Origin of the sequence: Hydrogenophaga sp., assembly GCF_035481345.1 — a bacterium.
Taxonomy (GTDB): domain Bacteria; phylum Pseudomonadota; class Gammaproteobacteria; order Burkholderiales; family Burkholderiaceae_C; genus Hydrogenophaga.
Window position 1 is genome coordinate 1 of sequence record NZ_DATIGV010000046.1, and the last position, 55,260, is coordinate 55,260.

The window sequence follows — 55,260 nt, forward strand, 5'->3', positions numbered from 1 at the left end:
CACACGGTGCAGACAGTGAAGGTCAGGCCCAGCGCGCCGATCAGCGTTTCCTTGTTCAGATTCAGCGATTGCAGGTAGGGCACGCTGGGCATGACGAACACGCCGCTGGCCACCGTGAGCGCGCCCGTGGCCAGGCCCATGACGGGGCCGATCCACACGTCGTGCTGGCCGGGCTGCGGCAGGCGCAGGCCGAGCAGTCCGGCCAGGCCATAGAGGGCGAGCAGGCCACCAGTGAGCGCTTGCGCCCAAGGGCCGGCGGACGCCACGTCGGGCAAGGGCGACAGCCAGGCGCCCGCCACGATGCCCAGGCTCAGGCCGCGCGTGCAGCGCCACACGGCCAGCGCCACGCCGCAGCGCAGGTACTGCCACACGTTGGTGAGCAGCGAGGGCAGCACCAGCAGCGCCGCGGCCTGCGCCAGCGGCAAGACCATCGACAGGCCGGCGATCGCCACGGTCGGCAGGCCCAGGCCCGTCACGCCCTTCACCAGGCCCGCGACCACGAACACGGCGGCGGCCACCGCCAGTTGCTGCGTTTCCATGCGGCGCGATTCTGTCGGCGCGACGCGCGGGCCACCATCGCAAAGAAGCGGAGGCGGTGTTCGAAGAAGCCGAAGGCCGCGTGGCTCAGGACAGGGAGGACTGCTCGCGCAGGAAACCCATCAGCGCTTTCACCGGGGCGGGCGCGGTGTCGCTCGCGTGGTGCGTGCACAGGACGAGGCGTCGCGTGGCCCAGGGATCGTGCAGCGGGCGCCATTGCAGGCCCGGGTACTGGCGCACCAGGTCGCGCGTGGCCAGGCTGGAGACGATGGACAGGCCGATGTCCAGCGCCACCATCTTGAGCACGCCCTCGAAGGTGCGCAGGCTCACGCGGTAGCGGATGACCTTGCCGAGGTCCGTGGCCTTGACCTGCAGGTAGGTGTAGAGCGCGCTTTCCGGTGGCAGGCCCACCATGGGGTGCTCCAGGCACTGGTCGAAGCGCGGCGCCTCGCCGAGCGCGGCCAGTCGGTGCGCCGTGCCCACCACCACGAGCTGGTCCTCGGCCAGCGGCACCGTGTGCAGCCCGCTGGTGTCCATGCTGTTGGACATCACGCCCAGGTCGGCCTTGCGGCGGTGCAGGGCTTCGACGATCTCGCCGGTCCACCGCTCCTGCAGGTCGACGTCCATCTCCGGGTGTTCGCTGAGGAAGCGCGACAGCGGCTCGGGCAGGTAGCCCGAGAGCGCGGCGGTGGTGGCCAGCAGGCTCACGCGCCCGCGCCCGCCCCGCGCGAAGGGGGCCATCTCACGTTGCAGCCGGTCCAGCTCCACCAGCACCGAGCGCGCGTGGCGCGCGAGTTCGATGCCGGCGTCGGTGGGCCGCACGCCCGAGGCGCGGCGCTCGAACAGGCGCACGCCCAGGGCCGACTCCAGCTCCTGCAGGCGGCTGCTGGCGGCCGCCACCGAGAGGTGGCAGCGCCCGGCGCCGGCGGTGATCGAACCGGCGTCGAGCACCTCGATGAACAGCTTGAGCTTGGCGACGTCGACTTTCATGGGGCGCGTGGGTGGGGCAGCGCCGCATCATAGGCAGGCCCCGGGCCAGGCGCCGACAGACGGAAATCCGGGTTTCCCGGCAGAGAACTAAGGGTTTACCCTAGTCATCGCCGTCACATGCGTGCAAAATTCCGCGCTCCGTTCGCCAGGGTGCGTGTTCTCGCACCCCTGCGGGACCTTCCCGCTGGCCTGCCCCAGGCCATCCGTTCCGGCTTGCACCCTTTGGGTGCGGTACCCGAGTCGGGCGAACGCCTACCGCCACATCGCCGCCCCTGGGCGTCCACACCGCGCGAGCGCGCCCCTGCGGCGCGTCCACGGGTTTTTTCGTTTTCCGTTCCGTTCAGTCCGTCCTGGCTCCACAAGGGCCGGGTGGTCACGCTTTTTCCGGGCCCACCCCTGGCCCGTCCGCCATGAATACCGAACGCATCCTGCTCGTCGACGACAGCGAGAACGACAACCTGTTCCACGAGATCACCATCCGCAAGACGGGCTTCACGGGCGAGATCCGGGCCTTCGAGTCGGCCGAGGATTTCATGCAATTCCTGCGCCAGGACGAAGGCGGTGCGCCCACCCTGGTGCTGCTGGACATCAACCTGCCCGGCATGAGCGGCTTCGACTGCGCGCGGCAGCTCGAGGCCCTGGTGGGCGAGGACCGTTCGGTGTTCGTGAGCGTGCTGACCTCGTCCACCTGGCGCGACGACCGCCAGACCGCCGAGGCCTTGCCCCTCATCGAGGACTTCCTCATCAAGCCGCTGACGCGCGAGGCGCTGGAGCGCGTGATGGAACGCGCGCGCGCCAAGGCCTGCGCGGGCTGAGGCGTCGGCACCAGGGCCACAACGGGGCGGGCGAAGGCGGCGCGCCGGCCAATGGCGCCCAGCGCCTAAGATCGCGCGATGCCCCGCCAGGACGCCACGGCCGCCGCCACCGAACCGCACCACACCCGCCTGCTGCAGGCCCTGGCCGTCGTTGCCGCCGAGAAGGGCCTGGCCGCCGCCACCGTGTCCGACGTGGTGCGCGAGGCGGGCGTGTCCAAGCGCACCTTCTACGAGCACTTCAGCGACAAGGACGCCTGCTTCCTCACGCTCTACCGGCAAGCCAGTGCCTCGGCCCTGCGCACCCTGCGCGAGTCGGTGCAGCCCGAGCGGCCCTGGCAGGACCAACTGGAAACGGCCCTGCACGCGTACTTCGCGCACCTGGCGGCCGGCCCCCAACTCCTGCGCACCCTGTTCGTGGAGATCCACCACCTGGGCGAGTCCGGCGCGGCCGTGCGGCGCGAGGTCATGCGCACCCTGGCCGGCTTCATGCGCGACACCGTCAACCGCGACCGGGACGCCCCGCACGCCCTGAGCGAGCCCATGGCCATGGCCGCGGTGGGCGCGATCACCGAGCTCGTGCTCGACGCCATCGAGCGCGGGGAACAAGCGCGCCTGACCGAGTTGACGCCAGCGGCGAGCGAGATCGTCCGGCGGCTGGCGCTGGCCTAGTGGGGACCTGCGTTACATTATTCGTTAACGAATTCGTTCAAGGATGGTGTCATGATCTTGCGCTCCATCGATGTGGTGCCCATCAGTGAAGCCCGTGCACGGCTCACCGAACTGGCCGAGGACGTTGTGGGCCATGGCTCTGAAAAACTGCTGACCAAGAATGGCGCCAGCTATGTGGCGCTGGTCGATGCCCGCAAGCTGGACTATTACCACGCGCTCGAGGCCGAGCATGCAGGACTGGTGCTGGTTCAGAGCGCCCTCCAGGGCCTGGAGGATCTGGCGGCTGGCCGCGTGATGGACGAGTCGGAACTCGATCGTGCCCTGTCCGCGCGCCCCGCGCGTTCCCGCAAGAAGGCCTGATCTCAGGTGCCGTTGCCGGTCAATGCGCGCGTTCAGGCGGCGCGATCCTTTGTGCTCGATGTGCAATCGGCTCGGGCGTTCCTGCAGCAGCGGGACGACACCCAGGTCGAGCAGCGATATGGCGCACTGCTCGTTCGATTGAAAGAGGCACGCGAGCACCTGCGCTGGAACCCCGAGGCGGGTCGTCCGGCTCGATTCCTCCATGCCCGGTCGGCTCAGGGCCGGTCCATGGCGGACCGCGCCGCGTCGCTCGCCCGCGTGCACGGCGTGCCGCAACTGCGCGAACTGGTCGTCAAGCCCTACGTGCTGCTCTACGCGCATGGCGAAGACCGCGTGGTGCTGCTGGCGCTGAGGCACGAACGCGAGTTGCTGTTTCAGCTCGCGTAGCGGCGGCAGCACCAGAAAACAAAAAGCCCGCGGAGCGGGCTTTTTGTTTGGGCCGACCGAGGCTCAAGCCAGCGGCAGCAGCGGCACGATCAGCAGCGCCACGATGTTGATGATCTTGATCAGCGGGTTCACCGCGGGGCCGGCCGTGTCCTTGTAGGGGTCGCCCACGGTGTCGCCGGTGACGGCGGCCTTGTGCGCCTCGGAGCCCTTGCCGCCGTGGTGGCCGTCCTCGATGTACTTCTTGGCGTTGTCCCAGGCGCCACCGCCCGTGCACATGGAGATGGCGACGAACAGGCCGGTGACGATGGTGCCCATCAGCAGGCCACCCAGGGCCTTGGGCCCGAGGAACACGCCGACCAGGATGGGCACGATCACCGGCAGCAGGCTGGGGATGATCATCTCCTTGATGGCGGCCGTGGTGAGCATGTCCACCGCCTTGCCGTACTCGGGCTTGGCCGTGCCTTCCATGATGCCGGCGATCTCCTTGAACTGGCGGCGCACCTCCACCACCACCGAGCCGGCCGCGCGGCCCACGGCCTCCATGGCCATGGCGCCGAACAGGTAGGGGATCATGCCGCCGATGAACAGGCCGATGATCACCATCGGGTCGCTCAGGTCGAAGCTGACCTTGGCGCCATAGGTCTCCAGCTTGTGGGTGTAGTCGGCGAACAGCACCAGCGCGGCCAGGCCCGCCGAGCCGATGGCGTAGCCCTTGGTGACGGCCTTGGTGGTGTTGCCCACGGCGTCCAGCGGGTCGGTGATGTCGCGCACGCTGCTGGGCAGTTCGGCCATCTCGGCGATGCCGCCGGCGTTGTCGGTGATGGGGCCGTAGGCGTCCAGCGCCACCACGATGCCGGCCATGCTCAGCATGGACGTGGCCGCGACGGCGATGCCGTACAGGCCCGCCAGCATGTACGACGCGATGATGGCCGCGCAGACGAACAGCACGGGCCAGGCCGTGGAACGCATGGACACGCCCAGGCCCGCGATGATGTTGGTGCCGTGGCCGGTGGTGGAGGCCTGCGCGATGTGCTTGACCGGGCTGTACTGCGTGCCCGTGTAGAACTCGGTCACCCACACCAGCACGCCGGTGAGCACCAGGCCCACCACGCAGGCGCCGAACAGGCGCAACTGGCTGCCGGTCTGGGTGATGGCGTTGTCGGGCATCACCCAGGCCGTGACGAACCAGAAGGCGATGAGCGAGAGCACGCCAGCGATGGCGAGGCCCCGGTAGAGCGCGGGCATCACGTTCTTCATGTCGGGCCGGGCCTTGACGAAGAAGCAGCCGATGATGGACGCGATGATGGACACGCCGCCCAGCACCAGCGGGTACAGCACGGCCTGCAGCGGCGCGGCCGCCACCATCAGCGCGCCCAGCACCATGGTGGCGATGAGCGTGACCGCATAGGTCTCGAACAGGTCGGCCGCCATGCCGGCGCAGTCGCCCACGTTGTCGCCCACATTGTCGGCAATCACCGCCGGGTTGCGCGGATCGTCTTCCGGAATGCCGGCCTCCACCTTGCCCACCAGATCGGCGCCCACGTCGGCGCCCTTGGTGAAGATGCCGCCACCCAGGCGCGCAAAGATGGAGATGAGCGAGGAGCCGAAGGCCAGGCCGATCAGCGGGTTGAGCATGGCGGCCAGGTTGGACGCCGGGTTCAACTGGCCGTTGCCCACCAGGAACCAGAAGAAGCCCGTGACGCCCAGCAGGCCCAGGCCCACCACCAGCATGCCGGTGATGGCGCCGCCGCGGAAGGCGACGTCAAGCGCGGGGCCGATGCCCCTGGTGGCGGCCTGCGCGGTGCGCACGTTGGCGCGCACCGAGATGTTCATGCCGATGAAGCCGCAGGCGCCCGACAGCACTGCGCCGAGCACGAAGCCGATGGCCGTGGGACCGTCGAGGAAGACGCCGATGAGCACCGCGAGCACGATGCCCACCATGCTGATGGTCTTGTATTGCCGCGCCAGGTAGGCGGCGGCGCCGGTTTGAATGGCGCCCGCGATTTCCTGCATGCGGGCGTTGCCGGCGTCCTGCGAGAGGATCCAGCTGCGCGACCAGAAGCCGTAGACCACGGCGATCAGGCCACAGACGAGCGCGAAGATCAGCGCACTTTGACCAACCATGAAGTTCTCCTGCCAATGAGTTCGACTTGGAGGGGGCAACGCCTCCGGGGTATGCCCCCGCTGCGTTGCTTCCTCGCTGCCGTCTCTGCTGCGGAAGTTGCAGCAAGGCGCAGGCGATTGGCCAACCGCCTCAATGTAGCCAGATTCGGCCGGTTTGCCATCGGGGCTGTCAGGCTGGCGTCGGTAAAATCAGGGTAAATACGGAGCAGGGCATCGCGCCCAGGCCTCGCGCGTGTCAAGCCCGTGACGCTCCGTCACCCCGTTTCCCTCAACTCCCCTCGAGCAATCCATGTCCCTCGACAACGTCACCCCTGGCAGCAAGGTTCCCGAAGCGTTCAACGTCATCATCGAGATCCCGATGAACGCCGATCCGATCAAGTACGAGGTCGACAAGGAAACCGGCGCCATCTTCGTGGACCGCTTCATGAGCACGTCCATGCACTACCCCACCAACTACGGCTACATCCCCAAGACCATCTCGGGCGACGGCGACCCGGTGGACGTGCTGGTGATCACCCCCGTGCCGTTGCACCCCGGCGTGGTGGTGACCTGCCGCGCCCTGGGCATGCTGCGCATGGAAGACGAGGCCGGCGAGGACGCCAAGCTGCTGGCCGTGCCGGTGGACAAGATCCTGTCGATCTACACCCAGTGGCAGAAGCCCGAGGACCTGAACCCGATGCGCCTGAAGACCATCCAGCACTTCTTCGAGCACTACAAGGACCTGGAGCAGGGCAAGTGGGTGAAGGTGCTGGGCTGGGCGGACAAGGCCGCCGCGCACAAGGAGATCCTGGACGGGATCGCCAACTACGAGAAGTCGCTGAAAAACTGAAACAGGCACCCCCACGCTCCGCCGCTTCGCGGGTCGCTGCCCCCCGAGGGGGCTGATCCGCCTTGGGGCGGCCCGGCGGCGGATCGCTTCAAGCCGCGTCCGGTGGCTGCACCAGCACGTCGCGCAGCACCGGCAGGCGGTCGTTGACCTGCAAGGTATGGAAGGGGCCCTTGAGTTGGGCCCCTTCGTACATCTGCAGCCGCCGCGCGAACAGGGTGCCGGTGGAGACGCCGGACTTGCTCACGTAGACCATGCCCTCGCACTCCAGGCTGGTGTCGTGCGGGCCGCCGTTGGGTGAACCGAGCTGGCCGAAGAGGTAGAGGTCGCCCATCACGCGGATGCGTCCGCGCACGCTGGCGCCACTCCAGATGATGAGGCGGCCATCGACGCGGATGTGGCCTTCGAGTTGGCCCTGCACGAGCAGGCCGCCCTCGAAGTTGAGGTCGCCGCTCAGGTCGCAACCCGCCGCCACACGGTTGACGATGTCCATGGCCACCGGGTCGATGGTCAGGGTGTCCTGCGCGGTCTTGCTCACCATGGAAGCCCTTGCATCAGTGCGGCCAGCCAGCCTTGGGTGTGGGCGGTGAGGGCCAGGCCCGCCGCCAGAGCGGCCAGGCCCAGCGCGGCGATGGCCAGCGCGTGGCGCTCGAGCCAGCGGCGCAGAGGCTTGGGACGGCGGCGCGGCGTGCCCGGCGCCTGTTCGCCCAGGCGCTCCAGCGCCCAGGGCTGCCAGGCCGGGCTCAGGCGGGTGCCGCCGTCGTCGGGATCGAACTGCAGGCCCTGGGCCTTCAGGCTGTCCGCGCCCATGCGCCGCCCGAGCAGCACCGAGAACGGGGCGCCCACGATGCTGTGGGTAAAGAACGCGTCCTGCTCGTCCATGGCGGTCGAGTGTAGCGAAAGGGTTTGTTCACGATGGCTCGGCCTTGAGCGGGTTTCTCGCGGCGAGGTGCGCCATGTACTGCGCGACGCCTTCGCCCTCGCGTTCGAGGAAGCGGTCCACCGCCTCGGCAAAGGCGGGGTGGGCCAGCCAGTGGGCGCTGGTCGTCTTCACCGGCAGCAGGGCGCGCGCCATCTTGTGTTCGCCCTGGGCACCACCTTCGAAGCGCTGGTAGCCGTGGGCGATGCACCACTGAAGCGGCTGGTAGTAACAGGCCTCGAAGTGCAGGCAGTCCACCCGTTGCAGCGCGCCCCAGTAGCGGCCGTAGGCCACGCGGCGTTCGGGGTCGATGGCGATCAGGCTGCTGGCGATCGGCTTGCCGCCGTGCTCCGCGACGAAAAGCAGCCAGTGCTCGGGCATGGTCTGGGCCAGGCGCGCGAAGAACTCGCGGCTGAGGTAGGGCGGGTTGCCGTGCTCCAGGTAGGTGCGCTCATAGCAGCGGTAGAAGAAGTCCCAGTCGGCCTTCGTGATGGCGCGGCCTTCGGCGTGTCGGAACACCACGCCGGCCTCGGCCACCTTGCGGCGCTCCTGGCGGATCTTCTTGCGCTTGTCCTGCTGCAGGCTGGCGAGGAAGGCGTCGAAGTCGGGCCAGTTCTTGTTCTCCCAATGGAACTGGACCGTGTGGCGCAGCATGAGCCCGGCTTCGGCGCAGGCGGCCACGTCGCGCGGCTGAACGAACAGCAGGTGCAGGGACGACAGGCGCTGGTCTTCGCACCAGCTCACCAGGGTGTGCACCAGCGCGGCGCGGGCCGCGTCGTCGCGGGCCAGCAGGCGCGCGCCCGGCACGGGCGTGAAGGGCACGGCCACCAGGGCCTTGGGGTAGTAGGGCAGGCCGTGCTGCGCGTAGGCATTGGCCCAGGCCCAGTCGAAGACGTATTCGCCGTAGGAATGCGACTTGAGGTAGACCGCGCAGGCGGCGGCGAGGCGCTCGCCCCGCCACAGGGTGATGATGCGAGGCGCCCAGCCGGTGTCGGGCGCGGCGCAGCCGGTCTCGCTCATGGCCCGCAGGTAGTCGTGGCGCATGAAGGGGCTGGGGTCGCCCTCCAGGGCCAGCAGCTCGGCCCACTGCGCGGGGTCCAGCGCGGCCCAGTCGTTCAGAACCCGGGTGACATAATCGATTTCAGCCACGCCCGGCCTCTGTTTTCGAACCAGATCCCATGTCGTTTTCCGTATCGGTTGCCCAGCTCGACTTCGTGGTGGGCGACATGGCGGGCAATGCCCGCCGCATCGTCGAGGCCGCCACCGCCGCCCACGCACGCGGTGTGCGGCTGCTGCTCACGCCCGAACTCGCGATCTGCGGCTACGCCGCCGAAGACCTGTACCTCAGGCCCGCGTTCATCGAGGCCTGCGATGATGCCCTCAAGTCGGTGGCGGCCTCCACCGAGCACCTCAAAGGCCTTCACATCGTGGTGGGTCATCCGGCGCGCACGGGCAATGGCGCGCGTGGGCGCAGCGTGGCGGTGGCCTCGCTGCACAACGCGGCCAGCGTGCTGTGCGAAGGCCGCGTGGTCGCCACTTACGCCAAGCGCGAACTGCCCAACTACCAGGTGTTCGACGAGCGCCGCTACTTCGTGCCTGGCCACGCGCCCTGCGTGTTCGACGTGCCCGGCGCCGACGGCCGCCCGGTGCGTGTGGGCCTGCTCATCTGCGAGGACGCCTGGTTCGACGCGCCGGCCGCCGACGCGCGCGCCGCCGGCGCCGAACTGCTGGCGGTGATCAACGCCTCGCCCTTTCACGCCGGCAAGGGCGGCGAGCGCGAAGCCACCATGCGCGAGCGCGTGCGCGCCACCGGTTTGCCGCTGGTGTACGCGCACCTGGTGGGCGGGCAGGACGAGATCGTCTTCGAAGGCCGCAGCTTCGTGCTGGACGCCGCGGGCGAGCTGGTGGGGCGTGCGCGCAGTTTCGAAGAGGCCGAGTTCGACGCGCGCTTCGAGCGCGCGGGCGACCGCTGGCGCGTCGAAGCGTCGATCGACCGCGAGCACAGCGCCGAGGCCGACCTGTGGCACGCGCTGGTGCTGGGCGTGCGCGACTACATCGGCAAGAACGGCTTCCCGGGCGCCATCCTGGGCCTGTCGGGTGGTATCGATTCGGCGCTGGTGCTGGCCATCGCGGTCGATGCGCTGGGCAAGGACCGTGTGCGCACGGTGATGATGCCTTCGCCCTACACGGCCGACATCTCCTGGATCGACGCGCGCGACATGGCCGCGCGGCTGGGCGTGCGCTACGACGAAATTGCCATCGCGCCCGAGTTCGAGGCCTTCAAGGCCTCGCTCGCGCCGCTGTTCGAGGGCCGGGCCGAGGACACCACCGAAGAAAACCTGCAGGCGCGCATTCGCGGCACGCTGCTGATGGCGCTGTCCAACAAGTTCGGCAGCATCGTGCTGACCACCGGCAACAAGAGCGAGATGGCCACGGGCTACTGCACGCTCTACGGCGACATGGCGGGTGGATTCGCGGTCATCAAGGACGTGGCCAAGACCACGGTCTTCAAGCTCGCGCGCTGGCGCAACGCGCACGACCCCTACGGCACCGGCGCCAACCCCATCCCCGAGCGCATCATCACGCGCCCGCCCAGCGCCGAGTTGCGCCCTGACCAGAAGGACCAGGACAGCCTGCCTGAGTACCCCGTGCTCGACGCCATCATCGAGCGCTACATGGAGAACGACCAGAGCCCCGAGACCCTCATCGCCGAGGGCTTCGCGCGCGCCGACGTCGAGAAGGTGGTGCGGCTGATCCGCATCAACGAGTACAAGCGCCGCCAGGCGCCCGTGGGCATCCGCGTGACGCACCGCAGCTTCGGCAAGGACTGGCGCTACCCGATCACGAGCAAGTACAGGGCGTAGCCGTTTTAACCCCCCGCCGCGCTGCGCGCGACCCCCCAAGGGGGGCGACACCTGCGGCCCGGCAAAGCCGGTTCCGCGGTGTCACAGGGGTGGGCGGCCTCGCTCGGACGATCAGGCTGCCGAGAGGTGCAGCACGGGGCGCAGTTCGCCCACTTCGACGCCGGCCGCGTTCTTCATCGGCGGGGGCAGCAGCCGCTCGAGTTGCTCGCGGTCGATGCCGTCGTCGGCCCAGCCGAGCTGCTCCAGCGCCGCCACCAGGGCCACCATCAGCGGTGCCAGCTGGCCGTCGCCGCACTTGGCCGCGATCGCGATGCCGCGGCTGAAACTGGCCATCGCCTGCACGCCATCGGCGCCCACCTTGCTGACCCAGTCGCCACGGCCCGCGCGCATCAGGTGCAGGTCGTTGCGGCCCCGGCCGCTCACCAGGTGGGGGTGCTGGCTCATGGCCCGCGCGAGCCGGTGCGGTGCGGCGCCGTACACCGGATCGGGTGCCTTGTCCGTGAGGCGTGCAAAGGCGTGCGCCAGCGAACGCAGGGGCAGGGCGTAGTTCGGAGCGCTGCAGCCGTCGATGCCCCGCACCAGCGAGGTCTCGGGCACGCCGGACCAGTGGCTCACGCAGTGCGCGATCTCGCGCTGCGCCGGGTGATCGGGGGCGAGATAGCCCTGCAGCGGCGCGCCGAGCGCGTCGGCCAGCAGCAGCATGCCCGCGTGCTTGCCCGAGCAGTTGTGGTGCAAGGGGCCGTACCGCTCGCCGGGCGGTGGCGTCAGGCCGTTGAAGCGGAACACGTAGGGCTCGTGCGTGCCGCAGGCGAGGGCGGATTCGTCCGCACCGATGCGCGCCAGCAGGGCCGCCGCGCGGGCCACGTGCTCGGGCTCGCCGTTGTGGCTCGCGCACAGCAAGGCGATGTCGGCCTCGTCCAGCGCCAGCCGCTCGGCGGCGCGCGCGATCAGCGGCATGGCCTGGAAGGGTTTGAGCGAGGAACGCGTGAACACCGGCGTGTCCACGTCGCCCGCCGTCGCAAGCACCTGACCCGCGCGGTCGACCACGGCGAAGGAACCGTGGTGCACGTTCTCGGGATGGCCACCGCGCACGCTCACGGCGATGGGCACGTGTCGAGGCCAAGGGGGGCTCATGGGCGGTGTGGGCAAGGGCGCGCGCGCGGAGGGCGGCCAGTATGGCATGTGCCATGGAGGGGGCGGACGACTCTGATGTTTGTGTGATGGCTGGGGTCGTCGCGGGCGCGAGGATCGCTCGCCTTCCTAGACTGCGGCCCGCTTCCGCCCAACCACCATGGAGAGTCTCTTGTCTGCGTACGATCCCTTCGTCGGTGAAATCAGCCTGGTCGCGTTTTCCTATGCCCCCGAGGGTTGGGCGCTGTGCGATGGCCGGCTGCTGCCCCTCAACCAGTACGATGCGCTGTACTCCCTCATCGGCACCACCTATGGCGGCGACGGCGTATCCACGTTCGCTTTGCCGGACCTGCGGGGCCGGGCGGCGATCGGCGCCGGTACGGGCCAGGGTCTCAGCCCGGTCGAACGCGGGCAGTACCTGGGCCAGGAGCAGGCCTCGGTGCAGCAGAGCAACCTGCCAGCACACACCCACGGCGCGAGCTTCTCCAGCGGTGGTGTGCGCCCCGTGGCGTACAGCGGTGGCGCTTCATTGACCGATCCCACCGGCGCCGTGCCCGCCAACCCTGTGGGTGACGGGGGGGTGACCTTGCCCGCTTTCGCGCCAGCCGCCGAGGCCAACGCCGGCCAGGCGCCTTTGCCGGTACAAGGTCAGGTGACGGTGTTGCCCACGGGTGGAGGGCAGCCCTTGAACATCCGCAACCCGGCGCTGGGGCTCAACTACATCATCGCGCTGGTGGGTGTGTACCCGTCGAGGCCCTGATGCGCGCCGGGTTGCGAATGCTCGTCCGTTGGCTGGCGGTCCTGGGGGCGACGGCCGGGGTCTTGGTGGCGTGTGGCGGCGGCGACGACGTCCAGGTGGTGGAGCGCGTGGTGGAGACACCGGCTCAGGCCGTGATCCTCAGCGGCACGGGTGAGCCTGAAGACTCCCTGGGCAGCGACGGGCAGTTCTACCTCGATGCGTCGACGCTGCTGCTCTACGGGCCGCGCGCGCAGGGTCGGTGGCCGCGGCCGGCCAGGTCCATCAGCGGCGCGCCGGGCATGGACGGCCGGGACGGGCAGGATGGCCAAGACGGTCTGGACGGGGCCGATGGCGCCGATGGCGCCCGCATCCTCGCCGGCACGTCCGCGCCGTCGGCGGGCACGGGGCGCGATGGCGACTACTACCTCGATCGCAGCGCGTCGGTGCTGTATGGCCCCAAGACCGCGGGCGCCTGGCCGGCTGTGGGCTTGTCTCTCGTGGGTCTCACGGGGCCGGCCGGAGCGGACGGCCAGGACGGCCAGGACGGCGCGCCGGGTCCTCAGGGGCCTGCTGGCCCGGCCGGCCCCGCCAGCGTCGATCTCCACTGGAACATCGCGTCCAACAGCACGTTCGGCAATGGCTCGTACTACCTCTGGCCCCAGGGGCCCAATGCCAGCGCGCGCAACCCGGTGCTGCTGCCGCGCGCGTGTTCCGTGGCGCGCCTGCGCGTGGCGACCTTGGGGCTGCCCTCGGCCAGCGGGGTCTACACCTTCACGGTGCAGCACACGCCAGGGCCGGACCTCTCGGTGGGCGCGACCACCGACACCGCTTTGAGCTGCGTGATCGACAGCGCCACGCGCCACTGCGACACCGGTGACCGGGCGGCGGCCTTCGGCGCTGGCGACGCGATCGAGGTCCGTCTGGTGGGCAACGAGGCAATCACCAACATGGCAACGCCCGGCTCCTGGGGCATTGCATTCACCTGCCAGTGAGCCAGCCCCGGCCATGTAGGCCTCTCGATGGACGTGAGCGTGATACATTTTTCGGCACGTTCCGTCATCCACAAGGGTTCCGCTCATGAAACAGATCACCGCCGTCATCAAGCCGTTCAAGCTCGAGGAGGTGCGCGAAGCCCTGGCCGAACAAGGCGTGACCGGCCTGACGGTGACGGAGGTGAAGGGGTTCGGCCGGCAAAAGGGCCACACCGAGCTTTACCGCGGCGCCGAGTACGTGGTCGACTTCCTGCCCAAGGTGAAGGTCGAGGTCGTGGTGAAGGACGACGACGTGGACCGCTGCGTCGAGGCCATCGTGCGCGCCGCGCGCACCGGCAAGATCGGCGACGGCAAGATCTTCGTCACCTCGGTCGAGCGCGTGGTGCGCATCCGCACCGGCGAAGAGGACGAAACCGCGGTCTGAGCGGTCGCGTCGCCCGGGCCTGTCGTACGGCGCTCAGATCTCGTCGAGCCGGGGCTGCGGCGCGGTGCCCGCCGCCTCGACCAGCGCGGGCAGCAAGCGCTGCGCGTCGGCGTCCACGCGGATCAGGTCCATCTGCCAGTCGCCCATGAACTGCGCCTGCACGGCGGTGCGCAGGAAGGCCATCAGGCCCTCGTAGTAGCCGCCCACGTTGAGCAGGCCCACGGGCTTGTCGTGGTAGCCCAGTTGGCGCCAGGTCCAGACCTCGAAGAACTCCTCGAAGGTGCCGATGCCGCCGGGCAGGGCCAGGAAGGCGTGCGCGTGTTCGGCCATGAGGCGCTTGCGCTCGTGCATGGTGTCCACCACGTGCAGCTCGGTGCAGCCGTTGTGGGCCCACTCCTTTTCCACCAGCGCCTTGGGAATGATGCCGACCACGCGGCCCCCGGCCTTGAGCGTGCTGTCGGCCACCACGCCCATCAGGCCGTTGCGGCCGCCGCCGTAGACCAGCTGGCCACCGTGGCGGCCGATCCACTCGCCCACCTGCCGGGCGGCTTCCAGGAACGCGGGGCTCGCACCCGGCCGCGAGCCGCAATACACACAGAGGGAAAAGCTGGGTTCGTTCAAAACAGGTCCTTGGCGTGCACCCACAGCGCCGCGAGCCAGGTGCCGCCGCACAGCAGCAGGCTCAGCAGCACGGCGGCGCTGCCCATGTCCTTGGCGCGCTTGGACAGCGCGTGCCATTCGGGGCCGATGCGGTCGATGGCCGTCTCGATCCCGGTGTTGAGCAGTTCCACCACCATCACCAGCACCACGGTCCCGATGAGCAGCGCGACCTCGACCCAGCCCCGTCCTACCCAGAAGGCCAGCGGTACCAGTACGAGCGCGGCGAGGGCTTCCTGGCGGAAGGCGGGCTCGCCCCAGCCGGCGCGCAGCCCGGCCAACGAATAGAACAGCGCGTGCCACACACGGCTGAGGCCGCGCCGGCGCTTCTGCGGGTTCACGTCGGGGGTGTTCACGGCTGGCGCGTCTTCCTCGGTTTCTTCGGCTGCGGCGGTGGCGCGTGGTGCACCAGCCGCGTGCCGGCCAGCGCGTCGTGCAGGAACTGGCGCTGCGCGTGCAGGCGCGAGAGCAGGGCGTAGACCAGCACCCAGCCGATCAGCAGCACCGCGGTCTCACTGCCCTGGGCGCCCAATACCCAGCTCAGCGCCAGCGGCGGCAGCAGCCATAGCCACGAGAGCACGTAGCGCACCAGGGCTCGCGCCTGGCCGATCGGCTGGCCCACGGTGTCGACCACGCGGATGTGCCAGGTCTTCTGCGCCAGGGTCTGTCCCTTGTGCCAGAACCAGGTGAAGTAAATGCCGAACACCACGAACAGGAAGGCCTGCAGGGCGTGGCGGCCCTCCAGCGCGTGGCGCTGCTGCGTGAGGGCGGAGAACAGGTAGCCGGCAATGAACACCACGCCGAACATGAGCATGCCTTCGTACAGCCAGCAGGCCATGCGGCGGCGCAGCGAAGGGGCGGTGAGATCGGGGCGGGCGGCGCCGGCGGCGGCTGGGGCGTCGGAGGTCATATCGGCTGGGACGGGAAGGCCGGGATTGTCGCATTCCGGTCAAGGCCGACGAAAAGCCGGCGACTCGCTTTGCTGCAGTGCCATAATCGCCGGCTTCCGTCATCACAAGGCAAACGGATCAGGGTCCGGCGGGTATTCGTTCCGCTCATGGCCACTGGTCTCAAGTCCCGAAGCCGCCCCACAAGGGTGGGCCAAGGGGCACCCAAGGTTTTTCGTCAGAGAAATTCTCGAAAGGTTGATCATGGACATCACCAAGGCCGAACTGGCCTCGGCGGCCGCCGCATCCACTGCCGGCGAGCCCCCCCAAGAACTCCGCGGCGCGGAAATCCTCGTCAAGGCCCTGCAGGCCGAAGGCGTCAAGTACGTCTGGGGCTACCCGGGCGGCGCCGTGCTGCACATCTACGACGCGTTCTACAAGCAGGAGAGCATCCAGCACGTGCTGGTGCGCCACGAGCAGGCCGCCGTGCACGCCGCCGACGGCTATGCCCGCGCCACGGGCGACGTGGGCGTGGCCCTGGTCACCTCGGGCCCGGGCGTCACCAACGCGGTCACCGGCATCGCCACCGCGTACATGGACAGCATCCCGATGGTGATCATCACCGGGCAGGTCCCCACGCCGGCGATCGGCCTCGACGCCTTCCAGGAGTGCGACACGGTCGGCATCACCCGTCCCATCGTCAAGCACAACTTCCTGGTGAAGGACGTGCGCCAGATGGCCGAGGTGATGAAGAAGGCCTTCCACATCGCGCGCACCGGCCGCCCCGGTCCGGTGGTGGTCGACGTGCCCAAGGACGTGTCCTTCAACAAGGCCCCCTGGACGGGTTACCCCGACGCGGCGCCGATGCGCTCGTACAACCCCGTGCGCAAGGGCCATGGCGGGCAGATCCGCAAGGCGCTGCAGTTGCTGCTGGGCGCCAAGCGCCCCTACATCTACACGGGCGGCGGTGTGCTGCTGGGCAACGCCACGCAGGAGCTGCGCACCCTGGTCGACATGCTCGGCTACCCGGTGACGAACACGCTCATGGGCCTGGGCGCCTACCCCGCCTCCGACCGCAAGTTCCTCGGCATGCTGGGCATGCACGGCACCATCGAAGCCAACAACGCCATGCAGAACTGCGACGTGCTGCTGGCCGTGGGCGCGCGCTTCGATGACCGCGTGATCGGCAACCCCAAGCACTTCGCGCAGAACGAACGCAAGATCATCCACATCGACATCGACCCGTCGAGCATCTCCAAACGGGTCAAGGTCGACGTGCCCATCGTCGGCGACGTGAAGGACGTGCTCACCGAGCTCATCCACATGGTGCGCGAGACGCCCCAGCGCGCCGACGAGAAGGCCCTGGCGGATTGGTGGAAGACGATCGAGGGCTGGCGCTCGCGCGACTGCCTCAAGTACGACCGTGGCAACAAGGACGTCATCAAGCCGCAGATGGTCATCGAGACCCTGTGGAACATGACCAAGGACACGGAGACCTACATCACCTCCGACGTCGGCCAGCACCAGATGTGGGCCGCGCAGTTCTACCGCTTCGACGAGCCGCGCCGCTGGATCAACTCGGGTGGCCTGGGCACCATGGGCGTGGGCATTCCCTACGCCATGGGCATCAAGCTCGCCAAGCCCGAGTCCGAGGTGTTCTGCATCACCGGCGAGGGCTCGGTGCAGATGTGCATCCAGGAACTGTCCACCTGCCTGCAGTACAACACCCCGATCAAGGTGGTCTCGCTCAACAACCGCTACCTGGGCATGGTGCGCCAGTGGCAGGAGATCGAATACTCCGGCCGCTACAGCCACAGCTACATGGATGCGCTGCCCAACTTCGTGAAGCTGGCCGAGGCCTATGGCCACGTGGGTTTGCTGATCGAGCGGCCCGAGGACGTCGAGCCCGCGCTGCGCGAGGCACGCAAGCTCAAGGACCGCACGGTCTTCATGGACTTCCGCACCGACCCGACCGAGAACGTGTTCCCCATGGTCCAGGCCGGCAAGGGCATCACCGAGATGCTGCTGGGGTCGGAAGACCTCTGATCCATCCCCCGAGGGCCGGCCGCGAGGCCGGCCCATCCCCTGGTCGAATCTATTGACCGTCGAGCCCGTGCATTACCGTGCACGGGGGAGGGCGGCGAAAAGAGGAAACTGCACATGAAGCACATCATTGCCGTGCTGCTCGAGAACGAGCCCGGCGCACTCTCCCGCGTGGTGGGCCTGTTCTCGGCCCGTGGCTACAACATCGAATCGCTCACTGTCGCGCCGACCGAGGACCCGAGCCTCTCGCGCATGACGATCCAGACCACCGGGTCGGACGACGTCATCGAGCAGATCACCAAGCACCTGAACCGCCTCATCGAGGTGGTCAAGGTCGTCGACCTCACCGAAGGCGCCTACACCGAGCGCGAGCTCATGATGGTGAAGGTGCGCGCGGTGGGCAAGGAACGCGAGGAGATGAAGCGCATGGCCGACATCTTCCGCGGTCGCATCATCGACGTGACCGACAAGAGCTACACCATCGAACTCACTGGCGACCAGGGCAAGAACGACGCCTTCCTGGAAGCCATCGACCGCGGCGCCATCCTGGAGACGGTGCGCACCGGTGCCAGTGGCATCGGCCGCGGCGAGAGAATCCTGCGCGTCTGAATCACACCTTCCATTCCAACGGAGCAAGCATGAAAGTTTTCTACGACAAGGACTGCGACCTGTCCCTCATCAAGGGCAAGACGGTCGCGATCATCGGCTACGGCAGCCAGGGCCACGCGCACGCGCAGAACCTCAACGACAGCGGCGTGAAGGTGGTGGTGGGCCTGCGCAAGGGCGGTGCCTCGTGGGACAAGGTCGGCAAGGCCGGCCTGAACGTGCTGGAAGTCAACGAGGCGGTGAAATCCGCCGACGTGGTGATGATCCTGCTGCCCGACGAGCAGATCGCCGAGGTCTACAAGAACAACGTCGAACCGAACATCAAGCAGGGCGCCTCGCTGGCCTTCGCGCACGGCTTCAACGTGCACTACAACCAGGTGGTGCCGCGCGCCGACCTGGACGTCTGGATGGTCGCACCCAAGGCCCCGGGCCACACCGTGCGCAGCACCTACGCGCAAGGCGGCGGCGTGCCCCACCTGGTGGCCGTGCACCAGGACAAGAGCGGCAAGGCGCGCGACCTGGCCCTGAGCTACGCCATGGCCAACGGCGGTGGCAAGGCCGGCATCATCGAGACCAACTTCAAGGAAGAGACCGAGACCGACCTCTTCGGCGAGCAGGCGGTGCTGTGCGGCGGCGCGGTCGAGCTCATCAAGATGGGCTACGAGACCCTGGTGGAAGCCGGCTACGCGCCCGAGATGGCCTACTTCGAGTGCCTGCACGAGCTCAAACTCATCGTGGACCTGATCTACGAAGGCGGCATCGCCAACATGAACTACTCGATCTCCAACAACGCGGAGTTCGGCGAGTACGTGACGGGCCCGGAGGTGATCAACGAACAGTCGCGCGTGGCCATGCGCAATGCCTTGAAGCGCATCCAGAACGGCGACTACGCCAAGATGTTCATCCTGGAAGGCCGCACGGGCTACCCGAGCATGACCGCGCGTCGGCGCAACACCGCCGAGCACAGCATCGAGGTGGTGGGCGCGCAGCTTCGCGCCATGATGCCCTGGATCGCCAAGAACAAGCTGGTGGATCAGAGCCGCAACTGATGGCTTGCCAGGCGCGGCAATTGCCGCTCCCGGGCCTGGGTCGCTGCACGCGGCCCAGGCCCTTTTCATTTGGGCCCCTCCACGTACACTTCAAAACTTTCCGGGCCGACGACATTTCCATAAGAAAACGCCATGCACGACGGACACGAGACCGAGGTGGAGCAACTGGGCGAGGTGCGCCGCCGCCCCAAGGGCATCTACTTCCTGCCCAACATGATCACGCTGGCCGCGCTGTTCGGCGGCTTCTACGCGGTCGTCATGGCCATGAACGGCCGTTACGACCTCGCCACCGTCGGCATCTTCGTGGCCATGGTGCTAGACAGCCTGGACGGACGAGTGGCCCGCCTCACGAACACGCAAAGCGCTTTTGGCGAGCAGATGGACTCGCTCTCCGACATGGTGTCCTTCGGGGCGGCGCCCGCGCTCATCGCCTACGAATGGACCCTGCGCGACCTGGGACGCTGGGGCTGGATCGCGGCCTTCGTGTACTGCGCCTGCGCCGCGTTGCGCCTGGCGCGCTTCAACGTGAACACCGGTGTGGTCGACAAACGCTATTTCCAGGGCCTGCCGTCGCCAGCGGCGGCGGCCCTGGTGGCCGGCTTCATCTGGCTCATGCAGGAAACCGGCGTGGCGCCCCAGGACGTGAGTTGGGTCATGTTCGTCATCACGCTCTACACGGGTCTCACCATGGTCACCAACGTGCCGTTCTACAGCTTCAAGGACCTGAGCCTGAAGAAGAGCGTGCCCTTCGCGGCGCTGGTGCTGGTGGCCCTGGGCATCGCGGTGATCAACATCCACCCGCCCACGGTGCTGTTCTTTCTGTTCGTGCTTTATGGCCTGTCGGGCTATGGCGTGTACCTGTGGCGCAAGTCCAAGGGCCGGCCGACCAGCGTGATCAGCACTTCGACCGACGAGCCCGACGAGCGCGGCCTGCACGACGATTGATCGCCCCGCCGTCCCTCGCTAGGGGCTATCGCGCCCTTTGTGATACATTGCCACGCATGTTTTCCCAAGCCGCTTCGCTGCTACTACTGGGTGTCCGTGACGGGCAGATGCGGTAGCGCGCGAGCGACTCACACCAACGGCCCGTTTGCACCCGCAGCGGGCCGTTCGTGTTTTTGGGGCTGCGGGTTCTGTCGATACGAGAGAGTCCACACCATGCTGAAGCAACCTGCTAGCAAGTACGCCGCCTTCCGGCCCGTCGGCCTCAAAGACCGCACCTGGCCCGACGCCGTCATCCAAAAGGCCCCCATCTGGCTGAGCACCGATCTGCGTGATGGCAACCAGGCGCTGATCGAGCCCATGGACCTGGAGCGCAAGCTGCGCATGTTCCACCAGCTCGTGAAGATCGGCTTCAAGGAGATCGAGGTGGGCTTTCCCTCGGCCTCGCAGATCGAGTTCGATTTCGTCCGTCGCCTCATCGACGAAGACCTGATCCCCGAGGACGTGACGATCCAGGTGCTCACCCAGGCCCGCGAGCCCCTGATCCGCCGCACCTTCGAATCGCTGCGCGGCGCGCGCAGCGCCATCGTGCACCTCTACAACGCCACGGCGCCCGTCATGCGCCGGGTGGTGCTGGGCATGGACGAAGACGCCATCGTGGAACTGGCCGTGGAAAACGCGCGCCTCTTCGAGCGCCTGGCGGCCGAGCAGCCCGGTACGCGCTGGACCTTCCAGTACTCGCCCGAGACGTTCTCGGGCACCGAGCTCGCGTTTTCCAAACGCGTGGTCGACGCGGTCACCGCCGTCTGGGCGCCCACCCCCGAGCACAAGTGCATCGTCAACCTGCCGTCCACGGTGGAGCACAGCACGCCCAACATCTTCGCCGACATGATCGAGTGGATGCACCGCCACCTCGCGCGGCGCGAATCCATCGTGCTGTCGGTGCATCCGCACAACGACAGGGGCACCGGCACGGCGGCGGGTGAGTTCGCGCTCATGGCGGGCGCCGACCGCCTCGAAGGTTGCCTGTTCGGCAATGGCGAGCGCACCGGCAACCTCGACATCGTCAACGTCGCACTCAACCTGTACACGCAGGGCGTGTCGCCCGGGCTGGACTTCTCCGACATCGACGAGATCCGCCGCACCGTGGAGCACTGCAACCAGTTGCCCGTGCATCCCCGCCACCCCTACGTGGGCGACCTGGTCTACACCTCGTTCTCGGGCTCGCACCAGGACGCCATCAAGAAGGCCTTCGCGGCGCGCCAGGACGGTGACATCTGGAACATGCCCTACCTGCCCATCGACCCCAAAGACCTGGGTCGCAGCTATGAGGCGGTGATCCGCGTGAACAGCCAGTCGGGCAAGGGCGGCATCGCCTACCTGCTCGAAACCGAGTACGGCCTGGAGCTGCCGCGGCGCCTGCAGATCGAGTTCAGTCAGGCGGTGCAGGCCGTGATGGATCTGGAAGGCAAGGAACTCGTGGCCAAGGACCTGTGGCAACTGTTCGAGCGCGAGTATGGCCTGTCCGCCCCGGCGCCCGCCAACGCCACCACCACCGAGCAGGCCGGCGGCAGCGTGCGCGTGACGGCCGACGTCGCCTGGGCGGGCACGGTGGTGCCGGTGCAGGGACAGGGCAACGGCCCCATCGACGCTTTCGTCAATGCGCTGAACGCGGCCACCGGCCGATCGGTGCGCGTGCTCGACTACCATGAGCACGCCATCGGCGCCGGTGCCCAGGCGCAGGCCATGGCCTACATGGAATTGCGCGTGGACGAGCGCCACACGGTCTTCGGCGTGGGGCGCGACACCAACATCGTGTCCGCCTCGTTCAAGGCCATCGTGTCGGGCCTGCGGCGCGTCGCGCCCGGGCAGACGCAGGAATCGATCGAACGCGTGGCGCCCTGAGGCGCGCGCCCACAACAAGGAGTCCCCACCATGAGCGAGCAACTGATCATCTTCGACACCACCCTGCGCGACGGCGAGCAATCGCCCGGCGCTTCCATGACCAAGGACGAGAAGCTGCGCATCGCGCGCCAGCTCGAGCGCCTGAAAGTGGACGTGATCGAGGCCGGGTTCGCGGCCAGCTCCAATGGGGACTTCGAGTCCGTGAAGGCCATCGCCGACCACATCAAGGATTCCACCGTGTGTTCGCTGGCACGCGCCAACGACCGCGACATCTCGCGCGCCGCGGAAGCCCTGAAAGGCGCGCACCGCGCGCGCATCCACACCTTCATTGCGACCAGCGCGCTGCACATGGAGAAGAAGCTGCGCATGACGCCCGAGCAGGTGCTGGAGCAGGCGAAGCAGTCCGTGCGCTTCGCGCGCAACCTCGTGGCCGACATCGAGTTCAGCCCGGAGGATGGCTACCGCAGCGACGTGGACTTCCTCTGCCGCGTGCTGGAGACGGTGATCAAGGAAGGTGCGACCACGCTCAATATCCCCGACACCGTGGGCTACGCGGTGCCCGAGCTGTACGGCGAGTTCATCCGCACGCTGCGCGAACGCATCCCCAACTCCGACAAGGCCATCTGGAGCGTGCACTGCCACAACGACCTGGGCATGGCCGTGGCCAACTCGCTCGCGGGCGTGAAGATCGGCGGCGCGCGGCAGGTGGAGTGCACCATCAACGGATTGGGCGAACGCGCGGGCAATTGCTCGCTGGAAGAAATCGTCATGGCCGTGCGCACGCGCCGCGACTACTTCGGCCTCGACGTGGCGGTGGACACCACGCAGATCGTGCCGGCCAGTCGCATGGTGAGCCAGACGACGGGCTTCGTGGTGCAGCCGAACAAGGCGGTGGTGGGCGCCAACGCCTTCGCGCACGCCAGCGGCATCCATCAGGACGGCGTGCTCAAGGCGCGCGACACCTACGAGATCATGCGCGCCGAGGACGTGGGCTGGAGCGCCAACAAGATCGTGCTGGGCAAGCTCTCCGGCCGCAACGCCTTCAAGCAGCGCCTGCAGGAACTCGGCATCGAGATGGAGTCCGAGACGGAGATCAACACGGCTTTCGCCAAGTTCAAGGAACTGGCCGATCGCAAGGCCGAGATCTTCGACGAGGACATCCTGGCCCTGGTGAGCGACGAGAGCGTCACCACGGAAAAGGAGCAGTACGGCTTCGTGTCCCTGTCCCAGCGCAGCGAGACCGGCGAGCGCCCGCACGCTTCGGTGGTGTTCACCGTGGAAGGCAGGGAACTGCGGGGTGACAGCGACGGCAACGGGCCGGTGGATGCTTCGCTCAAGGCCATCGAGCAGCACGTCAAGAGCGGTGCCGAGCTGTTGCTGTATTCGGTGAACGCCATCACCAGCGGCTCCACCGAGAGCCAGGGTGAGGTGACGGTGCGGCTGCAGCACGGCGGCCGCGTGGTCAACGGGGTGGGGGCGGACCCGGACATCGTGGTGGCTTCCGCCAAGGCCTACCTCAGCGCCCTCAACAAGCTGCACAGCAAGGCCGATCGGGTGGCCGCGCAGGGATAAAGTTCAAAGGTTTCAAGGACTTGTAGAACTTCCTTATTGATCGAAGGAAATAGAGCGCCAAACGGTGCTTTTTTCCACCGATCACTTAAGACCACCTTCCAAGCTTTTGATATTGCTGATTTTTTTGTGACTCCCTATACTCCGCCCCAGCGCTGGTCCCGTCTTGCTGGAGTTGAGTCATGTTGTTCCGTTCGATCCCCCTGAAATCGCTCATTGCCGCGGTGGCGTTGGCGTTGATTGGGGTGCTCGGGCAAGGCGGGGCGGCGCACGCCGCCTCGGGTTCGTCCGCCAAGACCAGCAAGAGTGCGAAGGCCCCCGTGAAGAAGGCCAGCAGGCCGAAGGTGGCCAGCCGTTCGGTCAAGAAGGTCAACACCGCCAAGCGCAAGCAGAGCGTCGATTCCCGCAAGGTCAAGCTCGTCAAGGCCGCGCCGACAACCAAGCCCAGTGCCCAGCGCGTCAAGCACACCGTGCGCGCTGTCGCGCCGCCCGTGTTGTCGATGGGCCAGAGCCTTGGGCTGCACGGCATCAACGATGAGCTCGACCTGAACGCCAGCGTCGCCCTGGTCGTCGATCAGCGGACCAACGAGGTGCTGTTCTCCAAAAACGATTCGGCCGTGCTGCCCATCGCTTCGCTCACCAAGCTCATGACGGGTCTGGTCGTGGTAGAGGCGGGCCAGAACATGGACGAGACCATCACCATCACCCGCGACGACATCGACACCATCAAGGGCAGCCGGTCGCGCCTGGCCGTGGGCACGCGGCTCACCCGCGGCGAGGCCATGCACCTGGCCCTCATGTCGAGTGAGAACCGAGCCGCCAATGCCCTGGGTCGGCATTTTCCGGGCGGCCTGGACGCCTTCGTGAAGCGCATGAACGACAAGGCGGCGGAACTGGGCATGCACGACACGCGCTACGTGGAGCCCACCGGCCTGTCGAGCCAGAACCGCTCCAGCGCCCGCGACCTGGCCATCCTGGTGTCCGCGGCCTACGAGCGCCCCGTGCTGCGCGACCTGTCGACCTCCCCGGGCTACGAGGTGGACGTGGGCCGGCGTACCCTGCAGTACAACAACTCCAACCGCCTGATCAAGAACCCCGAGTGGGACATCGGTCTGCAGAAGACCGGCTACATCTCGGAAGCGGGCCGCTGCCTCGTCATGCAGGCCAGCGTGGCCGGGCGCCAGCTCATCATGGTCTTCCTGGACGCCAGCGGCCGGGTGGGCCGCATCCAGGACGCCGAACGCGTGCGCCGCTGGGTGGAGCACCAGGGCGAGATGCTCGCCTCCAAGGTGCGTCCTCAGGGCTGACGCCCCAAGGGCCGCGCTCAGCGGCTGGCCGGATATCCCAGCGCGGCCGAGATCTCGGCCGCCGTGGCCTTGAGCCGGGGCAGCCAGCCCTCGTCGATGCGATCGGCCGGCGCGGAAATCGACAAACCCGCCACCAGCTTGCGCTGGTCGTCGTAGATGCCGGCGGCCATGCAGCGCACGCCCATCTCCAGTTCCTCGTTGTCGCGCGCCACGCCCGCCTGGCGGCACTGTGCGAGCTCGCGCTCCAGCGCGGGCAGTTGCGTAAAGCTGTTGCGCGTGTTGCCGGCCAGGCCCGTGCGGGTGGCGTACGCGCGCACGCGCGTCGGGTCGTCGTCGGCCAGGAAGAGCTTGCCCACCGAGGTGAGGTGCAACGGCGCCCGCCCGCCGATGGCGCGCACCACCTGCATGCCCGAGCGCTCGCTGTAGGCGCGCTCCACGTAGATGATCTCGTCGCCCTGGCGCACGCTCAGGTTGACTGGTTGCTGGATCTGCTTGTGCAGCTCGCGCATGGGCCCCAGAGCGGCGTCGCGCACGCTCAGACGGGCCTTGACCAGGTTGCCCAGTTCCAGCAAACGCATGCCGAGGCGGTAGCTGCCGGCTTCCGGGCGATCGACGAAGCGCCCGATGGTCAGGTCATTGAGGATGCGGTGCGCCGTGGATGGGTGCAAGCCGGTCTTCTCGCTGATCTCCTTGAGCGAGACCGCTTCCTCGCGGGAGGCCAACACCTCGAGCAGATTGAACATGCGTTCCAGCACCTGGACGGTGGGCGCGGTGGGGGGGGAGTCGGATCGTTTGCTCATGATCGAATGTGCAAACCCCATCTTACAAGATGAAATCGCCGCACCGCAGCATTCTGGAAAAACCCTGCGTCGGGGTCGATTCAGGTGTCGGCCTGCACCCAGCGGCCATCGATCAACACCTCATGCGGCCGAAAGCCCGCCTTGTAGTTCATCTTCGGGCTCTGCGCGATCCAGTAGCCCAGGTACACATGGGGCAAATCGAGCGTGCGGGCCTGCTCGATCTGCCAGAGCACGCTGTAGGTGCCGTAGCTGCAGCGCTCGTCGGGCTCGTAGAAGGTGTAGACCGCCGAGAGGCCGTCGTTGAGCACGTCGATGATGGACACCATCTTGAGCCGGGCGGGCTGGCCCTGGGCGTCAGGCTCGTGGAATTCGACGAGGCGCGAGTTGACACGGCTCTGCAGCAGGAACTGCGTGTACTGGTCGACGCTGTCGTGGTCCATGCCGCCGCCCGCGTGGCGACTGTTCTGGTAGCGCAGGTAGAGCTGGTAGTGCTCGGGCAGAAAGCACAGCTTGAGCACCCGGGTGATCAGTCCGCCGTGCTGGCGCTGGCTGCGCCGCTGGCTGCGGCTGGGCTCGAAGCGGTTCACCGGCACGCGCAGCGGCACGCAGGCGTTGCAGCCGTCGCAATATGGTCGGTAGGTGAACATGCCGCTGCGGCGAAAGCCGTGCGTGACGAGGTCGGAGTACGCGTCGTTGTGGATGAGGTGGCTGGGCGTGGCCACCTGGGAGCGCGCCTGGCGGCCGGCCAGGTAGCTGCACGGGTAGGGCGCGGTGGCATAGAACTGCAGCGCCTGGAGCGGGAGGTCCTTGAGGTGCGTCACGCGCGTTCGTCGCCGATGGGAAAGTGCTCGCGCCAGTATACGGGGCTGAATTCCCAGCGGGGCGCGGGTTGCAGCAGGGCCAGGCGCACGTGCTGCACGAAGTCCTCGCGCGGCATCAGGCGCCCGCCCAGCGAGGCCAGGTGGGCGGTGTCCTGCTGGCAGTCGACCAGCGTGATGCCGTGGTGGCGGCACAGGGCCATCAAGCCCGCCAGGGCGATCTTGGACGCGTCGCTGCGCCGGCTGAACATGGATTCGCCGAACACCATGGCGCCGACGTTGACCACGTAGAGGCCGCCAACCAGCTCGCCATCGATCCAGGTTTCCACCGAATGGGCCATGCCGGCGCGGTGCAAGCGCACATAGGCCTGCACCATCGCAGGCAGGATCCAGGTGCCGCTCTGGCCGTGGCGCGGCGTCTGCGCGCAGGCCTGGATCACCCGCTCGAAGTCGTGGTCGATGCGCAAGTCGAGCCGCTGCTCGGCCTGCAGCTTCTGGATGGTTTTGCGCAGCGAGCGGTGCAGGCGGAACTCGCGCGGGAACAGCACCATGCGCGGGTCGGTGCTCCACCACAGGATGGGTTGGCCCGAGCTGTACCAGGGAAAGATGCCGCGCGAGTACGCGGCCACGAGCGTGGGCACGTCCAGCACGCCACCGGCGGCCAGCAGGCCCGGCGCGGGATCGTGCGCGCCCCAGGCCTGCTCGACCGGCGGGAACGGTTCCCCCGGCTCCAGCCAGGGCAGCGGTCGGGTGGGGGGCGTCTGGGTCATGGCGCGGGATGGTTTCCCCGCTATTGTGCGCGGCGCCCTTGTGACATCAAGTGCGTGCGGGCACCGCGCGGCCGGTCAGGCGATCCGGCAGCAGGCGCCAGGGCAGCCACACGGCTAACACGCCGATGGCGTCGGCCAGCCAGTCGATCCATTCGCCGTAGCGCCAGCCGGTGGCCAGTTGCATGAGTTCGATCAGCCCACCCCAGACCATGAGCCCTGCGAGCACGGCCCGGGCCTGGCGCGGGTAGGCGATGAGCCCCAACAGGGCCAGCCAGGCGAAGCCCAGCGCGTGCTGGGCCTTGTCCCAGATGTTCATGGCCTGCGGGGGCAGCAGGTCCACCGGCACCAGTGAGGCGATGGTGAGGCCGGCGACACTGCACCAGAAGCCGAGGGTGATCAGGCGTTGCATGGTGTGCGGACGAAGGAAGGCCCGGAAACGACAACGGCCTTCGTGAGAAGGCCGTTGTGCGGGTGTTGGGTGGCTCCCCGACCTGGACTCGAACCAGGGACCTGCGGATTAACAGTCCGTCGCTCTACCGACTGAGCTATCAGGGAACAGCCTCAAATTATAGCGTCGTTTTGAGGCGGTTCTGGCCGCCCGCCGAGAAACTCAGAAATTGGTCTCCAGCGCCACGCGCAGCGTGCGCGATGCGCCGGGGAACAGGTAGATGTGTTCGTACTGGTACGGCGATTCCTGGAAATAGCGGCGGTCGAACAGGTTGTGGACGCCGACGGTCCAGGTGGCGGCGCGGCCCTGCAAGCGCGTGTCGTAGCGCAGCGTGGCGTCCACGCGCGTCCACGAAGGCAGCGTGAGCGTGTTGTCGGGCACGATCGCGCGACGGCCTTCGTGGGAGACATGGGCGCCGAGGCGCAGGCCGGGCACCGACTCGATGGCGCGCGTGAGGTTGGCGCGCAGCACCCAGCGCGGCACGTTGGTCACGCGCCGGCCATTGAGGGCGGGGTTCAGTGTGGAGCCCTGGCGCTTGGCATCGAGCCAGGTCACGCTGGCGTCGTAGCGCCAGAGACCCGCGCTGCGGCCACCGCCCAGTTCCAGTCCGCGGTGGCGGGCCTCGCCGTCGATGACGCGGGTGCATGAGCCTGGCACGCCGTCGTCGCAACCTGCGGGGTCGTTGAGGCGGTCGCCGGAGACGGGGCGCGCGATGTCGAACACCGTGACCTGCCAACGCGATCGGCCGTCGTCGGACTTCAGGCCGATTTCCCACTGTTCGCTCTTGAGCGCTGGCAGGGCCTGGTTGGCATTGCTGTAGCGCGCGCGGCCGGCGGCCACTTCCGACTCCACGCCTTCGCCCCAGCTGGCGTAAGCGGTGCGCGCCGCGTCCAGCCTGTACGCGAGCGCGAGCCAGGGCGTGGTGAAGCTTTGCGTGTGGTCGGTGGCGCGGCTGCCGTCGGTGCGCACGCTCTGGCGGTCCAGCCGCGTGTGGCGCAGGCCGATCCAGGTCTGCAGCGCGGGCGTCCACTGGATCACGTCGGTGGCGAAGAACTCGGTGCTGCGCTCGGTGCGGTTGACGAAGGGGTCGGTGAAGTCGGGCAGCGGCGCGAAGGTGGGCAGGGTGAACAGGTTGCCCGTGCCCACGGCAGCGTTGTTGTCGGCCTGCGGTTGGCCGCGCAGCGTGAAGCGGTTGAACAACACGCCGGTGCTGAGTTTGTGGCCCACCGCCCCGGTGTCGAACTGGCCGTTCAGGCGCCATTGCACGGCGGTGCTGCGGCGCTCTTCGCCAAGGCTGCGGAAGTCGTAGAGGTCGAAGCCGCCGTCGGGGCAGTAGCGGTCGGCGTAGTAGGTGCCGCTGCCGGCGTCCCAGCAGCCATAGGGGTAGGCGAGGAAGTCGTTGGTGTCCAGCGACTGCCAGCCGGCCTGCGCCTGCCAGTTCCAGCGCTCGTTGATGGCCTGGGTGAAGCGCAGACTGCCGCTGAAATTGCGGAAGTCGGTGGGCTGGCTCCAGGGCTGGGTGTTGATGTTGAGGCCCGCGTCGGCGGGGGGCAGGCTGTCGCCCAGCAGGCTCAGGCCGGGCACGGTGGCCTGGCGGCGGCGCGAGAGTTCGAACTCGGCTTCGAGCAGGCTGTCGCGCGAGAGGCGCGCGTCCATGGCCAGGGCGAGCAGGCCGCGCCAGCCCTCGGTGCCGGGCGCTTCGCTGTTCAGGCGCTCGCCCAGCACATTGAGGCGGTAGCCCAGGTCGCCCTCGGCCAGGCGCTCGCTCAGGTCGAGGTGCAGGAGGGCGTTGCCTTCGCTGTTGACCTCGGCGCGCGCACGGCGCAGTGGCGTGGCCGTGGGGCGCTTCACCACGGCGTTGAACAGGCCGCCGGGCGCGCTGGTGCCCGCCTGGATGCCGCTGGTGCCCTTGAGCAGTTCCACCCGTTCCAGGTGGTCGATCGGCAGGCTGGTCTCGGCGCTGATGGGCAGGCCCTCGCGGCGGTAGTTGTAGCTGTGGTCGAGCACGAAGCCGCGCACGCTGGCGTAGTCGTAGTAGCCGACGGCGTTGTAGGCGTCGCTCACCGACGAGTCGAGCCGGTAGAGGTCGCGCAGGCTGCGCGCGCCGGTTTCGGCGATGGTGTCGCTGCCGATGAGGGTGGCGCTGAGCGGGGCGCTGGACAGCGGTTGGTCGGCGAAGCCGGAGACATCGCCCGCGGTGGTGGTGGCGCCGCTGCGCACGGTCACGGCCGGCAGGGTGGCGGCGTCGGACTGCGCGTGAGCCGGCGCAGCGGCGAACAAAGCCGCGAGGGCCAGCGGGTGAAGCAGGAAGCGGAGCGGTGGTGCCATGTGCGGTGTCCTGCGGACGGTTCATGGCAGGGAGCCGAGCCGCCGCGTCCGGGGCCGCGTGTGGGCGGTGGTCGCTGTGCTCATGCTTCCCTGCGCGAGGATTACCTCAATCAGGTTCGAAGGGACTCTCTCAGTCGCGACCGGAGCCGGTCGCAACACCCCTAGCGGATGCGTTCGGAAACGCGGGCGGATTGTAGGTCAGCGCGGCGCCACGCCCAGCAGTTGGTGCAGGCGCGGGCTGGTGGTGGTGTATTGCAGCGGCACGCGCTGGTCGGGCCGCAGGCGTTCGGCGGCGGCGAAGGCGGCCAGCGTGGCCTCGTGGAAGCCGCAGAGAATGAGCTTCTTCTTGCCCGGGTAGGTGTTGATGTCGCCCACGGCGTACAGGCCGGCTTCGCTGGTCTCGAAGCCGTCGGTGCTCACCACCAGTTGCTTGCGGTCCATGGCCAGGCCCCAGTCAGCGATGGGCCCCAGGCGCGGCGACAGGCCCAGGGCCACCACGAGCTGGTCCAGCGCGAGCGTCTGCATCTCGCCTTGCGGACCGAGCACCTGCAGGGCCTGCAGCCGGTCGTTAGCGATGGTCAAGCCGACGGGCTGCCCCACCACCAGCCGCGCGCGGCCGGTGGCCATGGCGTCTTGCACGCGCGCCAGCGCGGCGCCGTCGCCGGATTGCAGCAGCTCGCGCCGGTGCAGCAGGCTCAGGCGCTCGGGCGGGGTGGGGCTGTCCATCAGGCGCAGCGCCCAGTCGATTGCGAGATCGTCACCGCCGTGCACCACCACGTGCTGGCCGCGCCAGTCGCGCGCCGGGTCGAAGCGGTGGTGCAGCTGCCGGCCCTCGAAAGCGTCGATGCCCTCGAGCTTGAGGCGTTTGGGCTGGAAGGCCCCCACCCCTGCGGCGATGAACACCAGGCGCGCGAGGAAACGCTGGCCGGCGGTGGTCTGCACGGCCCAGCGGCCATCGGCGTCGCGCGCCAGCGCGCTCACCGACTGGTCGAGATGCAGTGCGGGTGCGAACGGCTTGACCTGCTGGAGCAGGCGATCGACCAGTTCGCGGCCGCTGCACAGGGGCAGGCCGGGGATGTCGTAGAGGGGTTTGTCGGGATAGAGCTCGGCGGGCTGGCCGCCGGCGTGGGGCAGGGCGTCGACCACGTGCGCCCGGATGTCCTGCAGGCCAAGCTGGAACACCTGCCACAGACCCACGGGCCCGGCGCCGATGACCAGCGCGTCGGTCTCGATCGGCGCGGTTGCGGTCACATGGAAACCTTCGCGCGGCGCGCTGCGGTGCGAGCGCTTTCGGGCGGCCGTGCAGCGCTCATGCCTTCAGCGGATCAGCTCGCTGAGCTTGCCGGTCTTGTCTTTCCACTCTTCGGCGTCGGGCAGCGCGGCCTTGCGCTTGGTGATGCTCTTCCACGTCGGCAGCTTGGCCAGCTCGGCGTTGATCTCCGTCATGTGGAGCTGGTCCTTGGGCAGGTCTTCCTCGGCGTAGATCGCACTCACCGGGCATTCGGGGATGCAGACGGCGCAGTCGATGCACTCGTCGGGGTCGATGGTGAGGAAGTTCGGGCCTTCGCGGAAGCAGTCCACGGGACATACATCGACGCAGTCGGTGTATTTGCAGCGGATGCAGGCTTCGGTGACGACGTGGGTCATGGTGGCGGGGTCGGACAGACGGAAAACGGCGATTTTACGGCGCCGCACAAGCCCGGCCGGGCTTGCCCTTGGTGGCTTCCCGGTCGGTGGTCGTGGGGTTATTCAGCGCACGAGCACGGCGCCGGCCGTGCGGTGGCTGGCGGTGTCCACCAGCACCAGCGCGCCCAGCGAGCGCGACTCGGCGAACGGGCGGGTGGCCAGCGGCTCCTGCAGGGCGAGTTCGACGTGGCCGATGGCGTTGGGGGGCAGTTCGCCCGCGTCGTGCTCGGCCAGGGTGTGGATGTCGAGCTGGTGCACGATGCGCTTGACCTTGGCCTTGACCCAGCGGTGGCCGTGCAGCGCCCAGTACACGCGGCCCGGCACCAGCGTTTCGTCGTCCAGCCAGGCCACCGTGGCGCTGATCTCCCGGCTGGCCTCGAGCGAGGCGCCCGCCGTGTCGACGGCCAGCAACCAGTCGCCACGCGACACATCGAGCTCGCGGTCGAGCACGATGCCCGCGCTGTGGCCGGCGGACACCTCGCCCGCCTGGCGCACGTGGTCCAGCACCTGCGCCACCACGGCCGTCTGGCCGTTGGGTGCCACGCGCACGGCCTGGCCGGGGCGAACCTGGCCGGCGGCCACGCGGCCCCAGAACACGCGCCGGCCCTGCGAGGTGTCGGACGAGGAGGAGAACTTCTCCACCCATTGCACCGGAAAGGCCAGCGGCAGTCCGGTTTCGGGCCCGGTCACCGGCAGGTGCTCGAGGATTTCCAGCAGCGTGGGGCCGTGGTAACCGCACCAGCCGTCCTGCTCGGCCGCGTCCACCACGTTCCAGCCCTTGAGGGCCGAGACCGGTACCACGGCCGTGACGGTGATGCCGGCCTGTTGAGCGAAGGCGTTCAGCGCCGCCGCGATGTGGGCAAAAGCGGTGGCGCCATCGTCCACGGCGTCGAGCTTGTTGACCGCGAACACCACCGAGGGCACGCGCAGCAGCTTGACCAGCAGGCTGTGGCGGCGCGTCTGCGGCAGCAGGGCCAGCGCGGGGTTGCGCCAGTCGAGCTTGGTGGCGTCCACCAGCACCACGGCGGCGTCGGCGCTGCTGGCGGCGGTGACCATGTTGCGGGTGTACTGCTCGTGGCCCGGGGCGTCGCCGATGATGAACTTGCGCGCTTCGGTGCTGAAGTAGCGGTAGGCCACGTCGATGGTGATGCCTTGCTCGCGCTCGGCCGACAGGCCATCGGTGAGCAGGGCGAGGTCGGTCTGGCCCTGGCGCTGAACGCCGGCCAGGTGGTCCTGCAGCACGGCCTTGCTGTCGACCAGCAGGCGGCCAATCAGGGTGCTCTTGCCGTCGTCGACGCTGCCGCAGGTGATCAGGCGCAGCGCGGCGCGGGTGTCGTGGGCGGCCTCGGCGGGGGCGGGGGTGGCGGTGCTCATCAGAAGTAGCCCTCTTTCTTGCGGCGCTCCATCGAGGCGTCGCTGGTCTTGTCGTCCATGCGCGTGGCGCCGCGCTCGCTGACCTCGGCGGCCAGGGTCTCGATCACGATCTGCTGCGGCGTGGCCGCCGTGCTCTCCACGGGGCAGGTGCAGGTGATGTCGCCCACGGTGCGAAAGCGCACGTCGCGCACTTGCACCTGCTCGCCATCGCGCGGCGGGGTGAGTCCGGTCACGGGCACCAGCAGGCCGCGGCGGTCCACCACCTCGCGCGGGTGCGTGTAGTAGATGGAGGGAAGGCCGATGTTCTCGCGCGCGATGTACTGCCAGACGTCGAGTTCGGTCCAGTTGCTGATGGGGAACACGCGGAAGTGCTCGCCCTGCTGCAGGCGGGTGTTGAACAGGGTCCAGAGCTCGGGGCGCTGGGCCTTGGGCTGCCACTGGCCGAAGCCGTCGCGGTGCGAAAAGATGCGCTCCTTGGCGCGCGCCTTTTCCTCGTCGCGGCGCGCGCCGCCGATCAGCGCGTCGAAGCGGAACTCCTCGATGGCCTCCAGCAGCGTGACCGACTGGTGCACGTTGCGGCTTTCGCCCGGGTGGGCCAGGCGCACGGTGCCGCGCGCCATCGAGTCTTCGACGCTGCGCACGATCAGTTCGGCGCCGAGTTCCTTCGCGCGCTGGTCGCGGAAGTCGGTCACCTCGGGGAAGTTGTGGCCGGTGTCGATCATCAGCAGCGGGTAGGGGATGCGGCCCGCGCCGAAGGCCTTCTCAGCGCACTTGAGCATGACCAGCGAGTCCTTGCCGCCCGAGAAGAGCAGGGCGGGGCGCTCGAAGGCGCCGGCCACCTCGCGCAGGATGAAGATGGTTTCCTCTTCGAGCGCGTCGAGGTGGGCGTTGCTGAGCTGGTGGCCGCTGTCGTGCGCCAGGGCGGCTTCGATCACGGCGGGTTCGGGGCGGGCGTTCATGCGGGGGTCCGATCGAGAGACGAGACAGCGGACTGCACGTGCAGCCCGCATTCCTTGGCGCTTTCCTGCTCCCACCACCAGCGGCCGGCGCGGAAGTCCTCGCCCACGCTGATGGCGCGGGTGCAGGGCTCGCAGCCGATGCTGGGGAAGAAGCGGTCGTGCAGTTCGTTGTAGTCCAGGCCGTGCAAGGCGACGAAATGCCACACATCGCCCCAGGTCCAGTCCACCAGCGGGCTGATCTTCACGCGCCCGGGTTCCTGAACCACCTCGGCCACCTCGGCGCGCGCGTTCGACTGCTCGCGCCGCAGGCCGGTGATCCAGCCGTCGTGGTCGGCCAGGGCGCGCGAGAGCGGTTCCATCTTGCGGATGTCGCAGCAGGCCTTGCGCAGCTCGATGCTGCGGTACATGGCGTCCTCGCCGTTGTGGCGCACGAAGTGCACCACGGATTCGTGTTTCGGGCGGAACACGCGCACGCTGGTGGAATAGCGCTGCTCGATCTTCGGAATGACGGCGAGCGTCTCGGCGTGCAGTTTGCCGGTCTCCAGCACGAAGACGCTGGCCTCGATGCCGGCGAGGTGAATGAGGTGCGTGACCACCATGTCCTCGACACCCAGGCTGGAGGCCTGGGTGAGCCGGGGGTGCGCGGCGGCCTGTTCGCGCAGCAGGGCGATGGCGCGTTCGACCTTGGCCGCGAAGTCGGCCGAGGGGCGGTCGTAGAGTTCGATGGCGCTCATGTGGCGGACCTCAGGCGTTGGCGAAGCGCGGGTGCGTGTTCACCGCGTCGCCCTGATAGAAGCCGCTGTAGTGCGCCAGCAGGCGCTCGGCGTGGGCCAGGTCCTGGTCCTCCTTCAGCACGGCCTGCGTGAAGCCGCTGCGCTGCATCTGCAGCACCTGGTCGATCAGGACGTCGCCCGTGGCGCGGATCTCGCCCGTATAGCCCAGACGGCGGCGCAGCAGGAAGGCCTGGCTGAAGGCGCGGCCGTCGCTGAATTTGGGGAACTGCAGTTCGACCACGCGCACGCCGGCCAGGTTGGCCTCGCGCGGTTCGTCGGTGTTGGCGATCACGAGGCGCTCGGCCTCGGCTTCGGGGGCGCTGAAGGTGTCGGCGCGGAACAGTTGGATGCTCATCGTCGGCTCCTGGCTCAGGCGGTGGCGGCGTCGCTGGCCGTGTGGTTGGGCCGTGCCGTCGTGCTGCGCACGGCGTTGGCGGCCAGCTTGAACGGATCGATGCCGACGCGGCGCAGCGTGCGGATGAAGGGCTCGCCGGATTCGCGCTGGTCGCGGTACGTGCTGAGCAGGGCTTCGATGACCTCGGGCACTTCGTTGGCGGCGAAGGACGGGCCGATCACCTTGCCCGGCACGGCCTCGCCCGACAGGCGCTTGCCGTCGGAGCCACCCAGCGTGATCTGGTACCACTCCTGGCCGTCCTTGTCGACGCCAAGGACGCCGATGTGCCCGCTGTGGTGGTGGCCGCAGCTGTTGATGCAGCCGCTCATGTGCAGGTCGATCTCGCCGAGGTCGTGCAGCTCGTCGAGGTCGGTGTAGCGCGAGAGCACGGCCTGCGCGATGGGCAGCGAGCGCGCGTTGGCGAGGTCGCAGAAGTCGCCGCCGGGGCAGGCGATCATGTCGGTGAGCAGGCCGATGTTGGGCTTGGCAAGACCCAGGCGGCGCGCCTCGCGCCACAGCTCGGGCAACTGGTCGCAGCGCACCCAGGGCAGCAGCAGGTTCTGTGTGTGCGTCACGCGCGCTTCGCCGCCGGAGAAGCGGTCGGCCAGGTCGGCCGCGCGTTCCAGTTGTTCGGCCGTGGCGTCGCCGGGCGCCTGGCCGAAGCGCTTGAACGACAGCGTGACCGCGCGCAGGTCGGGGTTCTTGTGCGGCGCCACGTTGCGGGTGAGCCAGCGGCTGAACTCCAGGTCGTCTTCGGCGGCGGCCTTGAGGATGTGGGCGATCTTGGCGTCCGCGCTCTTGCGGTCGCAGGCGAGGTCGGGCGGCGCGAAGAAGGCGCTCACGCGGTCGAGCTCGGCCTGGGTGATGGTGTGCGGCGCGCCGTCGATCGCGAGGATGTCGCGGTACTCCGCCTCGACCTGGTCGGTGAAGGCCTGGCCTTCGGCCTTCACGATGATCTTGATGCGCGCCTTGTACATGTTGTCGCGCCGCCCGAAGCGGTTGTAGGCGCGCACCACCGCCTCCAGGTAGTTGAGCATCTGGTCCCAGGGCAGGAACTCGCGCAGCACCGCGCCGATGAGGGGCGTGCGGCCCATGCCGCCGCCCACGCGCACCTGGAAGCCCAGCTCGCCGTCGACGTTGCGCAGCAGGCGCAGGCCCACGTCGTGCCAGGGCGTGGCGGCGCGGTCCTCGCGGGCGCCGGTGATGGCCACCTTGAACTTGCGCGGCAGAAAGGCGAATTCGTGGTGCAGCGTGCTCCACTGGCGCAGGATCTCGGCGAAGGGCCGCGGGTCGGCGACCTCGTCCACCGCGATGCCGGCCAGCGAATCGGTGGTGGTGTTGCGGATGCAGTTGCCGCTGGTCTGGATGCCGTGCAGGCCCACGCTGGCCAGCAGGTCCATCACGTCGGCCGAGCGGGCCAGCGGAATCCAGTTGAACTGCACGTTGGTGCGCGTGGTGAAGTGCGCGGTGCGGTCGGGCAGGCTGGGCACGTCGGACAGGGCCGCGTTGGCCTTGGAGATGTCGTTGTCTTCCTTGTGGTCGAACTCGCGCGCCACCTGGGCCAGCACGCGCAACTGGGCGCTGTTGATCTCGCCATAGGGAACGGCCACGCGCAGCATGGGCGCGAAGCGCTGGATGTACCAGCCGTTCTGCAGGCGCAGGGGCTTGAAGGCGTCGTCGGAGAGAGTGCCGGCTTGCCAGCGCTCCAGCTGGTCGCGGTACTGGGCGGCGCGCTGTTGCACGAATTGGCGGTCGAAGGCGTCGTGGCGGTACATGGAATGGGCCGTGTGACCGCTGGGGCGGTCGGCAAGGTCGTGGGGATGTCCGGCACTGTAGAAAGCCTTCCTTATTCAGTGAACTACATTTTTTTCATGCCGCTATATCAATCTGAAATAAGGAAATGCCCGCAGGCTATGGGCGGCGCAATTACCACAGCGAGACCGAAGTAACATCCCCCAACATGAGGAGCATTGATGTCCGCGTTCAGGTGATCGGGTTTTCCGATGTGGAACGCCACGCCCTGAACACCGTTTTCCGGCTCTCGCGCGAGCGCGAGGTGTCTTACGGCCCCTGGCGGCCTGCCTCGGGCATGCTGGAAGAGGTGCCCCCGGTGTTGCTGGTGGACGGCGACTGCGCCGAGGCCGTGCTGGTGCAGGCGCGCGAGCCCCGACCGGGACAGCGGCTGATCTGGGTGGGCGAGCACGCGCCCGAGCACGCCTGGCGGGTGGTGGCACGCCCCATCGCCTGGGCCGGCCTGCTGCACGACCTGGACGCCTCCTTTGCCGCCACCCAGAGCGATTCCGGCTTTCTGGACCTGGACGTATCGCGCCCCGCGCCCCTGGACATGGACCTGGGCGAATTCCCCTCGGCCGAGGTGCGCCGGGCGCTGGTGGTGGGCATCGCCGAGCACGAATCGGGGTACCTGCGCGAGCGGCTCACGCACGCCGCGGTGTCTTTCATCGACGAGGCGCCCAGCACCGAGCGCGCGGCCGAGTGCATGGCCCAGCACCACTACCTGTGCGGGGTGTTCAACCTCGACGACCACCACATCGACGCCTGGGGCCTGATGCAGCTGTTTCGCGAGCGCTACCCCCAGGCCATGACCCTGGCCACCACCGAGCACGCGGGGCCGTTCGCGGGCTGGTGGCACCGCCGACGCGTGCGGGTGCACACCAAGCGGCTCGGCATTTCGGGCCTGCTGGCGCGGCCCCTGCAGCCGCCCGCCATCTCGCGCTACCTCGAAATGCTCTGATTCAGGGCGCGCGCCGCGCGCGTCGCCAGGCAAAGCGCGCCGGGTCGATCGCGGCGCGCAGCTCGGCGTCCAGCGGCGGGGTTTCCCCGTCCATGTCGGCGGCCAGCCACTGACCGCAGGCCGCCGCCAGCGACAGCCCGCGCGAGCCCAGCGCGCTCAGCAGCCACAGGCCCGGCAGCCGCGGTACGGCGGCCACCGCGCGCTGGCGCGTGGTCCAGGACAGCGGGTCGGGCGCGGCGCCCACGAGCGGCAAGCGGTCCATCGAGGCGCAGCGCACCCCGGCCCAGCCGAGCAGGCGGCCGTCGGCCAGCAGTCCCTCCAGCCGGTCGGCGGCGGCGGGCACCAGGGCCCGCAACCGGGCCGCGTTGTCGCGGTGCGCCGCGTCGGTCAGGGCGGTGCCGGTCTGGCCGCGGGCGTAGGTCGATCCCATGGCCCAGATCGCGGCCGGCCAGCGCGGTGCGAGCCCGCTGTCGCGGTACTCGGGCACGAACACGCCGTCGTCGCGCTGCGGGCGCTCGGCCAGGGGCGCGCCGTCCAGTGCGCCCAGGCTCATCTGGCCCAGCACCGGTCCCAGCGGCCAGGCGCCGCCGGCCTCGGGCGCCAGCTCGCGGGTGCCCAGCGCGGCGGCGACCACCACGTGCGGCGCGGTGGCGATCGGCGCACCCCGGGCGTCCAGCGCCCGCCACTGTCCCTGGTGCCGCGACAGGCTGGCCACCGGCGCGTTCCAGTGGGTGTGCAGGCGTTCGCCGGCTTCGGCCAGCCAGGCCTGCACCAGCGCGCCGGGGCGCACCAGGGCGGCGGCCTGCCGTCCCGGGGCGTGCGCGCCGCGGTTGTCCACGTCCACCGGCTGCCAGCCCGCGCCCGCGGGCACCAGGCGCTCCAACTCGGCCCGCGTGACGGGTACGCCCAGGGCGGTGAGGCGCGACATCGGCGTGGGCTGGCGCGTGAGGTGCGGGCTCAGCACGCCCACCGGCAGGGCCGAGGCCGCGCGGGCCGGGGCCTCGGCGGCGTCCAGCAGCGTGACCCGCCAGCCGCGCCGGCACAGCGCGGCCGTGACCGCCGCGCCCGCGAGGCCGGCGCCGATCACCAGCGCATGGCGGGATTCGTCGGGTGACATGCAGAAAGCACAAGGCCCGCGCGTGGCGGGCCTGCGGGTGCCGAACAGCGGAGCATCAGGACGCGCTGGGCGGCACGTAGCCCGCGGCCTGGTCGGCGCCTTCGCCGAAGAAATGCTTCTCCATCTGGCGCGCCAGGTACTGGCGGGCGCGCGCGTCGGCCATGTTGAGCCGGTTCTCGTTGAGCAGCATGGTCTGCTGCTTGAGCCAGGCGGCCCAGGCCTCCTTGCTCACGTTTTGATAGATCTTCTTGCCCAGCTCGCCCGGGTAGGGCGGGAAATCCAGGCCTTCGGCTTCCTTGCCGAGCTTGATGCATTGAACCATTCGTGCCATCGGTGAGTCCTTGTCGTGGGCCCCTCGTTATGCGAGGGAGTTATATCGGATGGAATAAACGATTCGTTCGGTTTCACGCGCTGCTGCGGCAAGATGCGCGCCGCGGACACGGGCCATCGCGAGGCCCGCACTGTAGCAACTTTGATCGGCCTCAATGTCGTCAGGGTCGGCCCAAGCCGCCGCCGCCGCGCCACTTTCTACAATAACAGCCCGTCTTTCTCCCGGGATCATCTTTCATCATGAGTGCATTCAACGAAGAGCGCGTGCTGAGCGTTCACCACTGGACGGACCGCCTCTTCAGCTTCACCACCACGCGCGACACCTCGCTGCGTTTCTCCAATGGCCACTTCACCATGATCGGCCTGCGGGTGGACGGCAAGCCCCTGCTGCGCGCCTACAGCATCGTCAGCCCCAACTGGGCCGAGCACCTGGAATTCCTCAGCATCAAGGTGCAGGACGGCCCGCTCACCTCGCGCCTGCAGCACATCCAGCCGGGCGACTCCATCGTCGTCGGCCGCAAGCCCACCGGTACCCTGCTCATCGACTACCTGCTGCCCGCCAAGCGCCTGTACCTGCTGGGCACCGGCACCGGCCTGGCGCCGTTCATGAGTATCATCCGCGACCCGGAAACCTACGAGCGCTACGAGCAGGTCGTGCTCATCCACGGCGTGCGCCAGGTCAAGGAACTGGCCTACCGCGAGCTCATCACCGAGCAACTCAAGCAGGACGAATTCCTGGGCGACATGGTCAAGCAGAAGCTGCTGTACTACCCCACGGTCACGCGCGAGCCTTTCATGCACCAGGGGCGCATTCCGCAGCTGCTGGCCGACGGCATCGTCGCCAAGGACCTGGGCATCCCGCCGCTCAACCCCGCCGAGGACCGCGTGATGATCTGCGGCAGCCCCGAGATGCTGCGCGACCTCAAGGCCCTGTGCGAGAAGCTGGGCTTCAAGGAAGGCAATACCACCACGCCCGGCGACTTCGTCATCGAACGCGCGTTCGTGAGCTGAGCGCGGCATGAACGCCTTGCTCGCGCTGCCCGGCCAGCGCCCCCGACTGGTGCTCGCCCTCGTCGCCGCCGTCTGCGTGGCGATGCTGGCCTTTGGCATGTACCTGCAGCATGTGGTGGGGCTGGAGCCGTGCCCCATGTGCATCGTGCAGCGCTACGCCCTGATCCTGGTGGCGGTGCTGGCGGGCCTGGCGGCCTGCCTTCGCGCCCCGGTGGCGCGCGCCGTGGCGGTGTCGGCCATGGGCCTGCTCGCGGTGTTCGGCGCCTTCACGGCGGCGCGCCAGAGCTGGCTGCAGTGGAACCCGCCCGAGATCCTGTCCTGCGGGCGGGATTTCTTCGGGATGATCGAGGCCTTCCCGCTGGGACGCGCCATTCCCATGATCTTTCGCGGCAGCGGCGACTGCGCAAAGATCGACTGGACCTTCCTCGGCCTGACGATCGCGAACTGGTCGTTCCTGTGGTTCGCGGCCTTCGCGCTGCTGGCCGTGTGGCTGCTGCTGGCGCGCCGCCGCGCCGCCTGATCAGCTCAGCTTCTTCACCAGCACCTGGCTGCGCCGGTCCCAGTTGTACTTGCGCTTGCGGGCCTCGGGCAGCCAGTCCGCGTTCACCTGCACGAAGCCGCGCTTGATGAACCAGTGCATGGTGCGCGTGGTGAGCACGAAGATGCTCTGCAGCCCCTGGGCGCGCGCGCGCGCCTCGATGCGCTTGAGCAGTCTTTCACCGTCGCCCTGGCTCTGTGACTGCGCCGACACCGTGAGCGCCGCCATCTCGCCGGTGCGTTCCTCCGGGTAGGGGTAGAGCGCGGCGCAGCCGAAGATCACGCCGTCGTGTTCGATGATGGTGTAGAGGCCCGCGTCGCGCTCGATCTCGTTGCGGTCGCGCTTGACCAGGGTGCCGTCCTTTTCGTAAGGCTCGATGAGCGCCACGATGCCGGCCACGTCGTCGATCGAGGCCTCGCGCACGCTCTCGAGTTTTTCGTCCACCACCATGGTGCCGATGCCGTCGTGCGTGTAGATCTCCAGCAGCAGTGAACCGTCCACCGCGAAGGGCACCATGTGGCTGCGCTCCACACCGCCTTCGCAGGCGCGGATGCAGTGCTGCAGGTAGAAGGCCGTGTCGGTCGGGCGCTCGGGCTTGGGCAGGCTGGCCAGTAGCCGCTTGGCGTCGGCCAGGGGCAGCTCGGTGTCGACCTCGCTGTCGGGGTCGTTGGCGTCCACGCGGATGCCCGGGATCTCGGTCAGGAACACCAGCTTGTCGGCCTGCAGGGCCACGGCGATGGAGGTGGCCACGTCCTCCATGGTGAGGTTGAAGGCCTCGCCCGTGGGCGAGAAGCCGAAGGGCGAGAGCAGCACCATGGCGCCCATGTCCAGCGAGCGCTGGATGCCATCGGTGTCCACCTTGCGCACCAGGCCGGAGTGCAGGAAGTCCACCCCGTCGATCAGGCCCACGGGCCGCGCGGTGATGAAGTTGCCCGAGATCATGCGCACCGTGGCGCCGGCCATGGGCGTGTTGGGCAGGCCCTGGCTGAAGGCGGCTTCGATCTCGTAGCGCAATTGGCCGGCGGCTTCCTGCGCGCAGTCCAGCGCCACCTCGTCGGTGATGCGCACGCCGTGCGAGTACTTCGCCTCGTGGCCCTTGAGGCGCAACTGCTCGTTCACCTGCGGGCGAAAGCCGTGCACGAGCACGATCTTCACGCCCATGCTCTGGATGAGGGCCAGGTCCTGCGCGATGTTCTGCAGCTTGCCCGCGGCGATGGCCTCACCCGCGATGCCCACCACCAGGGTGTTGCCTCGGTGTTTGTGGATGTACGGCGCGACCGAACGGAACCACGGGACGAAGGTGAAGTTGAAGACGTTGGACATCAGGGCTTGAGCGGCTGCAAGGGGCGTGGGGGCACGGGATAATCGCGGGTTCGCCGATTTTCACCCAAGTCCCGCTTTGCCCACGCCCGCCCTGCACCTGGAGTTCCCCGACGCGCTGCCCGTGTCGGCGCGCCGCCACGAGATCGAGGCGGCCATCCGCGAACACCAGGTGGTCATCGTCTGCGGCGAGACCGGCTCGGGCAAGACCACGCAGTTGCCCAAGATCGCGCTGGCCATGGGGCGCGGCAAGCTCAATGCCAAGCCCGGCGAGCGCGGCCGCCTCATCGGCCACACGCAGCCACGCCGCATCGCCGCCAGCTCGGTGGCCAAGCGCATCGCCGAGGAGCTGAAAACCCCGCTGGGCGAGGTGGTGGGCTACAAGGTCCGCTTTCAGGACCGGCTCTCGCGCGAGGCCTCGGTCAAGCTGATGACCGACGGCATCCTGCTCGCCGAGACGCAGACCGATCCGGACCTGAACGCCTACGACACCATCATCATCGACGAGGCGCACGAGCGCAGCCTCAACATCGACTTCCTGCTCGGCTACCTGCGTCAGTTGCTGCCGCGCCGGCCCGACCTGAAGCTCATCGTCACCTCGGCCACCATCGACGCCGACCGCTTCGCCGAGTACTTCTCGTCAACAAAGGGCAGGGCGCCGGTGTTGATGGTGTCCGGGCGCACCTACCCGGTGGAGGTGCGCTGGCGTCCGTTCGAAGAGAGCCGCGAGTACGACCTGAACGACGCCATCGCCGACGGCGTGGACGAGCTGTGGCGCGGCGGACAGGGCGGTGACGTGCTCGTCTTCCTGCCCGGCGAGCGCGAGATCCGCGAAGCCGCCGACCACCTGCGCAAGCACCTGGCGCACCAGCCGCTGCACCGCGATGCCGAGGTGCTGCCGCTGTTCGCGCGCCTGAGTCAGGCCGAGCAGGACCGCATCTTCCAGCCGCACGGCCAGCGGCGCATCGTGCTGGCCACCAACGTGGCCGAGACCTCGCTCACCGTGCCCGGCATTCGCTACGTCATCGACGCCGGCACCGCGCGCGTCAAGCGCTACAGCTTCCGTCAGAAAGTGGAGCAGTTGCAGGTCGAGCCCATCAGCCAGGCCGCGGCCAACCAGCGCGCGGGCCGCTGCGGGCGCGTGGCCGACGGCATCTGCATCCGCCTCTACGACGAGGCCGACTTCAATGGCCGATCGCGCTTCACCGACCCGGAGATCCTGCGCAGCTCGCTCGCGGGCGTGATCCTGCGCATGAAGGCCCTGCGCCTGGGCTCGGTGGAGGACTTCGCCTTCGTCGATGCGCCGCAGCGCCGCGCCATCGCCGACGGCTACCAGTTGCTCGCCGAGCTCGGCGCGGTGGACGAGGACAACGAGCTCACCGCCATCGGCCAGTCGCTGTCGCGCCTGCCGCTGGACCCGCGCGTGGGCCGCATGATCCTGGCCGCGCGCGACCAGAACGCGCTCGACGAGGTGCTGGTGATCGCTGCGGCCCTGAGCGTGCAGGACGTGCGCGACCGCCCCATCGACAAGCAGGCCCAGGCCGACCAGGCGCACGCCAAGTTCGACGACGAGAAGAGCGAGTTCACGGGCACGCTCAAGCTCTGGAAGTGGCTGGAGGACAGCCGGGGTGGCCACGGCCAGGACCACAAGCTCAGCCACCGCCAGTACGAGAACCTGCTGCGCGAGAACTTCATCAACGTGCGCCGCGTGCGCGAGTGGCGCGACACGCACAGCCAGTTGCACACCGTGGTGAGCGAGCAGGGCTGGAAGCTCAACACCAGCCCCGCCAGCTACGAGCAACTGCACTGCGCCATGCTCAGCGGCCTGCTCGGCAACATCGGCGTCAAGAGCGAAACGGAAGACTGGTACCTGGGCGCGCGCGGCATCAAGTTCCACCGCCACCCGGGGGCGAACCTCAGCAAGAAGCCCGGCCGCTGGATCGTCTGCGCAGAACTGGTGGAGACCACTCGCCTGTTCGGGCGCGGCATCGCGGCCATCGAGCCGGGCTGGGTGGAGCGCGTGGGCGCGCACCTGCTCAAGAAGCAGTTGCTCGACCCGTACTGGGAAAAGAAGGCCGCTCGCGTGTCGGCGCTGGAGCGCGCCACGCTCTACGGCCTGGTGATCTACCACAACCGCCGCGCCGACTACGGCCGCATCGACCCGGAGGGCGCGCGCGCCATCTTCATCCGCGAGGCCCTGGTGCAGGGCGAGTGGGACACGAAGCTGCCCTTCCTGGCCGCCAACCGCAAGCTGGTGCGGCAGGTGACGGAACTGGAGCACAAGTCGCGCCGGCAGGACGTGCTGGTGGACGACGAGGTCATCTATGCCTGGTACGACGAGCAGATCCCGCCCGATCTGAGCAGCGGCGCCGCCTTCGAGCGCTGGTACGCCCAGGCCGCACGCGAGAACCCCAAGCTGCTGTTCCTCACGCGCGAAGACCTGATGCGCCACGAGGCCGCTGGCATCACCGCCCAGGCCTTCCCGCGCACGGTGCGGCTGGGCGGCGTGGACTGCGCGGCCAGCTACCTGCACGAGCCCGGCGATGCGCGCGACGGCCTCTCGGTCACGGTGCCGATCTACGCGCTCAACCAGGTGAGCGAGGAGCGTTGCGACTGGCTGGTGCCTGGCATGTTGAAGGACAAGGTGCTGGCCCTGCTCAAGACCTTGCACCAGCGCCCGCGCTCACGGCTGGTGCCGCTGCCCGCCACGGCCGAGCGTTTCGCCGAGGCGCTGAGCGCGCCTGAGGCCTTCGCCCACGGCGGCTTCCAGGACGCCGTGCTCAAGCTCGTGCGCGACGCCACGCAGCTCGACGTCGTGCGCAACGACCTCAAACCCGACCAGTTGCCGCCGCACCTGTTCATGCACCTGCGCGTGGTGGACGAGCACGGGCGGCAACTGGGGCAGGGGCGCAACCTGGGCGCGCTCAAGGCCGAACTCGGTTCGCAGGCGCGCGGCGCGTTCCAGGCGCTCGCGGCGCTGAAGACCAGCGCCGCCCCGGCACCCGCGCCATCGCCGGCGAGCCCGGGCGGCCAGGCCGTGCGGGTGGCGAAAGCGGCGCCGGCCCCTGTCGCCCCGGCGGTGGACGCGAGCCAGCGCCACACCCGCTGGGACTTCGGTGAGCTGCCCGAGCTGCTGGAGATCCGCCGCGGCGGCCAGACCCTCATCGGCTTTCCCGCGCTGGTGGACGACGGCGACGCGGTGCGCCTGGAGGTCTTCGACGAGCCGGACATCGCACAAGCGCGCCACCGCGAGGGCCTGCGCCGGCTGGTGGCGCTGCAGATCAAGGACGCGCTGAAGTACCTCGAGAAGAACATCGCCGGCCTGCAGGCCATGGGCGCGGCCTTCATGGGTGTGGACAAGGAGCGCGGCGGCGGCACGCTGGACGAGTTGCGGGCGCAGATCATCGAGCTCGCCCTCGACCGCGCCTTCCTGCAGGAACCCCTGCCGGCCGACGCCAAGGCCTTCGACCAGCGCGTGGCCGACGGGCGCGGGCGCCTGAACCTCATCGCGGCCGAAATCGCGCGCGCGGCCGGTGCCATCCTCACCGAGTTCGCGGCAGCGCAACGCAAACTCAAGGACGCCAGGCCGCCCGCCGACGTGGCGGCCGACGTGTCGCAGCAGTTGCAGCGCCTGGTGACGCGGCGTTTCCTGGTGGAGACGCCGCACGCGCAACTGCAGCACCTGCCGCGCTACCTCAAGGCGGTGCAACTGCGGCTGGACAAGCTGCGAGCCGACCCGGCGCGCGATGCCGCCAAACTGGCCGAGCTCAAACCCCAGGACCAGCGCTACTGGCGCCTGGTGGCCGAGCGCAAGGGCGTGCAGGACGCGCGCCTGCAGGAGTTGCGCTGGCTGCTGGAGGAACTGCGCGTGAGCTTCTTCGCGCAAGAGCTGCGCACGCCGCAGCCGGTGAGCCTCAAGCGGCTGGAGAAAAGCTGGGCGCAGATCAACGCGTGACGACCGCTTGACAGGTGCGGCGCGCCTGCGCTCCACTGGGTCGGTTCACGCCAGGAGACCCCGCCCATGGACCGACGCGATTTCGTTCAGGCCTGCGCCGTCGGCGCGACCACCACCTCTCTGGCCAGCGCGCTCAGCACGACCGCCTGGGCGGCCAACGCGCAGCCCAAGGCCTATGCGCGCACCCTGCTGGTGGACGAGCAGGGCCAGCCCTTCAAGGCCAGCCAGCTGAGGCCGCAGGTCAACTACGTCTTCCACTACCCGTTCGAGGCCACGCCGGTGTTCCTGCTCGACCTGGGCAAGGCGGCCGCGCCAGCTACGCTGAACACGAAGGACAAGCAGGCCTACGAGTGGCCCGGTGGCGTGGGTGCCAAGCGCAGCGTGGTGGCCTTCTCGGCCATCTGCGCGCACCAACTGGTCTACCCCACCAAGGACCTGAGCTTCATCAGCTTCCGCAAGGGCCCCGCGGTGAACCCGCAGACGCCCAGCCAGGGCAGCGACCTGATCCACTGCTGCGCCGACCACAGCCAGTACGACCCCGCGCGCGGCGCGCGGGTGCTGCGCGGCCCGGCCGAACAGCCGCTGTGCGCGGTGTTGCTGGAGCACGATGCGAAGAGCGACCAGCTCACGGCCACGGGCACGCTGGGCGGCGAGCTGTTCGACGCCTTCTTCAAGAAGTACGAGATGAAGCTGAGCCTGGAGATGGGCTCGGGCGTGCGCCAGGCGGTGGCCGGGCGCAGCACGGTGCGGGAGCTGGAGCGCTTCTGCCGCAACCCCGTCCGTTGCTAGAGCCTGGACAGGCGCTTGAGCGCCTCCACCAGGGTCTCGTCCTTCTTCGCAAAGCAGAAGCGCACCACTTTCTGGTCGAAGCCGTCGCCGTAGAACGCGGAGAGCGGAATCGCCGCCACGCCGATCTCGCTCGTGAGCCAGCGGCAGAAATCGGCCTCGGGCAGATCGCGCTCGGCCACGCCCAGCGACGAGATGTCCACGCACTGGAAGTAGGTGCCTTCGCCCGGCAGCAGCTTGAAGCGCGTCTTCGCCAGCCCCTCGCGGAACAGGTCGCGCTTGCGCTGGTAGAAGGCCGGCAGATCGCGGTAGGGCGCCGGGTCCGCCATGTAGGCGGCCAGGGCGTGCTGCATGGGCGTGTTCACCGTGAACACGTTGAACTGGTGCACCTTGCGGAACTCGGCCGTCAGCGGCGCGGGCGCCAGCACGGTGCCCACCTTCCAGCCGGTCACGTGGTACGTCTTGCCGAAGCTGCTGACGATGAAGGCGCGCGCCGCCAGGCCGGGGTAGCGCGCCGCGCTGTGGTGCGGCAGGCCGTCGAACACCATGTGCTCGTAGACCTCGTCGCTGATGAGCACGATGTCGGTGGGCGCGAGCAGCTCGTCCAGGCGGCGCATCTCGGCGTCCGTCAAGCACATGCCGCTGGGGTTGTGCGGCGTGTTGACGATCAGCGCGCGCGTGCGCGGCGTGATGGCTTGGGCGATGGCATCGAAGTCGGGCCGGAACGTGCCCGGCACCAGCGGCACGCGCACCACGCGCCCGCCGGCCAGCTCGATGTTGGGCACGTAGCTGTCGTAGCAGGGCTCCAGCACGATGACCTCGTCGCCCGGGTGCACCACGGCCAGGATGGCCGTGAGGATGGCCTGCGTGGCGCCGGCCGTGACGGTGATCTCGGTGTCGGGGTGGTAGCGGCGGCCGTACAGGGCCTCGACCTTGTCGGCCATGGCCTGGCGCAGCGCGGGCACACCGGTCATGGGAGGGTACTGGTTATGGCCGGCGCGCATGGCCGTGTCCACCGCGTCCAGCAAGGCCGGGTCGCAGCCGAAATCCGGGAAGCCCTGGCCCAGGTTGACGGCGCCGTGTTCGGCGGCCAGCGTGGACATCACGGTGAAGATGGTGGTGCCCACCTGCGGCAGGCGCGAGGCGAGGGCGGGGGTGCGGGGCTGGGTCTTGGTGTCCATGGGCTCAGATCTCGTATTCGTCGGGTTCGCCGGCCATCGCGCGCTGGATGAGATCGCGCGACAGGCGATCGGACAGCAGTTCGGCGAAGCGCAGCACGAACTGGCGCAGGTAGGTGCCGCGCTTGAAGGCCACGCGCGCCAGGTTGTGGCCGAACAGCGCGCCGGCGGGGCGCGACACCAGGTCCGGCGTCTGGTTCTCGCCCTTGACCGCCATCTCCGCCACGATGCCCACACCCATGCCCAGCTTCACGTAGGTCTTGATCACGTCCGAGTCGATGGCCTCGAGCACGATGTTGGGCTGCAGGTGGCGCAGCGCGAAGGCCTGGTCGATGCGCGTGCGGCCGGTGAAGCTGGGGTGGTAGGTGATCAGCGGCAGCTGCGCCAGGTCTTCCAGGCCGATGCGCTCGCGCGCCAGCAGCGGGTGGTCGAAGGGGAACACCAGCACGTGCTGCCATTCGTAGGCGGGCAGGGTCACCAGCTCGGGGTAGTTCACCAGCGACTCGGTGGCCATGCCGATCTCGGCCACTTCTTCGATCAGCATGCGCGCGACCTGGTCGGGCGAGCCCTGGTGCAGGCTGATGCCCACCTTGGGGTAGGCCTGGCGCAGCGCGGCCACCGGCCCGGGCAGCACGTAGCGCGCCTGCGTGTGCGTGGTGGCGATGGACAGGGTGCCGCTGTCCTGCGCCGAGTACTGCTCGCCGATGCGCTTGAGGTTGTTCACCTCGCGCAGGATGATGTCGATGCTCTTGAGCACCTGCTGGCCCGGCTCGGTGACGCGCTTGATGCGCTTGCCGTGGCGCGCGAAGATCTCGATGCCGAGTTCGTCCTCCAGCTCGATGATGGCCTTGGACACGCCGGGCTGCGAGGTGTGCAGGGCCTTGGCGGCCTCGGTGAGGTTGAGGTTGCGGCGCACCGCTTCCTGCACGAACTTGAACTGGTGCAGGTTCATGCACCCTCCTTCAGGGCCTGTTCGGCCAGCAGATCGATCAAACGCGGATCCTCGCCCGCGGTGGGCATGAGTTCGATGGGGATGCCGGCGAACTCGAGGCGCAGGCCTTGCACCAGCCGCGGCAGGTCTTCGCGGGCATGTTTGCCCATGCCGAAGAACAGCGGCAGCACGCGGATGCGCGTGGCGCCCGCGCGCACCAGTTCGCGCGCGGCCGATGGCAGGTCGGGCTCGGTGAGTTCCAGATAAGCGGGGCAGGCCAGCGTGCCCGGCTCGCGCTCGGCGATGCGCCGCGCCACGGCGTCCACCGGCGCGCGCCACTGCGGGTCGCGCGAACCATGAGCGAAGACGATGACGCCGAGCATGTGTGCGTCAGCGCTTGAGCACCAGCCACCCGAAGGCGCCGAGCGAGAACACCGAGTAGATGAGCGCCGGCGAAGCCGCTGCCAGCCAGGGCTGCCACTGGTTGAGATTGCCGATGTAACCGAACACGTTGTTGAGCAGGAAGAAGCTGATACCGATCATCACCCCCCCGAACACGTAGCCGGTGATGCTGCCCGAGCGGAAGTGCAGGTACGCGAACGGCAGCGCCAGCACCACCATCACCAGGCAGGACAGCGGGTAGAACACCTTTCGCCAGAACTCGATTTCGTGGCGCTGCGCGGTCTGGCCGTTGGCCTCCAGGTGGCGGATGTAGGCGAACAGGTCGGCCGTGCGCATGCGCTCCGGCTTGAGCAGGGCCACCGACACCATTTCGGTGTTCAGGCTGGTGGGCCAGCGAAAGCTCTCCAGGGTGCTGCGCTGCACCTTGGCCGATTGCTGGCCCGCTGCGTCGAACTCGCGCCGCTCCACCTGGCGCAGTGTCCAGCTCTCGTCGTTCTCGATGCGCCCGCTCTGCGCGTGCAGCGTGGACACCAGGAAGCCCTGGTTGTTGAACTCGAAGAGGCGCACGTTGCCCAGATCGCCCTGCGGCGACATGGAGCCCACGTTGACCGAGAAGTTGCTGTAGGGCTGCTTCTCCTTCAGCCAGGCGCCGGTCTGGCCCAGGCTGATGACGCCCTGGAAGCGCGACTTGTGCAACTGCGCGCCGCGGTCGGCCAGGGGCGCCAGGTAGTCGCCGATGGCAAACGTGAGCAGCACGAACACCGTGCCCAGGCCCAGCAGCGTGCGCAGCGCGCGCCAGGGCCCCAGCCCGCTGGTGCGCAGGATGGTGTATTCCGAGCCCTGGGCCAGGCGCGCCAGCACGAACACCGAACCGATCAGCACCGCGATGGGCAGCAGCTCGTAGATGCGGCTGGGCATCAGCAGGCCCACGTAGAGCAGGGCGTCGGGCAGGCCGTAGACGCGCTCGGGCTCGAGCACCGAGGCCTTGCCGATGTCGGGCAGTTCGTCGACGAAGTCGAAGAAGAAGAACAGCGACAGGAAGGCCAGCAGCACGAAGAAGACGGCCGAGAACACCTCGCCGTAAATCAGGCGGCGGATCGTCTTCATGCCGAGGCCTCCCGCCGCCGGCGCCAGCCGGTGAGCAGGTCGCGCAGGCTCAGGCCCTGGTGGCGCTTGTAGAACCACACCAGCGTGAGGGCGAGCACGCCGCCGTGCAGGCCAAGCATGAAGGGGATCAGATCGATCACGCCGCGCGCCACCCAGTTCTGGCCGATGTTGAGCAGGTTGTAATAGAACACGAAGGCGAACAGCGTGAAGAACAGGTTGCCGCTGCGGCCCGCGCGCGGGTTGCCCACCGTGGTGGCCAGGGCGATGAGCACGAAGTTGAAGGCCGTGATGGCCAGGCCCACGCGCCAGCCCAGCTCGGCCAGGTTGGCCCGGTCGGGGTTCATGACGAGTTCCCAGCTCGGGCGGGCCTTGAGCTCGACCTCCGCGCCCAGCTTGCCTCCTGCCTGGCCGATCTGCGTGCCGTACTCGGCGAAATCGCTCACGCGCAGCCCGTTGTGGGCCTGTGACTCGAGCCGCTGCCCGTTGTTGAGCATCAGGAACTGGCGCTCGCCCAGCCACTCGATGCGGCCCGAGCGTGCCGAGGTGATGGTCTCGTCACCGTTGGGCTCGGTGCTGGAGATGAAAATGTTGCGGCCCTCGGTGCCGTCGGCCGTGTCCTTGTCGATGAAGAACACGCGCCGCCCGCTGGAGGACTCCTGGAACTGGCCCGGCTCCACCCGCTCCAGGTCGCCGCGGCGCTCGAAGCGGTCGCGCAGGTCGTTCACCTGCTGGTTGGCCCAGGGCCAGATGAAGAACACCATGAGCAGGATGACCAGCAACACCGGCCACGCGAAGCGCATCAGCGGACGAAGAAAGCCCCCGAGCGAGCGCCCGCTGGTGAACCAGATGATCATCTCGCTGTCGCGGTACATGCGCGAGAGCGTGAACACGATGGAGATGAACAGCGCGAGCGTGAGCACCGTGGGCATGCGCCCGATGACGGTGTAGCCCAGCACCAGCATGATCTCCTGCGGGTCGACGCTGCCCTTGGAGGCCGCGCCCAGCGTGCGGATGAGCAGCATGGTGAGCACGATGGTGAACAGGATCACCAGCGTGGCCCCGAAACTGCGGGCCAGCTCCTTGCGGATGGACGAATGGAATAACATCGATTGGCTACAGGACGACCCCGGATTATGAACTTCGACCTCAAGACTCTGAGCCCGGCACAGGCCGCCGAATTCCCCGCCGACGCGCTGCTGGTGCTGGTGCCCGACACCTTGCCCAAGGGAAGCTCGCCGCTGCACACGCTGGCGGCCCAGGCGCTCAAGGGCGATGACCTGGAGCCCGGCGTGGGCAAAAGCCTGGCCTGCTACCGGCCCGAAGGCATCAAGGCGGCGCGCGTGCTGCTGGTGCGCGCTGGCGCGGCCGACGCCGTTTCGGTGCGCAAGGCGGTTGGCATGGGCATGACCCAGCTCAAGGCGCCGGGCGTCGCGCGCCTGGCGGTGGTGTTCTCGCTGGTGGCCGCCGACGCCGATGGCCTGCGCGCCGCCCTGCAGATCTGCGCCGACGCGTCCTACGTCTACACCACCACCAAGCCCAGCGCCAAGCCGCGTGCGCTTGACAAGGTCACCTTCGGCGTGAGCGACGCCGGCGCCGTGCGCGCCGCCTTCGAGACCGGCAAGGCCGTGGTGGCCGGCGTGGAATTCGCCAAGGAATGGGCCAACCGCCCCGCCAACCACGCCACGCCCAGTCGCCTGGCCGACGCGGCTCGCCAGCTCGGCCGCCTGCCCGGCATCAAGACCGAGGTGCTCGGCCCGCGCCAGATCGAGGCCCTGGGCATGGGTGCCTTCCTGGCGGTGGCGCAGGGCTCGGCCGAGCCGCTGCGTTTCATCGTCATGCGCTACCAGGGCGCCGGCAAGGCCGACGCGCCCGTGGTGCTGGTGGGCAAGGGCATCACTTTCGACACCGGTGGCATCAGCCTCAAGCCGGCGGCCGAGATGGACGAGATGAAGTTCGACATGGGCGGCGCGGCCAGCGTGCTGGGCACCTTCGCCGCCCTGGCCCAGGCCAGGCCCGCCATCAACGTGGTCGGCCTCATCCCCACCTGCGAGAACATGCCCGACGGCAAGGCCGTCAAGCCCGGCGACGTGGTGCGCAGCATGAGCGGGCAGACCATCGAGATCCTCAACACCGACGCCGAGGGCCGCCTGATCCTGTGCGACGCGCTCACCTACGCCGCGCGCTTCAAGCCGCGCGCGGTGATCGACATCGCCACGCTCACGGGTGCCTGCGTGATCGCCCTGGGCGCCGTGCGCAGCGGCCTCTTCAGCGCGCGCGACGAACTCGCCCAGGCCCTGTCCCAGGCCGGCGAGGAAGCGGGTGACCCGTGCTGGCGCATGCCCCTGGACGATGAGTACGCCGAAGGCCTCAAGTCCAACTTCGCCGACGTGGCCAACGTGGCCGGGCGCGCGGGCGGTGCCGTCACCGCGGCCAAGTTCCTGCAGCGCTTTGCCACCGAACTGCCCTGGGCCCACCTGGACATTGCCGGCACCGCCTGGCGCGGTGGCGCCAACAAGGGGGCCACCGGCCGCCCCGTGCCGCTGCTGCTGCAGTACCTGCTGAACGAAGCCGCACGCCCCGCCGGCAAGGCGCGGGCCAAGGCCCGGGCTTCCAAGGCCTGAGTCCGCGCACCGCCATGGCCGAGGTGGCCTTCCACTTCAACGCGCCCGACAAGGCCGCCTACGCCTGCCGCCTGTTGCGCAAGGCCTACCTCAAAGGCGCGCGGGTGGCCGTGCTGGCGCCACGCGAACAACTCGACACGCTGGATCGCGGCCTGTGGCTGCTCGCCCAGGGCGAGTTCGTGCCGCACTGTATTGGGGCGGACCCCGAGTCCACGCGCCGCCACTCGCCCATCCACCTGCTCGAGCGGCTCGACGAGCGCGCGCCCACGCAGGTGCTGGTCAACCTCACCGATGCGGTGCCGGCCGATTACTCGCGCTTCGAGCGTGTGATCGAGGTGGTGGGCCTGGACGACGAGGACCGTGCGCAGGCTCGCCAGCGCTGGCGCCAGTACCTGGCCGACGGTGTCGAACCGCAACGCCACGACCTCAAGTCCGCGGGCGGCGAGTGAGCGTTTCCGGTGCACGCGCCGCTTCAGGAAAACCCTCGAACCGCGCTTAGAACCTTGCTTTAGGCTGCGGTCCCGGCCAAAAGCCTGTTCTTTTTGGAGTATCTTTATGCGGTGGAGTAAAAAAAGTTCCCTCCGCAAATCAACCCATCCTTACCGAGGAAATCCCATGCAAGTGAACATGAAACTGGCAGTGCTTGCCGCAGCCGTCGCGCTCGCGGCCTGTGGCAAGAAGGAAGAGGCTGCTCCCCCGGCCGCTGCGCCCGCCGCAGCCCCCGCACCGGCCCCTGCGCAAGAGGTCGTGGTCAAGATCGGTCACGTTGGCCCCACCAGTGGCGCCATCGCTCACCTGGGTAAGGACAACGAGAACGGCGCCCGCATGGCGATCGAGGAACTCAACGCCGCCGGCCTCACCATCGGTGGCGGCAAGGCCAAGTTCGAGCTGCTGGCCGAAGACGACGCCGCCGATCCCAAGCAGGGCACGGCCGCCGCTCAGAAGCTGGTCGACGCCAAGGTCAATGGCGTCATCGGCCACCTGAACTCGGGCACCACCATCCCCGCCTCGCAGCTCTACAACGACGCCGGCATTCCGCAGATTTCGCCCTCGGCGACCAACCCCAAGTACACCCGCCAGGGCTTCGCGGGCGCGTTCCGCGTGGTGGCCGACGACGTGCACCTGGGCGGCACGCTCGGCAAGTACGCCATCGAAACCCTCAAGGCCAAGAACGTGGCCGTCATCGACGACCGCACCGCCTATGGCCAGGGCGTGGCCGACGAGTTTGAGAAGGGCGTGAAGGCCGCTGGCGGCACCGTGGTGGGCCGCGAGTTCACCAACGACAAGGCGACCGACTTCAACGCCATCCTGACCACCCTGAAGGCCAAGAAGCCCGAAGTGGTGTTCTTCGGTGGCATGGACGCCGTGGCCGGCCCCATGCTCAAGCAGATGAAGCAGCTCGGCATCCAGGCCAAGTTCATGGGTGGCGACGGCATCTGCACCAGCGAACTGCCCAAGCTGGCCGGCGACGGCATGAGCGACGAGCAGGTCTACTGCGCCGAGGCCGGTGGTGTCGAAGGCGAACAGAAGGCCGGCATGGACAAGTTCCGTGAGGACTTCAAGGCCAAGTTCAACGCCGACGTGCAGGTGTACGCTCCGTACGTGTACGACGCCGTCAAGGTCATGGCCAATGCCATGGTCACCGCCGGCTCGGCCGATCCCAAGGTCTACCTGCCCGCGCTCAAGGCGTCCAGCTACAACGGCGTGACCGGCAAGATCGAGTTCGACGAGAAGGGCGACATCAAGAACGGTGCCCTGACGCTCATGACCTACAAGGGCGGTGCCCGCACCACCATCGCCGTGATCCGCTGATTTCGATCAGCCCCCGGCAGCAAAAAGCCACCGCTTGCGGTGGCTTTTTCTTTGGGCGCGGGTCAGAGAGCGCTCAACCCCTGGCCCCCAGCGCCGTCTCCACGGCCTTCGTCAGCGTGCGCCCCATGGGCTCGGTGGCGCTGGCGAACTGCTCGATCACGCGGCCGTCGCGGCCGACGAGGTACTTGTGGAAGTTCCAGCGCGGCGACACACCCGTGGCCTGGCGCAACTGCAGGTAGAGCGGGTTGGCCTTGGCGCCGGTGACCGCCGTCTTGTCGAACATGGGGAAGCGCACGCCGTAGGTGTTG

55 protein-coding genes, 1 tRNA gene and 1 riboswitch (1 of these 57 only partly in view) are annotated in these 55,260 nt (G+C 68.6%); of the genes, 24 read left to right on the plus strand and 32 right to left on the minus strand.

Annotation, left to right across the window (positions count from 1 at the left end; genetic code table 11):
• Positions 1-539, minus strand: a 539-nt coding sequence (locus tag VLG41_RS04635; RefSeq protein WP_325348229.1) for a TSUP family transporter, incomplete at its 3' end; no start/stop codon positions are given.
• 85 nt (positions 540-624) lie between these two features.
• Positions 625-1,527: a LysR substrate-binding domain-containing protein gene (locus VLG41_RS04640; protein WP_325348230.1), complete on the minus strand. Its 903-nt coding sequence runs from the start codon at positions 1,525-1,527 to the stop codon at positions 625-627.
• Between the two features lie 410 nt (positions 1,528-1,937).
• Between VLG41_RS04640 and VLG41_RS04645 the strand changes: the two genes are divergently transcribed.
• From VLG41_RS04645 to VLG41_RS04660, 4 genes are all read left to right on the plus strand, one after another.
• Positions 1,938-2,342 (plus strand): response regulator, encoded by a 405-nt coding sequence (locus VLG41_RS04645; RefSeq protein ID WP_325348231.1) that lies wholly within the window; start codon positions 1,938-1,940, stop codon positions 2,340-2,342.
• Between the two features lie 78 nt (positions 2,343-2,420).
• On the plus strand, positions 2,421-3,011 hold the full coding sequence (locus tag VLG41_RS04650; protein WP_325348232.1) for a TetR/AcrR family transcriptional regulator: 591 nt from the start codon (positions 2,421-2,423) through the stop codon (positions 3,009-3,011).
• A gap of 51 nt (positions 3,012-3,062) precedes the next feature.
• Complete coding sequence (locus VLG41_RS04655) at positions 3,063-3,371, plus strand: type II toxin-antitoxin system Phd/YefM family antitoxin (RefSeq protein ID WP_325348233.1); 309 nt, start codon at positions 3,063-3,065, stop codon at positions 3,369-3,371.
• A gap of 6 nt (positions 3,372-3,377) precedes the next feature.
• Complete coding sequence (locus VLG41_RS04660; RefSeq protein ID WP_325348234.1) at positions 3,378-3,758, plus strand: hypothetical protein; 381 nt, start codon at positions 3,378-3,380, stop codon at positions 3,756-3,758.
• Between the two features lie 63 nt (positions 3,759-3,821).
• Here the strand turns inward: VLG41_RS04660 and VLG41_RS04665 are convergent, their stop codons facing one another.
• On the minus strand, positions 3,822-5,882 hold the full coding sequence (locus VLG41_RS04665; protein ID WP_325348235.1) for a sodium-translocating pyrophosphatase: 2,061 nt from the start codon (positions 5,880-5,882) through the stop codon (positions 3,822-3,824).
• A gap of 289 nt (positions 5,883-6,171) precedes the next feature.
• On the opposite strand from VLG41_RS04665, the gene ppa reads away from it, so the two are divergent.
• Entirely contained in the window at positions 6,172-6,711 is a 540-nt protein-coding gene (gene ppa / locus VLG41_RS04670) for an inorganic diphosphatase (RefSeq protein WP_325348236.1), read from the plus strand.
• 88 nt (positions 6,712-6,799) lie between these two features.
• On the opposite strand, the gene VLG41_RS04675 is transcribed toward ppa, so the two are convergent.
• The 3 genes from VLG41_RS04675 to VLG41_RS04685 are packed head-to-tail and all read right to left on the minus strand — an operon-like array spanning position 6,800 to position 8,776.
• Positions 6,800-7,249 carry a polymer-forming cytoskeletal protein gene (locus tag VLG41_RS04675; RefSeq protein ID WP_325348237.1) on the minus strand — a complete coding sequence of 150 codons (450 nt, stop codon included), beginning with the start codon at positions 7,247-7,249 and terminating at the stop codon, positions 6,800-6,802.
• Positions 7,243-7,590 carry a hypothetical protein gene (locus VLG41_RS04680; RefSeq protein WP_325348238.1) on the minus strand — a complete coding sequence of 116 codons (348 nt, stop codon included), beginning with the start codon at positions 7,588-7,590 and terminating at the stop codon, positions 7,243-7,245. Before VLG41_RS04680 ends, VLG41_RS04675 begins: the two co-directional genes overlap by 7 nt.
• Positions 7,591-7,618: 28 nt before the next feature.
• Positions 7,619-8,776 (minus strand): GNAT family N-acetyltransferase, encoded by a 1,158-nt coding sequence (locus tag VLG41_RS04685; RefSeq protein WP_325348239.1) that lies wholly within the window; start codon positions 8,774-8,776, stop codon positions 7,619-7,621.
• Positions 8,777-8,805: 29 nt separating this feature from the next.
• Here VLG41_RS04685 and VLG41_RS04690 point away from each other — a divergent pair, with 29 nt between their 5' ends.
• Complete coding sequence (locus tag VLG41_RS04690; RefSeq protein ID WP_325348240.1) at positions 8,806-10,491, plus strand: NAD+ synthase; 1,686 nt, start codon at positions 8,806-8,808, stop codon at positions 10,489-10,491.
• 111 nt (positions 10,492-10,602) lie between these two features.
• On the opposite strand, the gene VLG41_RS04695 is transcribed toward VLG41_RS04690, so the two are convergent.
• Positions 10,603-11,625 carry an asparaginase gene (locus tag VLG41_RS04695; protein ID WP_325348241.1) on the minus strand — a complete coding sequence of 341 codons (1,023 nt, stop codon included), beginning with the start codon at positions 11,623-11,625 and terminating at the stop codon, positions 10,603-10,605.
• A 169-nt stretch (positions 11,626-11,794) separates the two neighbouring features.
• On the opposite strand from VLG41_RS04695, the gene VLG41_RS04700 reads away from it, so the two are divergent.
• The 3 genes from VLG41_RS04700 (at position 11,795) to VLG41_RS04710 (ending at position 13,777) form a co-directional block, all read left to right on the plus strand.
• Entirely contained in the window at positions 11,795-12,382 is a 588-nt protein-coding gene (locus tag VLG41_RS04700; protein ID WP_325348242.1) for a phage tail protein, read from the plus strand.
• 17 nt (positions 12,383-12,399) lie between these two features.
• Positions 12,400-13,353, plus strand: a complete 954-nt coding sequence (locus tag VLG41_RS04705) for a hypothetical protein (protein ID WP_325348243.1) — start codon at positions 12,400-12,402, stop codon at positions 13,351-13,353.
• An 85-nt stretch (positions 13,354-13,438) separates the two neighbouring features.
• Positions 13,439-13,777, plus strand: a complete 339-nt coding sequence (locus tag VLG41_RS04710; RefSeq protein WP_291021584.1) for a P-II family nitrogen regulator — start codon at positions 13,439-13,441, stop codon at positions 13,775-13,777.
• A gap of 33 nt (positions 13,778-13,810) precedes the next feature.
• Here the strand turns inward: VLG41_RS04710 and VLG41_RS04715 are convergent, their stop codons facing one another.
• From VLG41_RS04715 to VLG41_RS04725, 3 genes are read right to left on the minus strand one after another with little or no spacing between them, the layout of a single operon-like run.
• Positions 13,811-14,398 (minus strand): TIGR00730 family Rossman fold protein, encoded by a 588-nt coding sequence (locus VLG41_RS04715; protein WP_325348244.1) that lies wholly within the window; start codon positions 14,396-14,398, stop codon positions 13,811-13,813.
• Positions 14,395-14,790 (minus strand): diacylglycerol kinase, encoded by a 396-nt coding sequence (locus VLG41_RS04720; RefSeq protein WP_325348245.1) that lies wholly within the window; start codon positions 14,788-14,790, stop codon positions 14,395-14,397. Before VLG41_RS04720 ends, VLG41_RS04715 begins: the two co-directional genes overlap by 4 nt.
• Complete coding sequence (locus tag VLG41_RS04725) at positions 14,787-15,344, minus strand: RDD family protein (protein WP_325348246.1); 558 nt, start codon at positions 15,342-15,344, stop codon at positions 14,787-14,789. Before VLG41_RS04725 ends, VLG41_RS04720 begins: the two co-directional genes overlap by 4 nt.
• A 241-nt stretch (positions 15,345-15,585) precedes the next feature.
• Between VLG41_RS04725 and VLG41_RS04730 the strand changes: the two genes are divergently transcribed.
• The 7 genes from VLG41_RS04730 (at position 15,586) to VLG41_RS04760 (ending at position 24,742) form a co-directional block, all read left to right on the plus strand.
• Positions 15,586-17,367, plus strand: coding sequence for an acetolactate synthase 3 catalytic subunit (locus VLG41_RS04730; RefSeq protein ID WP_325348247.1), 1,782 nt, complete (start codon positions 15,586-15,588; stop codon positions 17,365-17,367).
• A gap of 114 nt (positions 17,368-17,481) precedes the next feature.
• Positions 17,482-17,973, plus strand: a complete 492-nt coding sequence (gene ilvN / locus VLG41_RS04735; protein ID WP_009518995.1) for an acetolactate synthase small subunit — start codon at positions 17,482-17,484, stop codon at positions 17,971-17,973.
• A 29-nt stretch (positions 17,974-18,002) separates the two neighbouring features.
• Complete coding sequence (gene ilvC / locus VLG41_RS04740) at positions 18,003-19,019, plus strand: ketol-acid reductoisomerase (RefSeq protein ID WP_325348248.1); 1,017 nt, start codon at positions 18,003-18,005, stop codon at positions 19,017-19,019.
• Between the two features lie 132 nt (positions 19,020-19,151).
• Complete coding sequence (pssA, locus tag VLG41_RS04745) at positions 19,152-19,964, plus strand: CDP-diacylglycerol--serine O-phosphatidyltransferase (protein WP_325348249.1); 813 nt, start codon at positions 19,152-19,154, stop codon at positions 19,962-19,964.
• A gap of 213 nt (positions 19,965-20,177) precedes the next feature.
• Positions 20,178-21,866 (plus strand): 2-isopropylmalate synthase, encoded by a 1,689-nt coding sequence (gene leuA, locus VLG41_RS04750; RefSeq protein ID WP_325348250.1) that lies wholly within the window; start codon positions 20,178-20,180, stop codon positions 21,864-21,866.
• 30 nt (positions 21,867-21,896) lie between these two features.
• A complete protein-coding gene (locus tag VLG41_RS04755; protein ID WP_325348251.1) occupies positions 21,897-23,438 on the plus strand; it encodes a 2-isopropylmalate synthase in 1,542 nt (513 codons plus the stop codon).
• 179 nt (positions 23,439-23,617) lie between these two features.
• The gene (locus VLG41_RS04760; protein ID WP_325348252.1) at positions 23,618-24,742 is read left to right on the plus strand and encodes a D-alanyl-D-alanine carboxypeptidase family protein; all 1,125 of its coding nucleotides are present in this window, start codon (positions 23,618-23,620) and stop codon (positions 24,740-24,742) included.
• A gap of 17 nt (positions 24,743-24,759) precedes the next feature.
• Here the strand turns inward: VLG41_RS04760 and VLG41_RS04765 are convergent, their stop codons facing one another.
• From VLG41_RS04765 to VLG41_RS04825, 13 genes are all read right to left on the minus strand, one after another.
• Positions 24,760-25,542, minus strand: a complete 783-nt coding sequence (locus VLG41_RS04765) for an IclR family transcriptional regulator (RefSeq protein ID WP_009516314.1) — start codon at positions 25,540-25,542, stop codon at positions 24,760-24,762.
• Between the two features lie 80 nt (positions 25,543-25,622).
• Entirely contained in the window at positions 25,623-26,363 is a 741-nt protein-coding gene (locus VLG41_RS04770; RefSeq protein WP_325348253.1) for an arginyltransferase, read from the minus strand.
• The gene (gene aat, locus VLG41_RS04775; protein WP_325348254.1) at positions 26,360-27,130 is read right to left on the minus strand and encodes a leucyl/phenylalanyl-tRNA--protein transferase; all 771 of its coding nucleotides are present in this window, start codon (positions 27,128-27,130) and stop codon (positions 26,360-26,362) included. The genes VLG41_RS04770 and aat overlap by 4 nt, the downstream gene beginning before the upstream one ends.
• Positions 27,131-27,176: 46 nt before the next feature.
• Entirely contained in the window at positions 27,177-27,539 is a 363-nt protein-coding gene (locus VLG41_RS04780; protein ID WP_325348255.1) for a VanZ family protein, read from the minus strand.
• A gap of 70 nt (positions 27,540-27,609) precedes the next feature.
• A tRNA-Asn gene (locus VLG41_RS04785) sits at positions 27,610-27,685 on the minus strand.
• A gap of 55 nt (positions 27,686-27,740) precedes the next feature.
• The gene (locus VLG41_RS04790) at positions 27,741-29,906 is read right to left on the minus strand and encodes a TonB-dependent siderophore receptor (RefSeq protein ID WP_325348256.1); all 2,166 of its coding nucleotides are present in this window, start codon (positions 29,904-29,906) and stop codon (positions 27,741-27,743) included.
• 70 nt (positions 29,907-29,976) lie between these two features.
• A riboswitch (TPP riboswitch) is annotated at positions 29,977-30,079 on the minus strand.
• A 25-nt stretch (positions 30,080-30,104) separates the two neighbouring features.
• Entirely contained in the window at positions 30,105-31,157 is a 1,053-nt protein-coding gene (locus VLG41_RS04795) for an NAD(P)/FAD-dependent oxidoreductase (RefSeq protein ID WP_325348257.1), read from the minus strand.
• A gap of 66 nt (positions 31,158-31,223) precedes the next feature.
• Entirely contained in the window at positions 31,224-31,553 is a 330-nt protein-coding gene (gene fdxA, locus VLG41_RS04800) for a ferredoxin FdxA (RefSeq protein ID WP_325348258.1), read from the minus strand.
• 102 nt (positions 31,554-31,655) lie between these two features.
• Complete coding sequence (locus VLG41_RS04805) at positions 31,656-32,966, minus strand: sulfate adenylyltransferase subunit 1 (RefSeq protein WP_325348259.1); 1,311 nt, start codon at positions 32,964-32,966, stop codon at positions 31,656-31,658.
• Entirely contained in the window at positions 32,966-33,925 is a 960-nt protein-coding gene (cysD, locus tag VLG41_RS04810; protein WP_325348260.1) for a sulfate adenylyltransferase subunit CysD, read from the minus strand. Before cysD ends, VLG41_RS04805 begins: the two co-directional genes overlap by 1 nt.
• Positions 33,922-34,659: a phosphoadenylyl-sulfate reductase gene (locus VLG41_RS04815; RefSeq protein WP_325348261.1), complete on the minus strand. Its 738-nt coding sequence runs from the start codon at positions 34,657-34,659 to the stop codon at positions 33,922-33,924. Before VLG41_RS04815 ends, cysD begins: the two co-directional genes overlap by 4 nt.
• Before the next feature lie 10 nt (positions 34,660-34,669).
• Entirely contained in the window at positions 34,670-35,053 is a 384-nt protein-coding gene (locus tag VLG41_RS04820; RefSeq protein ID WP_325348262.1) for a DUF934 domain-containing protein, read from the minus strand.
• A gap of 14 nt (positions 35,054-35,067) precedes the next feature.
• Positions 35,068-36,867 (minus strand): nitrite/sulfite reductase, encoded by a 1,800-nt coding sequence (locus tag VLG41_RS04825; RefSeq protein WP_325348263.1) that lies wholly within the window; start codon positions 36,865-36,867, stop codon positions 35,068-35,070.
• A gap of 185 nt (positions 36,868-37,052) precedes the next feature.
• On the opposite strand from VLG41_RS04825, the gene VLG41_RS04830 reads away from it, so the two are divergent.
• Positions 37,053-37,844: a hypothetical protein gene (locus VLG41_RS04830; protein WP_325348264.1), complete on the plus strand. Its 792-nt coding sequence runs from the start codon at positions 37,053-37,055 to the stop codon at positions 37,842-37,844.
• 1 nt (position 37,845) lies between these two features.
• Here the strand turns inward: VLG41_RS04830 and VLG41_RS04835 are convergent, their stop codons facing one another.
• On the minus strand, positions 37,846-38,961 hold the full coding sequence (locus tag VLG41_RS04835; RefSeq protein ID WP_325348265.1) for an FAD-dependent oxidoreductase: 1,116 nt from the start codon (positions 38,959-38,961) through the stop codon (positions 37,846-37,848).
• A gap of 55 nt (positions 38,962-39,016) precedes the next feature.
• A complete protein-coding gene (locus tag VLG41_RS04840; protein WP_325348266.1) occupies positions 39,017-39,292 on the minus strand; it encodes an oxidative damage protection protein in 276 nt (91 codons plus the stop codon).
• A 239-nt stretch (positions 39,293-39,531) separates the two neighbouring features.
• Here VLG41_RS04840 and VLG41_RS04845 point away from each other — a divergent pair, with 239 nt between their 5' ends.
• Together VLG41_RS04845 and VLG41_RS04850 are read left to right on the plus strand one after the other, a co-directional pair.
• The gene (locus VLG41_RS04845; RefSeq protein WP_009519159.1) at positions 39,532-40,302 is read left to right on the plus strand and encodes a ferredoxin--NADP reductase; all 771 of its coding nucleotides are present in this window, start codon (positions 39,532-39,534) and stop codon (positions 40,300-40,302) included.
• A 7-nt stretch (positions 40,303-40,309) separates the two neighbouring features.
• Complete coding sequence (locus tag VLG41_RS04850; RefSeq protein WP_325348267.1) at positions 40,310-40,822, plus strand: disulfide bond formation protein B; 513 nt, start codon at positions 40,310-40,312, stop codon at positions 40,820-40,822.
• Here the strand turns inward: VLG41_RS04850 and argA are convergent, their stop codons facing one another.
• Entirely contained in the window at positions 40,823-42,163 is a 1,341-nt protein-coding gene (gene argA, locus VLG41_RS04855) for an amino-acid N-acetyltransferase (protein WP_325348268.1), read from the minus strand. It lies immediately after the preceding gene.
• Between the two features lie 76 nt (positions 42,164-42,239).
• Here argA and hrpA point away from each other — a divergent pair, with 76 nt between their 5' ends.
• Together hrpA and VLG41_RS04865 are read left to right on the plus strand one after the other, a co-directional pair.
• A complete protein-coding gene (gene hrpA / locus VLG41_RS04860) occupies positions 42,240-46,115 on the plus strand; it encodes an ATP-dependent RNA helicase HrpA (protein WP_325348269.1) in 3,876 nt (1,291 codons plus the stop codon).
• 66 nt (positions 46,116-46,181) lie between these two features.
• Positions 46,182-46,904 carry a twin-arginine translocation signal domain-containing protein gene (locus tag VLG41_RS04865; protein ID WP_325348270.1) on the plus strand — a complete coding sequence of 241 codons (723 nt, stop codon included), beginning with the start codon at positions 46,182-46,184 and terminating at the stop codon, positions 46,902-46,904.
• Here VLG41_RS04865 and VLG41_RS04870 read toward each other — a convergent pair.
• The 5 genes from VLG41_RS04870 to lptF are packed head-to-tail and all read right to left on the minus strand — an operon-like array spanning position 46,901 to position 51,625.
• A complete protein-coding gene (locus VLG41_RS04870; RefSeq protein ID WP_325348271.1) occupies positions 46,901-48,082 on the minus strand; it encodes a pyridoxal phosphate-dependent aminotransferase in 1,182 nt (393 codons plus the stop codon). The genes VLG41_RS04865 and VLG41_RS04870 overlap by 4 nt on opposite strands.
• A 4-nt stretch (positions 48,083-48,086) precedes the next feature.
• Complete coding sequence (locus VLG41_RS04875; RefSeq protein WP_325348272.1) at positions 48,087-49,031, minus strand: CysB family HTH-type transcriptional regulator; 945 nt, start codon at positions 49,029-49,031, stop codon at positions 48,087-48,089.
• On the minus strand, positions 49,028-49,393 hold the full coding sequence (locus VLG41_RS04880) for a CbiX/SirB N-terminal domain-containing protein (protein ID WP_325348273.1): 366 nt from the start codon (positions 49,391-49,393) through the stop codon (positions 49,028-49,030). Before VLG41_RS04880 ends, VLG41_RS04875 begins: the two co-directional genes overlap by 4 nt.
• 7 nt (positions 49,394-49,400) lie before the next feature.
• Positions 49,401-50,519, minus strand: a complete 1,119-nt coding sequence (gene lptG, locus VLG41_RS04885; protein ID WP_325348274.1) for an LPS export ABC transporter permease LptG — start codon at positions 50,517-50,519, stop codon at positions 49,401-49,403.
• Positions 50,516-51,625, minus strand: coding sequence for an LPS export ABC transporter permease LptF (gene lptF / locus VLG41_RS04890; RefSeq protein WP_325348275.1), 1,110 nt, complete (start codon positions 51,623-51,625; stop codon positions 50,516-50,518). The genes lptG and lptF overlap by 4 nt, the downstream gene beginning before the upstream one ends.
• Positions 51,626-51,652: 27 nt before the next feature.
• On the opposite strand from lptF, the gene VLG41_RS04895 reads away from it, so the two are divergent.
• The 3 genes from VLG41_RS04895 (at position 51,653) to VLG41_RS04905 (ending at position 54,952) form a co-directional block, all read left to right on the plus strand.
• Positions 51,653-53,140, plus strand: coding sequence for a leucyl aminopeptidase (locus VLG41_RS04895; RefSeq protein ID WP_325348276.1), 1,488 nt, complete (start codon positions 51,653-51,655; stop codon positions 53,138-53,140).
• 14 nt (positions 53,141-53,154) lie between these two features.
• Positions 53,155-53,589 (plus strand): DNA polymerase III subunit chi, encoded by a 435-nt coding sequence (locus VLG41_RS04900; RefSeq protein ID WP_325348277.1) that lies wholly within the window; start codon positions 53,155-53,157, stop codon positions 53,587-53,589.
• 166 nt (positions 53,590-53,755) lie between these two features.
• Positions 53,756-54,952, plus strand: coding sequence for a branched-chain amino acid ABC transporter substrate-binding protein (locus VLG41_RS04905; RefSeq protein WP_325348278.1), 1,197 nt, complete (start codon positions 53,756-53,758; stop codon positions 54,950-54,952).
• Between the two features lie 73 nt (positions 54,953-55,025).
• Here the strand turns inward: VLG41_RS04905 and VLG41_RS04910 are convergent, their stop codons facing one another.
• Positions 55,026-55,260, minus strand: partial view of a glutathione peroxidase gene (locus VLG41_RS04910; RefSeq protein ID WP_325348279.1) — the final stretch only. 329 nt of this gene lie beyond the right edge of the window; the window shows 235 of its 564 coding nt (coding positions 330-564); its start codon lies beyond the right edge, outside the window; it ends in the stop codon at positions 55,026-55,028.

Excerpts from the sequence above, each read along its gene's own strand:
- VLG41_RS04640 (WP_325348230.1), bottom strand. The coding sequence starts at position 1,527 with ATGAAAGTCGACGTCGCCAAGCTCAAGCTGTTCATCGAGGTGCTCGAC.
- VLG41_RS04645 (WP_325348231.1), top strand. The coding sequence starts at position 1,938 with ATGAATACCGAACGCATCCTGCTCGTCGACGACAGCGAGAACGACAAC.
- VLG41_RS04650 (WP_325348232.1), top strand. The coding sequence starts at position 2,421 with ATGCCCCGCCAGGACGCCACGGCCGCCGCCACCGAACCGCACCACACC.
- VLG41_RS04655 (WP_325348233.1), top strand. The coding sequence starts at position 3,063 with ATGATCTTGCGCTCCATCGATGTGGTGCCCATCAGTGAAGCCCGTGCA.
- VLG41_RS04665 (WP_325348235.1), bottom strand. The coding sequence starts at position 5,882 with ATGGTTGGTCAAAGTGCGCTGATCTTCGCGCTCGTCTGTGGCCTGATC.
- ppa (WP_325348236.1), top strand. The coding sequence starts at position 6,172 with ATGTCCCTCGACAACGTCACCCCTGGCAGCAAGGTTCCCGAAGCGTTC.
- VLG41_RS04675 (WP_325348237.1), bottom strand. The coding sequence starts at position 7,249 with ATGGTGAGCAAGACCGCGCAGGACACCCTGACCATCGACCCGGTGGCC.
- VLG41_RS04680 (WP_325348238.1), bottom strand. The coding sequence starts at position 7,590 with ATGGACGAGCAGGACGCGTTCTTTACCCACAGCATCGTGGGCGCCCCG.
- VLG41_RS04690 (WP_325348240.1), top strand. The coding sequence starts at position 8,806 with ATGTCGTTTTCCGTATCGGTTGCCCAGCTCGACTTCGTGGTGGGCGAC.
- VLG41_RS04695 (WP_325348241.1), bottom strand. The coding sequence starts at position 11,625 with ATGAGCCCCCCTTGGCCTCGACACGTGCCCATCGCCGTGAGCGTGCGC.
- VLG41_RS04705 (WP_325348243.1), top strand. The coding sequence starts at position 12,400 with ATGCTCGTCCGTTGGCTGGCGGTCCTGGGGGCGACGGCCGGGGTCTTG.
- VLG41_RS04710 (WP_291021584.1), top strand. The coding sequence starts at position 13,439 with ATGAAACAGATCACCGCCGTCATCAAGCCGTTCAAGCTCGAGGAGGTG.
- VLG41_RS04725 (WP_325348246.1), bottom strand. The coding sequence starts at position 15,344 with ATGACCTCCGACGCCCCAGCCGCCGCCGGCGCCGCCCGCCCCGATCTC.
- VLG41_RS04730 (WP_325348247.1), top strand. The coding sequence starts at position 15,586 with ATGGACATCACCAAGGCCGAACTGGCCTCGGCGGCCGCCGCATCCACT.
- ilvN (WP_009518995.1), top strand. The coding sequence starts at position 17,482 with ATGAAGCACATCATTGCCGTGCTGCTCGAGAACGAGCCCGGCGCACTC.
- ilvC (WP_325348248.1), top strand. The coding sequence starts at position 18,003 with ATGAAAGTTTTCTACGACAAGGACTGCGACCTGTCCCTCATCAAGGGC.
- pssA (WP_325348249.1), top strand. The coding sequence starts at position 19,152 with ATGCACGACGGACACGAGACCGAGGTGGAGCAACTGGGCGAGGTGCGC.
- leuA (WP_325348250.1), top strand. The coding sequence starts at position 20,178 with ATGCTGAAGCAACCTGCTAGCAAGTACGCCGCCTTCCGGCCCGTCGGC.
- VLG41_RS04755 (WP_325348251.1), top strand. The coding sequence starts at position 21,897 with ATGAGCGAGCAACTGATCATCTTCGACACCACCCTGCGCGACGGCGAG.
- VLG41_RS04760 (WP_325348252.1), top strand. The coding sequence starts at position 23,618 with ATGTTGTTCCGTTCGATCCCCCTGAAATCGCTCATTGCCGCGGTGGCG.
- VLG41_RS04765 (WP_009516314.1), bottom strand. The coding sequence starts at position 25,542 with ATGAGCAAACGATCCGACTCCCCCCCCACCGCGCCCACCGTCCAGGTG.
- aat (WP_325348254.1), bottom strand. The coding sequence starts at position 27,130 with ATGACCCAGACGCCCCCCACCCGACCGCTGCCCTGGCTGGAGCCGGGG.
- VLG41_RS04780 (WP_325348255.1), bottom strand. The coding sequence starts at position 27,539 with ATGCAACGCCTGATCACCCTCGGCTTCTGGTGCAGTGTCGCCGGCCTC.
- VLG41_RS04790 (WP_325348256.1), bottom strand. The coding sequence starts at position 29,906 with ATGGCACCACCGCTCCGCTTCCTGCTTCACCCGCTGGCCCTCGCGGCT.
- fdxA (WP_325348258.1), bottom strand. The coding sequence starts at position 31,553 with ATGACCCACGTCGTCACCGAAGCCTGCATCCGCTGCAAATACACCGAC.
- VLG41_RS04805 (WP_325348259.1), bottom strand. The coding sequence starts at position 32,966 with ATGAGCACCGCCACCCCCGCCCCCGCCGAGGCCGCCCACGACACCCGC.
- cysD (WP_325348260.1), bottom strand. The coding sequence starts at position 33,925 with ATGAACGCCCGCCCCGAACCCGCCGTGATCGAAGCCGCCCTGGCGCAC.
- VLG41_RS04815 (WP_325348261.1), bottom strand. The coding sequence starts at position 34,659 with ATGAGCGCCATCGAACTCTACGACCGCCCCTCGGCCGACTTCGCGGCC.
- VLG41_RS04820 (WP_325348262.1), bottom strand. The coding sequence starts at position 35,053 with ATGAGCATCCAACTGTTCCGCGCCGACACCTTCAGCGCCCCCGAAGCC.
- VLG41_RS04825 (WP_325348263.1), bottom strand. The coding sequence starts at position 36,867 with ATGTACCGCCACGACGCCTTCGACCGCCAATTCGTGCAACAGCGCGCC.
- VLG41_RS04830 (WP_325348264.1), top strand. The coding sequence starts at position 37,053 with ATGAGGAGCATTGATGTCCGCGTTCAGGTGATCGGGTTTTCCGATGTG.
- VLG41_RS04835 (WP_325348265.1), bottom strand. The coding sequence starts at position 38,961 with ATGTCACCCGACGAATCCCGCCATGCGCTGGTGATCGGCGCCGGCCTC.
- VLG41_RS04840 (WP_325348266.1), bottom strand. The coding sequence starts at position 39,292 with ATGGCACGAATGGTTCAATGCATCAAGCTCGGCAAGGAAGCCGAAGGC.
- VLG41_RS04845 (WP_009519159.1), top strand. The coding sequence starts at position 39,532 with ATGAGTGCATTCAACGAAGAGCGCGTGCTGAGCGTTCACCACTGGACG.
- VLG41_RS04850 (WP_325348267.1), top strand. The coding sequence starts at position 40,310 with ATGAACGCCTTGCTCGCGCTGCCCGGCCAGCGCCCCCGACTGGTGCTC.
- argA (WP_325348268.1), bottom strand. The coding sequence starts at position 42,163 with ATGTCCAACGTCTTCAACTTCACCTTCGTCCCGTGGTTCCGTTCGGTC.
- VLG41_RS04865 (WP_325348270.1), top strand. The coding sequence starts at position 46,182 with ATGGACCGACGCGATTTCGTTCAGGCCTGCGCCGTCGGCGCGACCACC.
- VLG41_RS04870 (WP_325348271.1), bottom strand. The coding sequence starts at position 48,082 with ATGGACACCAAGACCCAGCCCCGCACCCCCGCCCTCGCCTCGCGCCTG.
- VLG41_RS04875 (WP_325348272.1), bottom strand. The coding sequence starts at position 49,031 with ATGAACCTGCACCAGTTCAAGTTCGTGCAGGAAGCGGTGCGCCGCAAC.
- VLG41_RS04880 (WP_325348273.1), bottom strand. The coding sequence starts at position 49,393 with ATGCTCGGCGTCATCGTCTTCGCTCATGGTTCGCGCGACCCGCAGTGG.
- lptG (WP_325348274.1), bottom strand. The coding sequence starts at position 50,519 with ATGAAGACGATCCGCCGCCTGATTTACGGCGAGGTGTTCTCGGCCGTC.
- lptF (WP_325348275.1), bottom strand. The coding sequence starts at position 51,625 with ATGTTATTCCATTCGTCCATCCGCAAGGAGCTGGCCCGCAGTTTCGGG.
- VLG41_RS04895 (WP_325348276.1), top strand. The coding sequence starts at position 51,653 with ATGAACTTCGACCTCAAGACTCTGAGCCCGGCACAGGCCGCCGAATTC.
- VLG41_RS04900 (WP_325348277.1), top strand. The coding sequence starts at position 53,155 with ATGGCCGAGGTGGCCTTCCACTTCAACGCGCCCGACAAGGCCGCCTAC.
- VLG41_RS04905 (WP_325348278.1), top strand. The coding sequence starts at position 53,756 with ATGCAAGTGAACATGAAACTGGCAGTGCTTGCCGCAGCCGTCGCGCTC.